This window comes from Ferrovibrio sp. MS7 (genome assembly GCF_038404985.1).
GTDB lineage: Bacteria > Pseudomonadota > Alphaproteobacteria > Ferrovibrionales > Ferrovibrionaceae > Ferrovibrio > Ferrovibrio plantarum.
In genome coordinates, this window is record NZ_JBBKBA010000001.1 from 2,529,492 (window position 1) to 2,585,753 (window position 56,262).

The 56,262-nt window shown below is 64.4% G+C and carries 53 protein-coding genes and 1 tRNA gene (2 of these 54 running past the window's edge); 38 read left to right on the top strand and 16 right to left on the bottom strand.

The annotated features are described in order from the left end of the window. A protein-coding gene (locus V6B08_RS12145) for a hypothetical protein (protein WP_341981062.1) crosses the window boundary here: on the top strand, positions 1-374 show its 3' end. It extends 439 nt beyond the left edge of the window; the window shows 374 of its 813 coding nt (coding positions 440-813); the start codon falls outside the window, past its left edge; it ends in the stop codon at positions 372-374. Between the two features lie 76 nt (positions 375-450). Next, the gene (locus tag V6B08_RS12150; protein ID WP_341981063.1) at positions 451-2,727 is read left to right on the top strand and encodes a ComEC/Rec2 family competence protein; all 2,277 of its coding nucleotides are present in this window, start codon (positions 451-453) and stop codon (positions 2,725-2,727) included. 52 nt (positions 2,728-2,779) lie between these two features. Here V6B08_RS12150 and lexA read toward each other — a convergent pair whose 3' ends face one another. Further along, positions 2,780-3,529 carry a transcriptional repressor LexA gene (gene lexA / locus V6B08_RS12155; protein ID WP_341981065.1) on the bottom strand — a complete coding sequence of 250 codons (750 nt, stop codon included), beginning with the start codon at positions 3,527-3,529 and terminating at the stop codon, positions 2,780-2,782. 335 nt (positions 3,530-3,864) lie between these two features. Here lexA and V6B08_RS12160 point away from each other — a divergent pair, with 335 nt between their 5' ends. Then, positions 3,865-6,159: a methyl-accepting chemotaxis protein gene (locus tag V6B08_RS12160; RefSeq protein ID WP_341981067.1), complete on the top strand. Its 2,295-nt coding sequence runs from the start codon at positions 3,865-3,867 to the stop codon at positions 6,157-6,159. Positions 6,160-6,292: 133 nt separating this feature from the next. After that, entirely contained in the window at positions 6,293-7,696 is a 1,404-nt protein-coding gene (locus V6B08_RS12165) for a divergent polysaccharide deacetylase family protein (protein ID WP_341981069.1), read from the top strand. 3 nt (positions 7,697-7,699) lie between these two features. On the opposite strand, the gene V6B08_RS12170 is transcribed toward V6B08_RS12165, so the two are convergent. The 5 genes from V6B08_RS12170 to V6B08_RS12190 form a co-directional block, all read right to left on the bottom strand. After that, positions 7,700-8,251, bottom strand: coding sequence for a PAS domain-containing protein (locus tag V6B08_RS12170; protein WP_341981071.1), 552 nt, complete (start codon positions 8,249-8,251; stop codon positions 7,700-7,702). Between the two features lie 127 nt (positions 8,252-8,378). Continuing rightward, positions 8,379-9,311, bottom strand: a complete 933-nt coding sequence (locus V6B08_RS12175) for a class I SAM-dependent DNA methyltransferase (protein WP_341981074.1) — start codon at positions 9,309-9,311, stop codon at positions 8,379-8,381. Between the two features lie 7 nt (positions 9,312-9,318). Next, complete coding sequence (locus V6B08_RS12180) at positions 9,319-10,038, bottom strand: DNA-3-methyladenine glycosylase I (protein WP_341981077.1); 720 nt, start codon at positions 10,036-10,038, stop codon at positions 9,319-9,321. Positions 10,039-10,057: 19 nt separating this feature from the next. Continuing rightward, positions 10,058-11,578 (bottom strand): anthranilate synthase component I, encoded by a 1,521-nt coding sequence (gene trpE / locus V6B08_RS12185; protein ID WP_341981079.1) that lies wholly within the window; start codon positions 11,576-11,578, stop codon positions 10,058-10,060. A gap of 15 nt (positions 11,579-11,593) precedes the next feature. Further along, positions 11,594-13,498: a SurA N-terminal domain-containing protein gene (locus V6B08_RS12190; RefSeq protein WP_341981081.1), complete on the bottom strand. Its 1,905-nt coding sequence runs from the start codon at positions 13,496-13,498 to the stop codon at positions 11,594-11,596. A 136-nt stretch (positions 13,499-13,634) separates the two neighbouring features. Here V6B08_RS12190 and tpiA point away from each other — a divergent pair, with 136 nt between their 5' ends. From tpiA to kdsA, 5 genes are all read left to right on the top strand, one after another. Beyond that, the gene (gene tpiA, locus V6B08_RS12195; protein ID WP_341981083.1) at positions 13,635-14,390 is read left to right on the top strand and encodes a triose-phosphate isomerase; all 756 of its coding nucleotides are present in this window, start codon (positions 13,635-13,637) and stop codon (positions 14,388-14,390) included. A gap of 5 nt (positions 14,391-14,395) precedes the next feature. Continuing rightward, complete coding sequence (locus tag V6B08_RS12200) at positions 14,396-15,472, top strand: lysine-2,3-aminomutase-like protein (protein WP_341981085.1); 1,077 nt, start codon at positions 14,396-14,398, stop codon at positions 15,470-15,472. A gap of 6 nt (positions 15,473-15,478) precedes the next feature. After that, a complete protein-coding gene (secG, locus tag V6B08_RS12205; RefSeq protein ID WP_341981088.1) occupies positions 15,479-15,796 on the top strand; it encodes a preprotein translocase subunit SecG in 318 nt (105 codons plus the stop codon). Between the two features lie 99 nt (positions 15,797-15,895). Next, on the top strand, positions 15,896-17,530 hold the full coding sequence (gene pyrG / locus V6B08_RS12210) for a CTP synthase (protein ID WP_341981089.1): 1,635 nt from the start codon (positions 15,896-15,898) through the stop codon (positions 17,528-17,530). Positions 17,531-17,558: 28 nt separating this feature from the next. Beyond that, the gene (gene kdsA / locus V6B08_RS12215) at positions 17,559-18,407 is read left to right on the top strand and encodes a 3-deoxy-8-phosphooctulonate synthase (protein ID WP_341981091.1); all 849 of its coding nucleotides are present in this window, start codon (positions 17,559-17,561) and stop codon (positions 18,405-18,407) included. On the opposite strand, the gene V6B08_RS12220 is transcribed toward kdsA, so the two are convergent. Further along, the gene (locus V6B08_RS12220) at positions 18,401-18,859 is read right to left on the bottom strand and encodes a hotdog domain-containing protein (RefSeq protein WP_341981094.1); all 459 of its coding nucleotides are present in this window, start codon (positions 18,857-18,859) and stop codon (positions 18,401-18,403) included. The two genes, kdsA and V6B08_RS12220, sit on opposite strands and share 7 nt — an antisense overlap. 91 nt (positions 18,860-18,950) lie before the next feature. On the opposite strand from V6B08_RS12220, the gene V6B08_RS12225 reads away from it, so the two are divergent. From V6B08_RS12225 to V6B08_RS12235, 3 genes are all read left to right on the top strand, one after another. After that, positions 18,951-19,529: a TetR/AcrR family transcriptional regulator gene (locus V6B08_RS12225; protein WP_341981096.1), complete on the top strand. Its 579-nt coding sequence runs from the start codon at positions 18,951-18,953 to the stop codon at positions 19,527-19,529. 107 nt (positions 19,530-19,636) lie between these two features. Further along, positions 19,637-20,917, top strand: coding sequence for a phosphopyruvate hydratase (gene eno / locus V6B08_RS12230; RefSeq protein WP_341981099.1), 1,281 nt, complete (start codon positions 19,637-19,639; stop codon positions 20,915-20,917). Further along, positions 20,917-21,264, top strand: coding sequence for a hypothetical protein (locus V6B08_RS12235; protein ID WP_341981100.1), 348 nt, complete (start codon positions 20,917-20,919; stop codon positions 21,262-21,264). Before eno ends, V6B08_RS12235 begins: the two co-directional genes overlap by 1 nt. A gap of 3 nt (positions 21,265-21,267) precedes the next feature. Here V6B08_RS12235 and V6B08_RS12240 read toward each other — a convergent pair whose 3' ends face one another. Further along, positions 21,268-22,176, bottom strand: a complete 909-nt coding sequence (locus V6B08_RS12240) for a glutathionylspermidine synthase family protein (protein ID WP_341981102.1) — start codon at positions 22,174-22,176, stop codon at positions 21,268-21,270. Between the two features lie 166 nt (positions 22,177-22,342). Here V6B08_RS12240 and V6B08_RS12245 point away from each other — a divergent pair, with 166 nt between their 5' ends. From V6B08_RS12245 to V6B08_RS12290, 10 genes are all read left to right on the top strand, one after another. Next, on the top strand, positions 22,343-22,654 hold the full coding sequence (locus V6B08_RS12245) for an FtsB family cell division protein (RefSeq protein WP_341981105.1): 312 nt from the start codon (positions 22,343-22,345) through the stop codon (positions 22,652-22,654). Between the two features lie 130 nt (positions 22,655-22,784). Beyond that, entirely contained in the window at positions 22,785-23,786 is a 1,002-nt protein-coding gene (pdhA, locus tag V6B08_RS12250) for a pyruvate dehydrogenase (acetyl-transferring) E1 component subunit alpha (protein WP_341981106.1), read from the top strand. Positions 23,787-23,808: 22 nt separating this feature from the next. Next, a complete protein-coding gene (locus V6B08_RS12255) occupies positions 23,809-25,167 on the top strand; it encodes a pyruvate dehydrogenase complex E1 component subunit beta (protein ID WP_341981109.1) in 1,359 nt (452 codons plus the stop codon). 11 nt (positions 25,168-25,178) lie between these two features. Next, positions 25,179-26,489 (top strand): pyruvate dehydrogenase complex dihydrolipoamide acetyltransferase, encoded by a 1,311-nt coding sequence (locus tag V6B08_RS12260; protein WP_341981111.1) that lies wholly within the window; start codon positions 25,179-25,181, stop codon positions 26,487-26,489. A 10-nt stretch (positions 26,490-26,499) separates the two neighbouring features. Next, the gene (locus V6B08_RS12265) at positions 26,500-27,216 is read left to right on the top strand and encodes an SDR family oxidoreductase (RefSeq protein ID WP_341981115.1); all 717 of its coding nucleotides are present in this window, start codon (positions 26,500-26,502) and stop codon (positions 27,214-27,216) included. Positions 27,217-27,225: 9 nt separating this feature from the next. Further along, positions 27,226-28,632 carry a dihydrolipoyl dehydrogenase gene (gene lpdA / locus V6B08_RS12270; protein WP_341981117.1) on the top strand — a complete coding sequence of 469 codons (1,407 nt, stop codon included), beginning with the start codon at positions 27,226-27,228 and terminating at the stop codon, positions 28,630-28,632. Positions 28,633-28,684: 52 nt separating this feature from the next. Then, positions 28,685-29,152, top strand: coding sequence for a hypothetical protein (locus V6B08_RS12275; RefSeq protein ID WP_341981118.1), 468 nt, complete (start codon positions 28,685-28,687; stop codon positions 29,150-29,152). Beyond that, a complete protein-coding gene (lipA, locus tag V6B08_RS12280; RefSeq protein WP_341981119.1) occupies positions 29,149-30,096 on the top strand; it encodes a lipoyl synthase in 948 nt (315 codons plus the stop codon). The genes V6B08_RS12275 and lipA overlap by 4 nt, the downstream gene beginning before the upstream one ends. Continuing rightward, the gene (locus V6B08_RS12285; protein ID WP_341981121.1) at positions 30,096-30,533 is read left to right on the top strand and encodes a type II toxin-antitoxin system RatA family toxin; all 438 of its coding nucleotides are present in this window, start codon (positions 30,096-30,098) and stop codon (positions 30,531-30,533) included. The genes lipA and V6B08_RS12285 overlap by 1 nt, the downstream gene beginning before the upstream one ends. Positions 30,534-30,566: 33 nt before the next feature. Beyond that, on the top strand, positions 30,567-31,994 hold the full coding sequence (locus tag V6B08_RS12290) for a malonyl-CoA decarboxylase (protein ID WP_341981123.1): 1,428 nt from the start codon (positions 30,567-30,569) through the stop codon (positions 31,992-31,994). A gap of 91 nt (positions 31,995-32,085) precedes the next feature. On the opposite strand, the gene V6B08_RS12295 is transcribed toward V6B08_RS12290, so the two are convergent. Genes V6B08_RS12295 through V6B08_RS12305 form a run of 3 tightly spaced genes read right to left on the bottom strand, consistent with a single transcriptional unit; the run spans position 32,086 to position 34,210 of the window. Beyond that, on the bottom strand, positions 32,086-32,577 hold the full coding sequence (locus V6B08_RS12295) for a CinA family protein (protein ID WP_341981125.1): 492 nt from the start codon (positions 32,575-32,577) through the stop codon (positions 32,086-32,088). Positions 32,578-32,582: 5 nt separating this feature from the next. Beyond that, positions 32,583-33,032 (bottom strand): phosphatidylglycerophosphatase A family protein, encoded by a 450-nt coding sequence (locus V6B08_RS12300; RefSeq protein ID WP_341981128.1) that lies wholly within the window; start codon positions 33,030-33,032, stop codon positions 32,583-32,585. Continuing rightward, positions 33,029-34,210: a bifunctional 2-C-methyl-D-erythritol 4-phosphate cytidylyltransferase/2-C-methyl-D-erythritol 2,4-cyclodiphosphate synthase gene (locus tag V6B08_RS12305; RefSeq protein ID WP_341981130.1), complete on the bottom strand. Its 1,182-nt coding sequence runs from the start codon at positions 34,208-34,210 to the stop codon at positions 33,029-33,031. Before V6B08_RS12305 ends, V6B08_RS12300 begins: the two co-directional genes overlap by 4 nt. A gap of 128 nt (positions 34,211-34,338) precedes the next feature. On the opposite strand from V6B08_RS12305, the gene dusB reads away from it, so the two are divergent. The 16 genes from dusB (at position 34,339) to tgt (ending at position 53,357) form a co-directional block, all read left to right on the top strand. Beyond that, the gene (gene dusB / locus V6B08_RS12310) at positions 34,339-35,325 is read left to right on the top strand and encodes a tRNA dihydrouridine synthase DusB (protein ID WP_341981132.1); all 987 of its coding nucleotides are present in this window, start codon (positions 34,339-34,341) and stop codon (positions 35,323-35,325) included. Positions 35,326-35,330: 5 nt separating this feature from the next. Further along, positions 35,331-36,464 (top strand): two-component system sensor histidine kinase NtrB, encoded by a 1,134-nt coding sequence (locus tag V6B08_RS12315; protein ID WP_341981644.1) that lies wholly within the window; start codon positions 35,331-35,333, stop codon positions 36,462-36,464. Beyond that, positions 36,461-37,909, top strand: a complete 1,449-nt coding sequence (ntrC, locus tag V6B08_RS12320; protein WP_341981134.1) for a nitrogen regulation protein NR(I) — start codon at positions 36,461-36,463, stop codon at positions 37,907-37,909. Before V6B08_RS12315 ends, ntrC begins: the two co-directional genes overlap by 4 nt. A 144-nt stretch (positions 37,910-38,053) precedes the next feature. Further along, positions 38,054-40,345, top strand: a complete 2,292-nt coding sequence (locus V6B08_RS12325) for a sensor histidine kinase NtrY-like (RefSeq protein WP_341981136.1) — start codon at positions 38,054-38,056, stop codon at positions 40,343-40,345. Continuing rightward, positions 40,335-41,723, top strand: a complete 1,389-nt coding sequence (ntrX, locus tag V6B08_RS12330) for a nitrogen assimilation response regulator NtrX (RefSeq protein WP_341981138.1) — start codon at positions 40,335-40,337, stop codon at positions 41,721-41,723. Before V6B08_RS12325 ends, ntrX begins: the two co-directional genes overlap by 11 nt. Positions 41,724-41,760: 37 nt before the next feature. After that, positions 41,761-43,134: a Trk system potassium transporter TrkA gene (trkA, locus tag V6B08_RS12335; RefSeq protein WP_341981140.1), complete on the top strand. Its 1,374-nt coding sequence runs from the start codon at positions 41,761-41,763 to the stop codon at positions 43,132-43,134. A gap of 17 nt (positions 43,135-43,151) precedes the next feature. Further along, positions 43,152-44,045 carry a D-amino-acid transaminase gene (locus tag V6B08_RS12340; protein WP_341981142.1) on the top strand — a complete coding sequence of 298 codons (894 nt, stop codon included), beginning with the start codon at positions 43,152-43,154 and terminating at the stop codon, positions 44,043-44,045. 217 nt (positions 44,046-44,262) lie between these two features. After that, complete coding sequence (gene hfq, locus V6B08_RS12345) at positions 44,263-44,562, top strand: RNA chaperone Hfq (protein ID WP_341981143.1); 300 nt, start codon at positions 44,263-44,265, stop codon at positions 44,560-44,562. A 55-nt stretch (positions 44,563-44,617) separates the two neighbouring features. Continuing rightward, positions 44,618-45,877, top strand: a complete 1,260-nt coding sequence (gene hflX, locus V6B08_RS12350; protein ID WP_341981646.1) for a GTPase HflX — start codon at positions 44,618-44,620, stop codon at positions 45,875-45,877. Positions 45,878-45,879: 2 nt separating this feature from the next. Further along, a complete protein-coding gene (locus tag V6B08_RS12355) occupies positions 45,880-46,701 on the top strand; it encodes an inositol monophosphatase family protein (RefSeq protein ID WP_341981146.1) in 822 nt (273 codons plus the stop codon). Positions 46,702-46,844: 143 nt separating this feature from the next. Continuing rightward, positions 46,845-49,571, top strand: a complete 2,727-nt coding sequence (gene gyrA / locus V6B08_RS12360) for a DNA gyrase subunit A (RefSeq protein ID WP_341981148.1) — start codon at positions 46,845-46,847, stop codon at positions 49,569-49,571. Then, complete coding sequence (gene coaD, locus V6B08_RS12365; protein WP_341981149.1) at positions 49,568-50,089, top strand: pantetheine-phosphate adenylyltransferase; 522 nt, start codon at positions 49,568-49,570, stop codon at positions 50,087-50,089. Before gyrA ends, coaD begins: the two co-directional genes overlap by 4 nt. Further along, positions 50,086-50,637 carry a peptidylprolyl isomerase gene (locus tag V6B08_RS12370; protein WP_341981153.1) on the top strand — a complete coding sequence of 184 codons (552 nt, stop codon included), beginning with the start codon at positions 50,086-50,088 and terminating at the stop codon, positions 50,635-50,637. Before coaD ends, V6B08_RS12370 begins: the two co-directional genes overlap by 4 nt. Before the next feature lie 23 nt (positions 50,638-50,660). Beyond that, positions 50,661-51,140: a peptidylprolyl isomerase gene (locus V6B08_RS12375; RefSeq protein WP_341981155.1), complete on the top strand. Its 480-nt coding sequence runs from the start codon at positions 50,661-50,663 to the stop codon at positions 51,138-51,140. Between the two features lie 31 nt (positions 51,141-51,171). Further along, positions 51,172-52,236, top strand: a complete 1,065-nt coding sequence (queA, locus tag V6B08_RS12380) for a tRNA preQ1(34) S-adenosylmethionine ribosyltransferase-isomerase QueA (protein ID WP_341981157.1) — start codon at positions 51,172-51,174, stop codon at positions 52,234-52,236. Beyond that, entirely contained in the window at positions 52,233-53,357 is a 1,125-nt protein-coding gene (tgt, locus tag V6B08_RS12385; RefSeq protein WP_341981159.1) for a tRNA guanosine(34) transglycosylase Tgt, read from the top strand. Before queA ends, tgt begins: the two co-directional genes overlap by 4 nt. 130 nt (positions 53,358-53,487) lie before the next feature. Here the strand turns inward: tgt and V6B08_RS12390 are convergent, their stop codons facing one another. The 5 genes from V6B08_RS12390 to V6B08_RS12410 form a co-directional block, all read right to left on the bottom strand. Next, the gene (locus tag V6B08_RS12390) at positions 53,488-54,018 is read right to left on the bottom strand and encodes a PAS domain-containing protein (protein WP_341981162.1); all 531 of its coding nucleotides are present in this window, start codon (positions 54,016-54,018) and stop codon (positions 53,488-53,490) included. An 89-nt stretch (positions 54,019-54,107) separates the two neighbouring features. Beyond that, positions 54,108-54,183 (bottom strand) — tRNA-Lys (locus V6B08_RS12395). Between the two features lie 69 nt (positions 54,184-54,252). After that, complete coding sequence (locus tag V6B08_RS12400; protein ID WP_341981164.1) at positions 54,253-54,786, bottom strand: DUF3833 family protein; 534 nt, start codon at positions 54,784-54,786, stop codon at positions 54,253-54,255. 142 nt (positions 54,787-54,928) lie between these two features. Beyond that, positions 54,929-55,750 (bottom strand): flagellin, encoded by an 822-nt coding sequence (locus V6B08_RS12405; RefSeq protein WP_341981166.1) that lies wholly within the window; start codon positions 55,748-55,750, stop codon positions 54,929-54,931. A 116-nt stretch (positions 55,751-55,866) separates the two neighbouring features. Continuing rightward, positions 55,867-56,262, bottom strand: partial view of a mechanosensitive ion channel family protein gene (locus tag V6B08_RS12410; RefSeq protein ID WP_341981168.1) — the 3' portion only. The gene runs 399 nt beyond the window's last position; 396 of the gene's 795 nt are visible here — the last part of the coding sequence; its start codon lies off the right edge, out of view — the gene reads right to left on this strand; it ends in the stop codon at positions 55,867-55,869.

The following is a 56,262-nucleotide window of genomic DNA, read 5'->3' on the forward strand; positions in this document are numbered from 1 at the left end:
ATACGCCGCTGCCGCGTCCCTCAGCGACGCCGATGCAGCCAACCATGGCGCCGACCAGCAGCTATTCGATGGCGGAAACCATCCGCCTGGATCCGGCGCGCATGCGGCAGCCATTGCTGCCGGTGGTGCCGGAGAAGGTGAATGTGAAAGAGACCTGGGGCCGCTTCTATGTCGAGAAGGGCTCGCTGGTGGCGGTATCGCAGGCCTGCAAGGTGGCCTCCATCTCCATCGACCAGCTTGCGACAAAGCTGGGCCTGAGCCGCGTAGCTCTGTCGCTGATGCTCAGCGGCCAGGATCCGATGCCGCGCCAGGCGGTAGACAAGCTGCAGCAATTCATGGGCGAGCAGGCTCGTCGCGTGCGGCCGGAACGCTGATCGTTTTGGGGCGCTGATCCTGTTCCCGATTTAAGCCGGCTTGCCGCCGCCAGCCGATCCGGCACAGGATCGCGCCATGGCGCTGCCATCCTTTCCTTTCACCGGTTTGTGGCCCAGCCTGCGGCATGGGTTGCGCCTGCGGCTGCAGGCGATAGCGGCTTTTCGCCCCTGGCCGGCGCTGCTGGCCGAGCGCGAACGCTGGTTCCTGTGGTTGCCGGTTCTGCTCGGGCTCGGCATCGCACTCTACTTCCTGCTGCCCAAGGCACCGGCGGCAATGCCGCTGCGCATCCTCGTCACGCTCGGTTTGGTGTTGCTGCTTGGGCTGATCTGGCGCCGTCCGGTTTGGGCGGTGGCCTTCGCGCCGCTGGTGTTGCTGCTCGGCGGCCTCTGGCTGGCGGCCGAGCGGGCAGAAGATGTGGCGGCGCCGGTGCTGCAGCGGCGCCTGCCGGCGAGCTGGATCGAAGGCCGCGTGCTGCTGGTGGAGCCGCGCGACCATGGCCATCGCCTGACCATCGATCAGGCCTGGATCGAAAAGCTGGAGCCGGAAGCGACGCCGGCACGGCTGCGCGTTACTCTGCGCCAGGGTGGTGAAGGCCTCAGGCCCGGCGAGCGTGTACGCCTGCGCGCCGTGCTCGGTCCGCCATCCGGCCCGGTGATGCCCGGCGCCTTCGATTTCGCGCGCACTGCTTGGTTTCAGCGCATTGGCGCCATCGGCACCGCCAATGGCGCGGTGGAAATCCTGCCACCACTCCCGGCATCGAGCCTGGATGCCTGGGGCGATGCCTGGCGGATTGGCCTTGCCAACGCGCAGCAACGCCTGACCGAACGCATCCTTGCCGCGCTGGATGGCGCCGATGGTGCCATTGCTGCCGCGCTGATGACCGGCGTGCGTGGTCCGATCCCGGAAGAGATCGACGATGCCTTCCGCGATTCCGGCCTCGCGCATATCCTCTCAATCTCCGGCCTGCATCTGGCGCTGGTCTCCGGCATCCTGTTCGCCGCCATTCGCGGCTTGCTGGCACTGCTGCCTTATGCCGCGCTGCATTGGCCGATCAAGAAGATTGCCGCTGTTGCCGCACTGATTGGCGCTGCCGCCTATATGCTGATCTCGGGTTCTGCGCTGGCAACACAGCGTTCGTTTCTCATGGTCGCCTTGGCGCTCGGTGCGGTGTTGCTTGACCGCCAGGCGCTCAGCCTGCGCAGTCTGGCGCTGGCGGCTTTGCTCTTGCTGCTGCTGGCGCCGGAAAGCCTGCTCGATGCCGGCTTCCAGATGAGTTTCGGCGCCGTGGCGGCGCTGATCGCCAGCTACGAAGCACTGGAGCAGCCGCTGGCGCGCTGGCGGGGACAGGCCGGGCCGTTGCGCATGGCGGGCTTGTGGCTCGCCGGCGTGCTGCTCAGCAGTTTCGTCGCCGGTATCGGCTCAGGGCTGTTCGCGGCCTATCACTTCAACCGCTTTGCCGATTATGCATTGATCGCCAACCTGATCGCCTCGCCGCTGGTATCGTTCTGGATCATGCCGCTGGCCATGCTGGCCTTCGCGCTGATGCCGTTCGGTCTCGAGGCTTTGGCACTGGTGCCGATGGGCTGGGGTGTCGAGGGCCTGATCGCCATTGCCGTATGGGTCGCCGGCTGGCCGGGGGCGGTGGCGACGATCCCGGCGATGCCGGCCTGGAGCCTCGGCGCCATGGCCATCGGCGGCTTGTGGCTCTGCCTGTGGCGGCTGCCCTGGCGCTGGCTCGGCCTGCTGCCGATCTGCGCCGGCCTGGCTTCGCCGCTATTCACGCCGCTGCCGGATCTGCTGATCAGCGGCGATGCCCGCCGCATTGCGTTGCGCGGTGGCAATGATGCTGATCGCTATTATTTCAGCAGCCCGGCCAACCTGCCGGCCAATGCCGCGCCGCGCGGCTTCGAGGCGGAAACCTGGTGGCGCCGCCTCGGTGCGCCAGCCCTGCTGCCCTGGCCGAATGCGCGGCGCGCGGCTGCTGCAGGCGCGGATGGTTCCCTGCGCTGCGAACCGGAAGGCTGCACTGCGCGCGTGAAAGGCTGGGTGATTGCGCTGCCGCGCGAGGAACGGGCGCTGGCCGAGGATTGCCGCCGCGCCGATATCGTGGTGGCGCCATTTCCAATACGCGGCCGCTGCGCCGGCGCGCGGCTGGTGATCGACCGCTTCGATCTCTGGCGCGAAGGCGCGCATGCGCTCTACCTGCACGACGAGGGTCGTTTCAGTCTGCGCAAGGTGGCTGCTGAGCGTGGCCTGAAGCCATGGTCGCCGCCGCGCGGCCATGGCGCGGCGAATGCCGCACAGCCGGGCAGGGGCGAAGGCGCGGTGTTGATGGACGAGCTGGGCGAGTAAAAGAAAAGGGCGCCATCGCTGGCGCCCTTCGCTCAATCCGATATGCCGACGCTTAGTAGCGGCGCAGCAGGCCGACCAGGCGGCCCTGCACCTTGACCCGGTCGGGGCCGAAAATGCGGGTCTCGTAGGCGGTGTTGGCGGCTTCCAGCGCCACCGAATTGCCCTTGCGGCGCAGGCGCTTCAAGGTCACTTCCTGATCATCCACCAGCGCCACCACGATGGTGCCGTTCTCGGCATTGTCGCTGCGCTGGATCACCACGGTGTCGCCATCCAGGATGCCGGCATCCACCATCGAGTCACCGGCCACTTCCAGCGCGTAATGGTCGCCATTGCCGAGCAGGCCGATGGGCACGTCGATCTGCGTCGAGAGGTCGCGCAATGCCTCGATCGGTGTACCGGCGGCGATGCGGCCATAGAGCGGCAGGGTGACGATATCGCGGGCGTTGAACGGGCTGACGGTAACCGGCGTGCCCTGCATCGGCTGCATCATGTCGCCGGTGCCGCGCGGCATCAGGCGGTTCCGGGCCGGCGCGGCGCGGGAAGCGGTGGTGACCCCGGCGCCGGCACCGCCGCGCAGCGGCACCGCCGAGTCGGGCAGGCGCAGCACTTCCAGGGCGCGGGCGCGGTGCGCCAGGCGGCGCAGGAAGCCGCGTTCCTCCAGCCCGGTGACCAGGCGGTGGATGCCCGACTTCGACTTCAGCTTCATCGCTTCCTTCATTTCCTCGAAGGAGGGCGAGACGCCCGAGGTCTCGAGCCGTTCATGAATGAACATCAGCAGGTCATGTTGCTTGCGGGTGAGCATCCGCTTTCTCCCTTGCCCTGAGTGTTCCGCCTCGGTGCTTTATCTGGCCTGGGAAACCAGAAGATTGGGGGCACTGATTTGGAACGAAATTGAAACCTGGTGGATGTTCTAAATTGGTTCTGCCGGATGGTCAAGGGCTTTTTTCCACAGGCCCCACAGGTTGCGGAGCGGCGATACCGCCGACCCAAGATATACGTATCCGGCCTGAAACTGCTTCTTCACAAGCTGCCGCTGGTAGGCTGCTACCGCCTCCCTTATACCTTGGTCCAAAGCCTGTTGTGCAGGCTAGAACAAAGGCCGCAAAAGCCGCCGCTACGGCATCAGAGGGGATTGCCATGGGATTCGGTATCCGACAGAAGTTGAACATTGCCATTGCCGTGCTGGCGGCGATCACTTTGCTCTCCAATGGTGTGGCGGCGCTGTTCTTCAGCCGGGTGCAGAACACCTATGCCGGCATCACCGGCGAGAGCCTGCCCGATGTGGTGGCGGCGCTGAGCATGAAGACGCTGAGCGCGGAACTCACCTCCGCCGCGCCGGCGCTCGCGGCGGCGGCCGATGATGCCGAGCGGGTTCGCGTTCTCGGTGAACTCGAAGGTTTGCAGAAGCGTCTGGCGCAGACTCTCGACGTGGTCAAGCTGAGTGGTGCCGAACCGGCGCAACTCGAGGAAATCGGCAAGGCGGTGGAATTCCTCCAGGGTCGCATCGCCCAGATCAACCGCTCGGTGACGGCGCGGCTCGACTGGATCGCGCAGCGCCAGGAGAAGTCGGCCAAACTCGCTGCCGATTTCGTTGACTTCCAGGCGCTGGTGAAGCCGCTGACCGATAAGGCGATCGACGATATTGGGCGCGGTGCCGGCGGCAGCATGGCGCGAGCGGCACGCGCGCTGATGGAAGCTGCAGCGGCGGTGAACCAGATGATTGGTGTGCTGAGTGTTGCCGCGCAGGCACCGAGCAACGACGATCTGACCAAGCTGCAAAGTGAATTCGCCACGCTGAACAACATCATCCTGCAGGATCTGGAATTGGCCAGCGCGCATATCGATATCGCGGCCATCCGCACCGCTGCCGGCAATCTGCAGGCCTATGGTTCCTCCAGCGACAGCCTGTTCCAGCTTCGCCGCGGTGAATTGCGTACCTCCATGACCGCCGGTGTGGCGCTGAAGCAGGCGCGCGATGGCGCGGCACAGCTTGCCGAGAAGATCGAGGTGGTGGTTGGTGCCGCGTCGCAGCGCGCCGACACGGCTGCCGCTTCGGCTGCCGGGCAGGGACGCATGGTGCTGGTGGTGCTGGGTGTGCTGGCGCTGATCAGCTTGATCGCGGCGGTGGCGATCGGCGGCTTCTTCATCGGGCCGCAGGTTTCAGCGCCGATTGGCCGCCTCACCGATGCGATGCGCCGGTTGGCCGACCGCGACTGGTCGGTGACGCTGGCCGATACCACGCGGCGCGATGAAATCGGCGACATGGCGCGGGCCGTCGATGTGTTCAAGACCGCCGGCCAGGAGAATGAACGCCTGCAGCGCGAGGTGGAGGAAAGCCGCGTCGCCTTCGAGCGCGAGCGCCAGGCCCAGGAAGCGCTGCTGGAACAGGCCATCGGCCAGATCGTTGCGGCGGCGAATGACGGTGACTTGAGTCGCCGCATCGACGCTGACGCGCTGCAGGGCGTGATGCGCACGCTCGGCATCGGCGTCAATGGCCTGCTCGGCACTGTGGAGCGGGCGCTGGGCGATCTCGGCGGCATGCTTGGCGCGCTGGCCCAGGGTGATCTCACCCACCGCATCAACGGAGGCTATCGCGGCGTGTTCGAACGCCTGGCGCTGGATGCCAACACACTGGCCGAGCGGCTGGCCGAATTCGCCGGCCGGCTCGGGCAATCCGCCGGTCTGGTGCGCGATGCCTCGGCCGAGATTTCCGCCGGCAGCCATGATCTGGCGCAGCGCACCGAAGCGCAGGCCGCCAGCCTGCAGCGCACGGCGGCGACCATGGAGGAAATCACCGCCACCGTGCGGCACAATGCCGACAACGCCCGCCAGGCCAGCCAGTTCGCGGTGGCGGCACGAGACACGGCGGAAGGCGGCGGCCGTGTGGTTGGCGAGGTGGTGACGGCGATGGGTCGCATCGAGGGCTCGAGCCAGAAGATCGTTGATATCGTCGGCCTGATCGACGAGATCGCGTTCCAGACCAACCTGCTGGCGCTGAATGCTTCCGTGGAAGCAGCGCGGGCAGGCGAGGCGGGCAAGGGTTTCGCGGTCGTGGCGCAGGAAGTGCGCAACCTGGCGCAGCGCTCGGCGGAAGCCTCGCGCGAGATCAAGGCGCTGATTTCGGAATCCAATGGCCAGGTGCGCGAAGGCGCCAAGCTGGTGCGGCAGGCCGGTTCCAGCCTGGAGGCCATCGTCGATGCCGTGAAGCGTGTTGCCGGCATCATCGAGGAAATCGCCATCGGCAGCCAGGAACAGGCCTCGGGCCTCGATGATGTGAACCAGTCGGTCGCCGAGATGGACGAAATGACCCAGCGCAACGGCGCCCTGGTGGAGCAGACCACCGCCTCGGCGCAGTCGATGGCCGATCAGGCGAAGGGGCTGGCCGACCTGGTGGCGTTCTTCAAGACGGGAGCTGTCCAAACCGCCGCCTGAGGGCAGTTTGCAGGACTTTGTTAACGTCTTGCTCAGCTTTAGAGAGCATTCTGCGAACAAAGCGGCGAATCGGGCCGCCGAATCGGAGATGCAGTATGCGGCTGGGCATGAGCGACAAATTCTGGGGGCGGCGATGAGCGACGGTTTGCGGCTGCGCCGCCAGGATCAGCCGCGCGGCGGCTCGCCGGCTCATGCAGCCAATGCCTATGGCGCCACCATGGCACGGGCAGCACCCGGTGCGAAGATCGAAGCGGCTGCCCCGGCAGCGACACCGAAGCGCAAAACATTCGCCGTCCTGGCACATTGGTCATTATGGGGCGGGGCCTTCCTGCTGCTGGGCGGCGGCGTGGTGCTCGGCACCATGCTGGGCGGCCCGGCGACCTCGCTGCAGAATCAGGCGCCGCGCACGGTCAGCGTGGTGCCGCAGGCGATTGCCAAGCCGCAGGCTGCCCTGCCGGAAAGCCGAACCGCTGAACTGCATTTACCCGCGGGCTGGAACCCGCGCGGCTTGTCTTCCGAGACGGAAGAACGTCCGGCCCTGGCGCCCCCGCCGCCACCCGCCATGCCCGCACCAGCGGCGGCTGCCGCAGAGCCGGTGATGCCGGCACCGCAGCCCGCGCCAGTTCAGGCCGAATTGCCCAAGCCTGTCGAGCCGGTCCCGGTTTTACAGCAAGTGGCGGCGCTGCCGCCCGCGCCGGCTGCCGCCCATGCCGCCAAGCAGGCCAAGCCGGCAGCCCTGCCGGTGCCGCCGCAGAGCTTCGTGCCGCCGTCGGCACATACCGCGCCGCTGCCCGGCACTGAGCGCTGGCGCCAACTTGCCGTGCCGGCGCCGCTGGATGCCAAGCCGCCCTATATCGCCATCGTCATCGACGACATGGGCCTCGACCGGCGCAACTCGGCGCGCGCGGTGAATATCCCAGGGCCGCTGACGCTGTCCTACATGAGCTATGCCAACGAGCTTTCGGAGCAGAGCGCCTCGGCGCGCGCCAAGGGCCATGAGGTGATGCTGCATCTGCCGATGGAGCCGCTGGATGCCAAGCGCAACGACCCGGGGCCGAATGCGCTCTATGTCGGCATGGAAGAGGGTGAGCTGCGCCGCCGGGTGAATTGGGCGCTGGACCGCTTCGACGATTATGCCGGCGTCAACAACCACATGGGCAGCCGCTTCACCGCCGATCCGCGCGGCATGGCGATTGTGCTTGATGAATTGCAGCGCCGGGGCCGTTTCTGGCTCGACAGCCACACCGGCCCGAATTCCGCCGGCCTGCCGTTGGCGCATAAGCGCGGTCTTGCTGCCACCGGGCGCGACCTGTTCCTTGACGACGAACGCCAGTCCGGCGGTGTCGCGGCCCAGCTCGCCGCGCTGGAGCGCATTGCGCGCAGCAATGGCGATGCCATCGGCATCGGCCATCCACATACCGCGACGCTGGAGGCGCTGGAACGCTGGGTAAAAGATGCCAAGGCGCGCGGTTTCAGCCTGGTGCCGGTGACCACCGTGCTGCGCAACCGCAACCCGGAACGCATCGCCTCGAACTGAAGTTTATTTTGGCGCGGGTTCGCCGTCGCTGTAGGCATCGAGTTCGAACGTGGCGATATCGGCGATGGTGATCTCGCTTTCCGACACGGCAGTGGGATTGCCGCGTGCGAAACGCTGGTCGATCTTGATGCAGCCGAGCAGGTGGTCGATCTTCTCGCCATCATTGGACAGCGGCAGCAGGATGCGGGCATAGCGGATATAAGGCCGGCCGGCGAGGTGCAGCGTGTTGCGGCGGAAATGCACCTTGCGCTGGAAGGCGCAGATGCAGAAGCTTTCATCGAAGAATTCGCGCAGCGGGCTGATCACGGCTTCATCCAGCCAGCGGCCATGCAGCTTGGTCAGCACCAGGCTTTCCACGTCGCTGCCGGCAAGGCGATAGCGGAACCGCTCCTGCTCGTGGTCAACCTCGATAATGAAAATGCTCGGCAGCAAATGGCGCAGGTCAACGGGATCGATACGGTCCCGCGGCGGCGGAAAGCGGCCCGCCTTGCGCTTCAGCCAGTAGAGGTAGAGCCAGCGCAGATCAGATTCGTCGATATGTTCGGCAAAGCGCATGGAGGCGTCCGAGGAATTCTTCCTAGATACTTATTATCTAGTGTAATCCGCCAATAAAGCCAGCGTAAATTCCTGCGGCGGGAATATTGCGTGGCAGCAAAGCCCGTAGCGCTGGTGCGGCTCCAGTTCAGGCCTTGTGGCACAGCCGATAGGCGGTTCCAGGCACCAATTCGCCGGCTTCCACCCGCAGGGGTTCGTCCACTCGGTCGGCCACCATCAAGCCAGCCTGAGCCGCAACAACTGGAATATGCTTTTCGTCGTGCTGATAGCGTCCGCTTGCCGCCAGGCGGTAGCCCAGCGCGGTCGGGGTCAGGTCACGCTCGATGGTGATGAAAATCTGCCCGCCAGGTCTGAGCGCGGTAGCCATCAAGGTAAAAATTTCGGTCACATCTCCGACGTAGTTCAGCATCTCGGCGGCCAGGATGCCATCATATTGCTGATCCGCCTGCTGTAGAAAAACATGGGCATCGGAGCAGAACAGGCGGGTATAGTTACCGTTGCGCGCTGCCTGATCGAGCATGCGTTGGGCGATGTCGACGCCATCCATGGTGGCGGCATAGGGCTTGAACGGCTGGCCGGAAAATCCGGTGCCGCAGCCGAGGTCAAGTATCGCCAGTTTATTTTCCGGCTGCCAGACGCGGGTGATGAGCTGGTGCAGCATCTCCGGGCCGCGATAGCCGAGTGTTGCCATATCGTTATCGAAATCGGCAGCGTTGGTGTTATAGAGCCAGGCGATGTAGGCACTCGGCATGCGGGCTGGATTGGCGCCAGCGGCGGCATCCGCCAGATGGCGGATCACACCGGAATGAGGAGCTAACGCTCGGGCTTTCTCAAAACATTCGCGGGCTTCGCCATGCTGACCTGTATGGGCAAGACAAAGCGCCAAGCCGAGCCAGGAGATTGGACGGTCGGCCAACATCAGACCGGAGCGAAAATAGCGTGCGGCCTCGTCGTAGCGTTTGGCGTCACGGGCGGCAATGCCACGCTGCTCCCAGAGCAGGGCGGCATCCTCAATTTTTTCGGAAGACATCGAACAGGATAGGCAGATATCTGCAATCAAGCCAGTCTTATTCGTCGCCGCGCATCTTCTTCAAGGTTGCTTCGTCATAATTCTGGCCCACCGACATGGCACAGACGCGCGAGACATGCATGTAGGGCAGGCCGGACTCTTTCGCCCAGGCGTTGAACTGATCCTGGATCTTACGCAGGTCTTTCTTCGATGCAGCAGTCTGACTCAATTCAACGCCGGCATCGCGCAGGCAGGTGATCACATCGTTAGAAGTGACAAAGCCGTCCTTGCCGAGAAAGCGCAGCAGATACTGGCCGGTGTTGCCGCCGAGTCTGCTGCCGCGCTTGGCCAGCAATTCCATCAGGCCGACCTGATCTGTCACCGGCCAGGATTGGAGGAATTTGCCGAAGCTGCCATGTTCGGCAGCGATATCGAGCACGAATTGCGCATTGGCGCGCACGGTCATGATCTTCTGGCCATTGCGCACGATGCGGGTGTCGGAGGCCAGCTTCTCCCAGAATTCATCGGGCTTGTGCAGCAGCTTCTTCGGCTGGAAGTTTATGAAAGCCGCCTCGAAGCCATCCCACTTGGCGTCGATCACCTGCCACACGAAGCCGGCGGAGAATACGCGCTTGGTCATCTCGGCCAGCACGCGGTCATCGTTAAGCTTCCCCAGCGCCTTCTGGTCAGGCACTTTGGGCAGCAGCGCCTGCAATGCCTTGTCACCGCCCTTGCGCTTGGCGGCACGCGCCCAGATGAACTTGAACGCGGTTGCCATGCTGCCTCCAGGTCCTGCGCTATTGTCCCCGGCCGCCGCCTTGAGCGAAGCGTTCGGCTTCCTCGGCGGCGCGCATCAGCGCCTTGGCCTTGTTCACGCATTCGACATGTTCCGACATCGGGTCGCTATCGGCGACGATGCCGGCGCCAGCCTGCACGTACATGGTGCCGTCCTTGACCAGGGCGGTGCGCAAGGTGATGCAGGTATCCATCGAACCATTGGCGGAGAAATAGCCGACGCCGCCGGCATAGAAGCTGCGCCGCGTGCTTTCCAGTTCGTCGATGATCTCCATGGCGCGCACCTTCGGCGCACCGGAAACAGTGCCGGCCGGGAAGCCGGCGAACAGCGCATCCAGTGCATCCAGTTCGGGACGGATCTTGCCCTCGACATTGGACACGATATGCATCACATGGCTGTAGCGCTCGATGGTGTTGCGCAAGGTGACACGCACGCTGCCAATCTGCGACACGCGGCCGACATCGTTGCGCCCCAGGTCGAGCAGCATCAGATGTTCGGCCAATTCCTTCGGATCGGCCAGCAGGTCGGCGGCGAGTGCCGCATCTTCCTCACTGGTGGCGCCGCGCTTGCGCGTGCCGGCAATGGGACGGACGGTGACGGTGTTGTCGCGCAGCCGCACCAGAATCTCGGGGCTGGAGCCGACCAGGCAGGGGCCGCCGAGATTGACATAGAACATGAACGGCGATGGGTTGGTACGGCGCAGCGCGCGGTAAAGCGCGAAGGGCGGCAGCCGGAAGGGCAGCGAGAAACGCTGCGACAGCACCACCTGGAAAATATCGCCGGCGGCGATGTATTCCTTCGCCTTCGCCACCATCGCCATGTATTCCTCGGGCGACATGTTCGATTGCGGCTCGGGCAGGGCTTCGAGATCGGCGATCTGCTCGCGCACCGCGCCAAGCGGGCGGTCGAGGTCGTTCACCGCATCGGCAAGGCGTTCGGAGGCGAGATTGTAAGCGGCGCGCGCATCCATGCCGGCCTGCGGGCGCACCGGCGTCACCAGGGTGATGACGTCGAGCACGGAATCGAACACCGCCATCAGCGTCGGCCGCATCAGCAGGCCGTCGGGCAGGCCCAGCGTATCGGGATTGGCATCCGGCACGCGCGGCTCGATCAGCCGGATCATGTCGTAGCCAATATAACCGGTGATGCCGGCTGCCATCGGCGGCAGGTTCGGCGGCAGGTCGATGTGGTTCTCGGCCAACAGGCGGCGCAGCGCGGGCAATGCCGGTTCGGGGCAGGGTTCGAAGCTGTCGGGATCGAAGCGGGCGCGGCGATTGATCTCGGCCTTGCCGCCGCGGCAGCGCCACAGCAGGTCCGGCTTCAGGCCGATGATGGAATAGCGGCCGCGCGTCGAGCCGCCTTCCACTGATTCCAGCAGCGAGGCGAAGGGCCGGCCATTGCCGAGCTTGAGGAAGGCCGAGACCGGCGTTTCCAGGTCCGCCACCAGGGTGGTGGACAGCACCTGGGCTTCGCCGGCCATGTAGCGCTGCGCGAACGCGGTGTAATCAGGCGTGAGCTTCATGCGCCGGGCCGCCGCTTAGAAAGCGAGCGCGCGCTGGCGGGCGGCAGCGTTCACCGTCACGCCAAGACTGGCTTCAATCTGCTTGCGGTAACGCTCTTCAAGTTCGCCAACCAGGCCCTGGGTAAGCTGCTGGCCAGTGCGATCACGCTGCGCCGCCATGGCTGCGATATCCGCCGGCACGATGCGGCTGAGCCGCGCCACGATCACATCGCCACCCGAACTTGCCGGGCCGACGGCCACTTCGCCGGGCTGCTTGGCGGAGAACAGCAGGCTCACCACGGTGGGCGACAAAGCACGGTCGGCGGGCTGGCCGCCACGGCTCAAGGGCGGCGTGGTCTGCACCACCAGGTTAAGCGCCTGGGCTTCCTTCAGCAGGTCGCCGCCGGCGCGCAGCCGCTCGGCGATCTGCAGCGCAAGCTGGTCGGCGGCCTTGCCGCGCTTGGCGGCAGTCACGGCGGCGGCGGCTTCATCGCGCACCTCCGCCAGCGGCTTTACCGCCGCAGGCTTCACGGCGGTCACCTGCAGCAACTGGAAGCCGCCGTCATTCTGGTCGAGGATCAGCGGATCGACCTTCTCGGCAAGCTGGAAGGCTTCGGTGATGAAAGCCGGCTGAGTCTGCGGCAGGGTTTCCACTGGTTTGCCGGTGGCATCGCTGCCACGCGCATCCAGCCCGGCCTGGGTCGAAACCGCGATCTTGTGCGTTTTGGCGATATCAGCCAGCGGCATGCCGCCGGCGATCATATCCTCCACCTGCGGGCGCAGCTTCATCAGCGCATCGCCGGCCTTGTGCAGCGCCACCTGCTGGCGCAGTTGCTCCTTCACCTCGGCAAGCGTGGTGGTCTTGCCCGGCTGAATCTGCGTGACGCGCAGCAGATGCCAGCCGAAGGCGCTCTTCACCGGCTCGGCAACACCGGGCTGGGCCAGAGCGAAGACCGGCGCGGAAAGATCCGGCGGCAGTTGTTCCTTCTGCACCAGGCCGAGCGAGACGTCGGTTTCTTTAAGCTGGCGCGTGCGCTGCGCCATGGCGAGGAAATCCTCGCCGCCCAGCACTGCCTGGCGCGCTGCCTTGGCCTCGTCTTCGGTGTTGAACACCACCTGCTGCACCTGGCGCCGCTCAGGCTCGATATAGTTGCCCTTGTGGGCCTCGTATTCCTCGGCGATTTCCTCGTCGCTCACCACGATCTCAGCCGCCAGCGCGGCCGGGGTGAAGGCAACCCAGGCGATGTCACGGCGCTCCGGCGTGGTGAAGCGCGGCGCGTTGGCCTTGTAGAATTCCTCGATCTCGGCATCGGTGGGTGCCGCCGGGGCCGGCAGCTTGGCGGCTTCCAGGCGGATGTAATCCGCGGCGCGGGTTTCCAGGCGATAGGCCAGCACGCTGTCCACGGCGAGGACCGGCATGGTCTCGACACCAGAGAGCAGGCTGCCGAGCAACTGCTCGCGCAGCAGGTCGCGGCGCACTAGTTCCACCAGCATGGCTTCGGAATAGCCTTCGTTGCGCAGGAAGGTCTCGTAGCGCAGGCGGTCGAACTGGCCGTTCGTGCCCTTGAAGGTATCGGCGCGGGTGATGTAGTCGCGCACCACGCCCGACGTGGCGGCCAGGCCCTGCTTCAGCGCCTGCTGCTCATAGGCGCGGGCGGCGATCAGGCCGTTCAGCACGCTCTCATCGAGGCCGAATTGCTGCATCTGTTCCCGGGTCATCACGGTGCCGATGCGGCGGGAGAGCTGCTGGCCCTCGCGGCGCAGCGCATCGGAGAATTCCGCAGCGGAAATCTCCTGACGACCGATTTTGGCTACCGCCGGGATCGAATTGGAGCTACGGACATAGTCGCCGATACCCCAGGCGCCGAAGCTGACCACCAGCAGCAGCATGAGAATCTTCGCAACCCAGGAACCCGCGCCTTTGCGCATCTGTGCAAGCATGTACCACCCGAAACGTGGGAAATTAAAAGTCGCGGGATACTAAAGTGTGGGGAGGGGCGGGGCAAGCCATGCGGCCTTTGCCTTTTGCCCGGAAGATGCTAGAGAAACGCGGTTTTTTTGAGCAGGAGTGGGTCAGATGAGCCAGGCGCGGAAGCCCCTGATTGCCGGCAATTGGAAGATGAACGGCGCCCTGGCGGCGGCCGAGGCCGAGGCGCGTGCGCTGGCCGCCCGGGTCGGGGCTGAAAAGCCGGCCGCCGAGCTGGCGCTGTGCCCACCGGCGACGCTGATTGCCGCGCTTTCCGGCTGGCTTTCGGGCAGCGGCATCGCGGTCGGCGGTCAGGATTGCCATGCCAAGGCCAGCGGCGCCCATACTGGCGATATTGCCGCCGAGATGCTCAAAGAGGCGGGTGCCAGCATGGTGATCGTCGGCCATTCTGAGCGCCGCACCGATCATGGCGAGACCGATGCCGCCGTGAAGGCCAAGGCCGCCGCCGCGCACCGCGCCGGCCTGATTGCCATCGTCTGCTTAGGCGAGACCCTGGCGCAGCGCGATGGCGGCGAGACGCTGAAGGTTGTGGCCAGCCAGTTGCGCGGCTCGCTGCCAGACGATGCCAGCGCCGCCAACACCGTGATCGCCTATGAACCGGTCTGGGCCATCGGCACCGGCCGCACGCCGACCCTGGAGCAGGTGGCCGAAGTGCATGCCCTGATCCGCCAGGAATTGCGTGCGCGGTTCGATGACGGCGCCGGGTTCCGCATCCTGTATGGTGGCTCGGTGAAGCCGGATAACGCCAAGGCGCTGATGGCGGTGGCCGATGTGGACGGCGCGCTGGTTGGCGGCGCCAGCCTCAAGGCTGCCGATTTCTGGCCGATTGTGGCGGCGAAAGGCTGAGCGAATTGGGCGCGCACGAACTCGACAGCAATTCCGACCTGGCCGCGCTGAAGCGCGTGACCGAGCGGTTTGCCGTCGCCGTGACGCCTCATATCCGCGCCCTGATCGATCCCAGCGACCACAGCGATCCCATCGCGCGGCAATTCGATCCCAGCATCGAAGAACTGCACGAAGCGCCGGAAGAACTCAGCGATCCGATTGGCGATGCAACGCATTCGCCGCTGCCCGGCATCGTGCACCGCTATCCTGACCGGCTGCTGCTCAAGTTAGTGAATGTCTGCCCGGTCTATTGCCGCTTCTGTTTCCGCCGCGAGACAGTCGGCCCCGGCAACCAGGGCCTCACCGGCGATGAACTCGACGCGGCGCTGAACTACATCGCCGCGCGGCCGGAGATTTTCGAGGTCATCCTCACTGGTGGCGACCCGCTGATCCTTTCGGCGCGGCGCCTGGGCGAGGTGATCGCGCGGCTGAATGCCATCCCGCATCTTGGTATCATCCGCATCCACACGCGCGTGCCGGTGGTCGATCCTGGCCGCATCACGTCGGAACTGGTGGAAGCCCTGCGTGGCCCGAAGCCGGTTTATGTGGTGGTGCATGCCAATCATGCGCGGGAATTCTCAGCCGAGGCGCGGCAAGCCTGCGCGCTGCTGGCCGATGGCGGCCTGCCGCTCTTGGGCCAGAGCGTGCTGCTGCGCGGCGTGAATGACAGCGAGGCGGCGCTTTCGGCCCTGTTCCGCGCCATGCTCACCGCGCGGGTGAAGCCCTACCACCTGAACCATCTCGACCGCGCCCGGGGCACCAGCCATTTCCGCGTGCCGCTGGAAGAGGGGCAGGCGCTGATGGCGCGGCTGCGTGGCCGGCTTTCCGGCCTGGCACAGCCGACCTATATCCTTGATATCCCTGGCGGGCACGGCAAGGTGCCGGTCGGGCCGCTCTATGCGGAAAAGGCCGAAAACGGCGAATGGCGGGTCACCGATCCCTGGGGCTGCGTCCATGCTTATGGCGAGGGGGCTTCCCCACAGGCGGCGGCTGGTGTAAAAGCCCCGCCGGAACGGCCTCTTGCCGGGGCCGATGCGGAGTAGGACGAGATGATTACCTTTATCCTGGTAGTGCACCTGTTGCTGGCCGTGGCGCTGATCGGCGTCATCCTCGTGCAGCGTTCCGAAGGCGGCGCGCTGGGCATCGGTGGCGGCGGTGGCGGCAGCCTGTTCTCGACCCGCGGCCAGGCCAATCTGCTTACCCGCACCACGGCGATCCTGGCCACCTGCTTCATCGGCACCAGCATCATACTGGCGATTCTCGCCGGTGGCCCGTCGCGCTCGCGCTCGATTCTCGACCAGCCGGGCACCTCGGCTCCGGCCGCGCCCGCCCAGCCGACCCGTCCGGCCGTTCCGCTCTCTCAGTAAGTGATTGAGAAAGCAGCTTAAACCCGTCACTTAAATTTAGCGATTGCTGTCGCGGACAAGGCTTCCGCAGGCAGCCGCTTTTGGTTATACAGGACGCCCATGACGCGGTACGTATTCATCACCGGCGGCGTGGTTTCCTCGCTTGGCAAAGGTCTCGCTTCGGCAGCACTCGGTGCGCTGCTGCAGGCACGCGGCTACCGCGTGCGGCTGCGCAAGCTCGACCCCTATCTCAACGTCGATCCGGGCACCATGAGCCCGTATCAGCATGGCGAGGTGTTCGTCACCGATGACGGCGCCGAAACCGACCTCGACCTCGGCCATTACGAGCGCTTCACCGGCGTGCCCGGGCGCAAGAGCGACAATGTCACCACCGGCCGCATCTACCAGACCATCCTGACCAAGGAGCGGCGCGGCGACTATCTCGGCGGCACCGTGCAGGTGATCCCGCATGTCACCGATGCGATCAAGGATTTCGTCCGCGACGACAATGACGAGAAGGTCGACTTCATGCTCGTCGAGGTTGGCGGCACGGTCGGCGACATCGAAAGCCTGCCGTTCCTCGAAGCGATCCGTCAGCTTGGCCTGGAAGTCGGCCGCGGCGCCGCGATCTATATTCACGTCACCCTGGTGCCCTATATCGCCGCCTCGGGTGAACTCAAGACCAAGCCGACACAGCATTCGGTGAAGGAATTGCGCTCCATCGGCATTCAGCCCGATCTGCTGCTCTGCCGCGCTGACCGCGAGATTCCGGTCTCCGACCGCCGCAAGATGGCTTTGTTCTGCAATGTGCGCGAAGAAGCGGTGATCCCGGCGCTGGATGTCGATACCATCTACCGCGCGCCGCTGGCCTATCATGAGGCCGGCCTGGATGTGCAGGTGCTGAAGGCTTTCGGCCTTGCCGCCGATGCCGCGCCGAAGCTCGATTCCTGGCAGAATATCGTACGCCGCGTGGTCGCGCCGGAAGGCAACGTGCGCATTGCCATCGTCGGCAAGTATACCGGCCTCAAGGATGCCTATAAGTCGCTGGCGGAAGCCCTGATCCATGGTGGCATCGCCAACAACGTGCGCGTCAACATCGAATGGATCGAGTCCGAAATCTTCGAGCGCGACGATACTGCCGTGCAGGCGCTGGAAGGCGTGCATGCCATCCTGGTGCCGGGCGGCTTCGGCGAGCGCGGCTCGGAAGGCAAGATCCGCGCTGCCACTTTCGCGCGCGAGCGCCGGGTACCGTATTTCGGCATCTGCTTCGGCATGCAGATGGCGGTTATTGAAGCCGCGCGCAATCTTGCCGGCGTCAATGGCGCATCGAGCACCGAATTCGGCCCCTGCCAGGAAGCGGTGGTTGGCCTGATGACCGAGTGGATGCGCGGCAACGAACTCGAAACCCGCTCCAAGGCCGGCGATCTCGGCGGCACCATGCGGCTCGGCGCCTATGAAGCGGCGCTCAAGCCCGGCAGCCGGGTGGCGGAAATCTACGGCGGCGTGAAAATCTCCGAGCGTCACCGCCACCGCTACGAGGTCAACACCGCCTATCGCGAGCGCCTGGAACAATGCGGCCTGGTTTTCTCCGGCATGTCGCCCGATGGGCTGCTGCCGGAAATCGTCGAGTTCCCCGAGCATCCCTGGTTCATCGGTGTGCAATATCATCCGGAACTCAAGTCCAAGCCGTTCCAGCCGCACCCGCTTTTCGCCTCTTTCGTGAAGGCGGCGCTGGAACAATCGCGACTGGTCTGATGGCCGGGCTTGGGTGTAGACTGACGGCATGACCAAAGACGAAAACCTGCCCCCCATCCGCCACGTTCAGGTTGGCGAATTCAAGATCGGCAACGACCTGCCGCTGGTGCTGATCGCCGGCCCCTGCGCCATGGAAAGCCGCATGCATGCGCTGGATATGGCCGGGTCGTTGAAGGACCTCACCGACAAGCTCGGCATCAACCTGATCTACAAGTCGTCTTTTGATAAGGCGAACCGTTCCTCGATCCGTTCCAACCGTGGCCTCGGCCTGGAAGCTGCGCTGCCGATCTTTCAGGAAATTCGCGACACGCTGGGCCTGGCCGTCATCACCGATGTGCATGCGCCGGAGCAATGCGCGCAGCTTGCCGATAGCGTCGACCTGCTGCAGATCCCGGCCTTCCTCTGCCGCCAGACCGACCTGCTGGTCGCGGCGGCGCAGACCGGTCTGCCGGTGAATGTGAAGAAGGGCCAGTTCCTGGCGCCGTGGGACATGAAGAACATCGTCGAGAAGTTCGACCATGTCGGCAATCCCAACGTGATGCTCTGCGAGCGCGGCGTGTCGTTTGGCTATAACACCCTGGTCAACGACATGCGGGCTTTGCCGATCATGGCCGAGACCGGCTGCCCGGTGGTGTTCGACGCGACGCATTCCGTGCAGCAGCCGGGTGGGCGAGGCACCACTTCGGGCGGCGACCGCCGCTTCGTGCCGGTGCTGGCGCGTGGCGCCGTGGCCATCGGCGTGGCGGCCGTGTTCATGGAAACCCACAAGGACCCGGACAGCGCGCCGTCCGACGGCCCCAACATGGTGCCGTTCGACCAGATGGAACTGGTGCTCGAGCAACTGCTCGAATTCGACCATCTGGCCAAGGCTTACTGAGCTTCCTCATAGATTGGTTTCAGCATTGCGATGGCGCTGGCATGGACGGCGCTGCCATTGCGTAGTTCCGCCTGCAGGAAAGCGAATTGCCGCGTGGTCCGCGTTGCCCAGGCATGGAAGGCGAGCGCGGGGCTGAGCCGCGCCAGCGAGAGGAATTGCACCGATAGCGCCAGGGTGACGACGGTATGCGTTGCGTAATGCCCGAGGGAGCACAGCAACACGGCGGCATCGAAGCCGGCGGCAATGACACCGCCATTGAGCGCCGCCGCGCTGCCGCCGCCGCCAATCGCCCCCTTGGGCAACGCCGCGAAGCGCACCACGCCCTGGCCGTTTTCCTCCAGTGACCCGTGTAAGCCGAACCACTCGATCTCTGTCCGCCGGTTGAACTGGCCGAGGGCGAGGCGGCGGGCATCCGGCGCGACGCGGAAGGGGGTGGCGGTGAGGGCGGTCATGGTGGCTTCTCAGTTCTATTGCATTTGACATAGTATGTTGATCACCATAGAATCGGCCACAGCCTATCGCAACAGGATTCCAACCCGCCCCATGCCGCGCCATTCCGATGCCCGCCGCCTGGCTCTGGAGACCATGGAGCGCCTGCTGCGCGAGCAGGGCTTCCAGGCCACCGGGCTGGCCGAGATCCTGGCCCAGAGTGGCGCCCCAAAGGGTTCGTTCTATTTCCATTTTCCCGAAGGCAAGGACCAGTTGGCGGCGGAGGCCCTGGCTGCCTATGGCGAGCGGGTGAGGGGTTTCATCGAGGCCCTGGCGGCCCGGCATCACGGCGATGCCGCCGGCTTTATCGCGGCGCTGTGCCGTCGTATCGGCCAGGAGATGGAAGCCAGCGGCTTCCGCCTGGGCTGCGCGGTGCAGAATGTGGCCAACGAATTGCTGCCCGGCTATCCACGTTTCGCAGCCCAGATCGCCACCATCCTGGCCGGCTGGATCGAGGCGATAGCCGCTGCGCTGCGCCCGGCGGTAGGTGATCCGGTGGCCGCCAACGCCCAGGCCGCGGCGCTGCTGGCGGCTTTACAGGGCGCCCGCCTGCTGGCCCGGGTGCAGGGGGGCGCCGGGATTTTCGACCAGGTGGCGGAAGCCGCCATTTCCCGCCTGCCGCGACCGCGATAAGGCCCAGCCGGCGTAGCCGCGATAAGAGCCGGCTCGTCCCTTGCCCGCAGCGCCCCGCCGGGCTATCCCTTCGCGCGGTTTTTCCTAAGCTTCCAGGGGCATCAGACATGAGCGGCATTCGCGACATCGTGGCGCGTGAAATTCTCGACAGCCGGGGCAACCCGACCGTGGAGGTGGATGTGGTGCTCGAGAGCGGCGCCTCGGGCCGCGCCGCGGTGCCCTCGGGTGCCTCCACCGGCGCCCATGAGGCCGTCGAACTGCGCGACGGCGACAAGAAGCGCTATCTCGGCAAGGGCGTGCAGAAGGCGGTGGCTGCCGTCAACGGTGAAATCTTCGACGCCATTTCCGGCCTCGAGGCTGCCGAGCAGCTCAGCATCGATAAAACCCTGATCGACCTGGATGGCACCCCGAACAAGGCCCGCCTTGGCGCGAATGCCATCCTGGGCGTGAGCCTTGCCGTAGCAAAGGCGGCGGCCGACGAGGCCGATCTGCCGCTGTACCGTTATGTCGGTGGCGCGGCCGCGCATTGGCTGCCGGTGCCGATGATGAACATCATCAACGGCGGCGCCCATGCCGACAATCCCATCGACGTGCAGGAATTCATGATCATGCCGGTGGGCGGTTCGAGCTTCGCCGAGGGCCTGCGCATGGGCGCGGAGGTGTTCCACACCCTGAAGCAGAAGCTGAAGTCGGCGGGCCACAACACCAATGTCGGCGATGAAGGCGGTTTCGCGCCGAACCTGGCATCTACCCGCGCCGCGCTGGATTTCGTGATGAAGGCCATCGAGGATGCCGGCTACAAGCCCGGCGTCGATGTGAAGCTGGCGCTGGATGCCGCTTCCACCGAGTTCTTCAAGGATGGCAAGTATCATCTGGAAGGCGAGGGCAAAGTGCTCGATCCCGCCGGCATGGCTGCCTATTGGAAGGATCTGGTCTCGGCCTATCCGATCGTTTCGATCGAGGACGGCATGGCGGAAGACGACTGGACCGGGTGGAAGCTGCTCACCGATGGCATCGGCGCCAAGGTGCAGTTGGTCGGCGACGATCTCTTCGTCACCAACCCGAAGCGCCTCGCGGAAGGCATCAAGCAGGGCGTCGGCAATTCCATCCTGGTCAAGGTGAACCAGATCGGTACGCTGTCGGAAACCCTGGAAGCTGTCGAGCTGGCGCATAAGAACGGCTACACCGCCGTGATGAGCCACCGCTCCGGCGAGACCGAGGACAGCACCATCGCCGACCTCGCCGTCGCCACCAATTGCGGCCAGATCAAGACCGGGTCGCTGGCACGTTCCGACCGTCTGGCGAAGTATAACCAGCTCCTGCGCATCGAACAGGAACTGGGCCGTGCCGCGCGCTATCCGGGCCTCGCCGCCCTCAAGCGGGCTTAATGCCGATGCGCGCCGCCGCCGCTTTTCTTTTTCTCGCGGCGGCGGCGCTCTCTGCCTCGCCAGTGCGTGCCCAGGGCATCGACCTCGCCGGCCGCTGGGCTTCGAGCCAGGGGCAATGCGACCTGGAATTCATCGCCTTCGAACGCGATGGCAATTTCCGCTCGCAGTTGGAAGAAGAACCGCGCGAAGGCACCTGGAAGCTGGCGCGTGATCGCGTCACGCTGATCGCCAACGACGAGCCGGATCGGCCCTGGACGCTGCATATCCTGGATTACACCGCGAACCGCCTGGTGGTGCTGGACGAAGCCATCGAGAGCGACCGCCGCTTGCAGCGCTGCCGCCAGTAAATTTCACCCCGGCACGAAATGCGGGATCACCTGGCCGGTGGCCGGGTCGTGAATGCCGAGGCCTGAAGGCCTTGAAGCGATCATCCATACACCGAGGATCGGGCCGCCAATCGGCGGCGGCGCGAGCAGGGCTTCCTCGCCATGGCGGCGGCGCAGCCAGGGCAGGAAGGCCGGGCTGGCCAGCAGCGCCTTCCAGGCCGGCTCGATCACCCGCACGCCGCTCGGTCGCAGCAAGTTGGCGACGCGCAGATCCTGCCACGGCCGCTGCACGCAGAGCCGCGTGATCGGTCGGCGCCATTGATCGAGCAGGCGGCGGCCATTCCAGATCAACTGGTCGGCGGCAATCGCCACCGCCTCGACGCCGCCTTGCAGGGCGGTCTCGCGCAGATAGGTCAGCACCATCTGCTCGCCGGGTGCCGCTTCCAGGAAATGCACGCGGTGACCATAGAGGCCGAAATGCCGCCAGGCCTGCACCAGGGTCTCATGGATATGATTGAACTGGCGGTCATCCGGGCGATGCCAATCGCGCCATTCCGCCTGCAGCACGCCGGCCTGCAGCAGGCCGTGCGGCGTGAGCGCATCGAGATCATACAGGCGCGGCACGCCATCGGCGGTCAGCACGAAGTCGATGCGGCTGATCAGGTTCTTGTCCTGCCGGCCCCAGCTTTCAGCAGCCATGGCGAGGCCAGTCTGGTCGAGCCCGAATTCCGCCGGCACGCCGCCCGCCAGCAGGGCGGCCACGGCTTCGAGCGTGAGTTCCTCGACATGGGCCGCCGCCGCTTCCAAGTGGTCGATCTCGGCAGGGCTCAGGCTGTAGGCATCACTGCCAGCCGTCGAATCGGAATCGGCAAGGCCGAGCACGGCCTGATGGCTCGGCCAATCGGGGTGCGGCGGGGTCTCGGCGCGGCGCATGGTGTGAGCATATTCGGGTCACGCAGGTTGCAAAAGCGCAATTGCCGACACCCCAGGGATTCAGCAACAGTAGAATCAGGCTAACGCTTTGACTCTCTGGCATGAATCGCCGCCGATCACGGTTTTGTTGTTGACCCGGCGACTCGGATGTGATTCGATTCAAGGCATGGGAGCCCTGCGCGAGATCAAACGTCACTCACTGGCCGCCATCGTGCCGGTGATCTGCTTCGCCACCATCGCCTATTTCGGCTATCACGCCGTGGAGGGCGAGCATGGGCTGAATGCCTATACCCGCCTCTCGGTGCAGATTCACGACACCAAGGCCGCCCTGGCCGAGATCACCGCCGAGCGCAAGCAGCTCGAGCGCCGCGTCACCCTGCTGCGGGCCAGCGGCCTGGATGCAGACATGCTGGAAGAGCAGGCGCACCGCTCGCTCGGTCTACTGATGAACCGCGAATTGGTAATTCTCGGACGCTGACACCCCAGCTTTCAGACCGAAAATTTCGCCACTTAACCGAAATTTGGTTAAATACCAAAAAGTCCTTGTTTTAACTGAATTTATCGCCATCCTGGCTCCCGGTTTAAGACATTTCCCGGGAGGAAATCCGATGGCGAAAAGCCCGAGCAAGGCCGCTGCGCCCAAGCTGCCCGATGCCGACACGCTGCTTGGCTATTACCGCGACATGCTGCTGATCCGCCGCTTCGAGGAGAAGGCCGGCCAGCTTTACGGCATGGGCCTGATCGGCGGCTTCTGCCACCTCTATATCGGCCAGGAAGCGGTGGTGGTGGGCCTGCAGGCCTGCTCCAAGCAGGGCGATGCCGTGATCACCTCCTACCGCGACCACGGCCATATGCTGGCCTGCGGCATGGACCCGGGCGGCGTGATGGCCGAGCTTACGGGCCGCATCGGCGGTTATTCCAAGGGCAAGGGCGGCTCGATGCACATGTTCAGCCGCGAGAAGAATTTCTATGGCGGCCACGGCATCGTTGGCGCGCAGGTGCCGCTCGGGACCGGCCTGGCTTTCGCGCAGAAATACAACAACACCGACAATGTCACCTTCTGCTATTTCGGCGATGGCTCGGCCAACCAGGGCCAGGTCTATGAGAGCTTCAACATGGCCGAGCTCTGGAACCTGCCGGTCGTCTATGTGATCGAGAATAACCAGTATGCCATGGGCACCGCTGTTGCCCGCGCCTCGGCACAGCCGGCGCTGTATAAGCGCGGTGAAAGCTTCGGCGTGCCGGGCCGCCAGGTGGATGGCATGAATGTGCTGAGCGTGCGCGAGGCCGGTGCCGAAGCCGTGGCGCAATGCCGCGCCGGCAAGGGCCCGGTGATCCTGGAAATGATGACCTACCGCTATCGCGGCCATTCGATGTCGGACCCGGCGAAGTATCGCTCGAAGGAAGAAGTGAACAAGATGCGCGCCGAGCATGATCCGATCGATCAGGTGCGCCAGATGCTGCTCGACAACAAGCTGTGCGACGAGGATGCGCTCAAGGCCATCGACAAGGAAGTGAAGGAAGTGGTGCAGAAGGCTGCCGATTTCAGCCAGAGCAGCCCGGAGCCCGATCCGTCGGAACTCTGGACTGACATCACGGTAGAAGCCTGAAGCAGGGAAGGGGACGCAGACCATGGCTATTGAGATTTTGATGCCCGCCCTTTCGCCGACCATGACCGAAGGCAAGCTGGCCAAGTGGCTGATCAAGGAAGGCGACACGGTGAAGGCCGGCCAGGTGATGGCCGAGATCGAGACCGACAAGGCGACGATGGAATTCGAGGCCGTCGATGAAGGCGTGCTGGAGAAGATCCTGATCACCGAAGGCACCGAAGGCGTTGCCGTGAACACGCCCATCGCGCTGCTGCGTGGCGAAGGTGAAGCGGCGGCCCCGGCTGCTGCCAAGGCTGCGCCGGCCCCTGCTGCCGCGCCCGTTGCGGCACCGGCGGTGGTGACGGCGCCCGCCGCGCCGGCCAAGGAGTTGGCCGATCCCGATATTCCGCCGGGCACCGAGATGGTGACAATGACCGTGCGCGAGGCGCTGCGCGAAGGCATGTCGGAAGAAATGCGCCGCGACAAGAGCGTGTTCCTGATGGGCGAGGAAGTCGGCCAGTATCAGGGCGCCTACAAGATCAGCCAGGGCATGCTGGATGAATTCGGCCCGCAGCGCGTGATCGACACGCCGATCACCGAGATGGGCTTCACCGGCCTTGGCGTCGGTGCGGCTTTCGGTGGCCTGCGTCCCATTGTCGAATTCATGACTTTCAATTTCTCGATGCAGGCCATCGACCAGATCGTCAACTCGGCGGCCAAGACGCTTTACATGTCTGGCGGCCAGATGGGCTGTCCCATCGTGTTCCGCGGCCCGAATGGCGCCGCCGCCCGCGTCGCCGCGCAGCATAGCCAGTGCTATGCCGCGTGGTATTCGCATATCCCGGGCCTCAAGGTGGTGGCGCCGTATTCGGCGGCCGACTTCAAGGGCCTGATCAAGGCGGCGATCCGCGATCCGAACCCGGTGATCTTCCTGGAGAACGAGATTCTCTATGGCCGCAGCTTCGAGGTGCCGAAGCTGGACGATTACGTGGTACCCATCGGCAAAGCGCGCATTGCGCGGGCCGGCAAGGATGTCACCCTGGTGGGATATGCGATTTCGGTCGGCTATTGCCTGCAGGCCGCCGAGAAGTTGGCCGAACAGGGCATTGAGGCCGAGGTGATCGACCTGCGCACTATCCGCCCGATGGATACCGCGACGATCATCGCCTCGGTGCAGAAAACCAACCGCCTGGTCACGGTGGAAGAGGGCTTCCCGCAATCCGGCATCGGCGCTGAAATCGCCGCCCGGGTCATGGAGCAGGCTTTCGACCATCTCGATGCGCCGGTGCTGCGCGTCACCGGCAAGGATGTGCCGATGCCTTACGCGGCCAATCTCGAAAAGCTTGCCTTGCCCAGTGTGGCTGAAGTGATCGAGGCGGCGCGCGCCGTCTGCTATCGCTGAAGGAGCGCGCCATGCCGACAGAAATCCTGATGCCCGCGCTTTCGCCGACCATGACGGAAGGCAAGCTCGCCAAATGGCTGATCAAGGAAGGCGACACGGTCAAGGCCGGCGACGTGATGGCCGAGATCGAGACCGACAAGGCGACGATGGAATTCGAAGCCGTCGATGAAGGCGTGCTGGAAAAGATCCTGGTCGCCGAAGGCACCGAAGGCGTGGCGGTGAACACGCCCATCGCTGTGCTGCGTGGCGAGGATGAGAAGCCTGGTGCGGCGCCTGCTGCCAAGGCTGCGCCTGCTGCTGCACCCGCTGCGGCGCCGGCTCCTGCTGCCGCTGCTGCACCGGCGCCGAAGCCGGCCCCGGCTGCGGCACCGGCTGCTGCATCTGCTCTGGCCCATGCCGGCGAGCGCGTGTTCGCGTCGCCGCTGGCGCGCCGCATCGCGGCGGATGCCAGCCTCGACCTCAAGGCGATTGCCGGTTCCGGCCCGCATGGCCGTATCGTCAAGGCCGATGTGGAAGCCGCCAAGGCTGGTGGTGGCGCCAGGAAGGCGGCTCCGGCCGCCGCCGCCGGTGCACCGGCGCCGAAGCCCGCAGCGCCTGCCGCTGCCGGCCCTGGTGCGCGCCAGCTCGCCGACCTGCTCAAGATGCCGTATCGCCTTGAGCCGCTGTCGATGATGCGCAAGACCATCGCGCGGCGCCTGACCGAGTCCAAGCAGACGGTGCCGCATTTCTACCTCACCATCGATTGCGAGCTGGATGAATTGCTCAGCCTGCGCACCCGGCTGAATGCCAAGGCGGAGAGCAAGATCAGCGTCAATGATTTCGTGATCCGTGCCGTGGCGCTGGCGCTGAAGAAGGTGCCGGCGGCGAATGGTTCCTACGACGAGAGCGGGTTGCTCTACTATGAGCATGCCGATGTCTCGGTCGCGGTGGCGACGCCGAACGGCCTGATCACGCCGATCGTCAAGGCGGCAGAAGGCAAGGGCCTGGCGCAGATCGCCGCCGAGACCAAGGACCTCGCCGCCCGCGCCCGCGATGGCAAGCTGAAGCCGGAAGAATTCCAGGGCGGTACCTTCTCGGTGTCCAACCTCGGCATGTTTGGCATCAAGCAGTTCGCCGCCGTGATCAACCCGCCGCAGGGCTGCATCCTGGCAGTGGGTGCCGGCGAGCAACGCGCGGTGGTGAAGAACGGCCAGTTGGCTGTCGCGACCGTGATGAGCTGCACGCTGTCGGTCGATCATCGCGTCGTCGATGGCGCTGTCGGTGCCGAGTTCCTGCAAGTCTTCAAGGGCTATGTCGAAGACCCGCTGACCATGCTGCTGTGAGGCCCAGGGTATGAATAAAGTCTTGGGCATGAGCAAGGTCGCGATTGTCACCGGCGCCGGCAAAGGCATGGGCGCCGGCATCCTCAAGCAACTGGCTGCTGAGGGCTACAAGGTTGCTGCCATGTCGCCGTCGGGTGCCGCCAAGACGCTGGCCGAGAGCGTCGGCGGCATCGGCCTTGCTGGTTCGAACGCGGTGGCGGCGGATGTAGAGGCGTTGGTCAAGCTGACGCTCGACACGTTCGGCCGCATCGACGCGGTGGTGAACAATACCGGCCATCCGCCCAAGGGGCCGCTGCTGGAGATCACCGACGAAGCCTGGCTGCAGGGTTTCGAGCTGGTGCATCTGAGCGTCGTGCGCATGCTGCGGCTGGTGACGCCGGTGATGGAGCGCCAGGGCAGTGGATCAATCGTCAACCTGCTGACCTATGCGACGCTGGAGCCGGAAGCGGATTTCCCGGTCTCAGGCCCGGTGCGCGCTGCGCTGGCGGCTTTCACCAAGGTCTATGCCGATCTCTATGCGCCCAAGGGTATCCGTATCAACAACGTGCTGCCGGGCTTCATCGACAGTCTGCCGGAAAAAGCCGAGCGCAAGGCCCGCATCCCGATGGGGCGCTATGGCCGCGTGGCGGAAATCGCTGGCGCCGTGAGTTTCCTGCTGTCTGACGCCGCCGGCTACATCACCGGGCAGAATCTGCGCGTGGATGGCGGCATCACCAAGTCTCTTTAGGAGAGAGCCATGAGCGACACGCAATTCGATGTCATCGTCGTCGGCAGCGGTCCGGGCGGTTACACCACGGCGATCCGCGCCACCCAGCTTGGTTTCAAGACTGCGATCATCGAGCGCGAGCATCTCGGCGGCATCTGCCTGAACTGGGGCTGCATCCCGACCAAGGCGTTGCTGCGCTCGGCGGAAATCTATTCCCATATCAAGCATGCCGAGGCTTTCGGCTTCACGGTTGAAGGCAAGGTCACGATCAACGCGCAGAAGGTGGTGGAGCGTTCGCGCAAGGTGGCGGCGCAGCTTTCCGGCGGCGTGAAACACCTGATGAAGAAGAACAAGATCACGGTGTTCGATGGCCATGGGGCGCTAAATGGTCCCGGCAAGCTGAAAGTGACCAAGGACGGCAAGCCGGTGGCCGATCTCACCGCCAAGCACATCATCCTCGCCACCGGCGCGCGGGCGCGCTCGCTGCCCGGCCTGGAGCCGGATGGCAAGCTGGTCTGGACCTATAAGGAAGCCATGGTGCCGCAGGGCCTGCCGAAGTCGCTGCTGGTGGTTGGCTCCGGCGCCATCGGCATCGAATTCGCCAGCTTCTACCGTACGCTCGGCGCTGAGGTGACGGTGGTTGAGGTGATGGACCGCGTGCTGCCGGTGGAGGATGAGGAAATCTCCGGCCTGGCGCGCAAGGCATTCGAGAAGCAGGGCATGAAGATCCATGTCGGCACCACGGTGACGGCCCTGAAGAAAGGCACCGACAGCGTCACCGCGACGCTCAAAGACAAGGCCGGCAAGGAAAGCTCGATCACCGTCGAGCGCGTCATCCTCGCCGTCGGCATCGTCGGCAATGTCGAGAATATCGGCATCGAAGGCACCAAGGTGAAGGTCGACCGCACCCATATCGTGGTGGACGACTACAGTCGCACCGACGAGCCCGGCGTCTATGCTATCGGCGACCTTACCGGCCCGCCCTGGCTGGCGCATAAGGCTGGTCATGAGGGCGTGATTTGCATCGAGAAGATCGCCGGCCTCAAGGACGTGCATCCGCTGAATACCTCGAACATCCCGGGCTGCACCTATTGCACGCCGCAGATTGCCTCGGTCGGCCTCACCGAAGCCGCCGCCAAGGCCAAGGGCCATGAGGTGAAGGTCGGCCGCTTCCCGTTCCTGGCCAATGGCAAGGCCATTGCGCTGGGTGAGCCGGAAGGCTTGGTGAAAACCGTGTTCGACGCCAAGACGGGTGAGCTGCTCGGCGCCCATATGATCGGCGCGGAAGTGACCGAGATGATCCAGGGCTTCGGCATCGCCAAGACGCTGGAAACCACCGAGGCGGAACTCATGCATGCCGTGTTCCCGCACCCGACTTTAAGCGAAATGATGCATGAGTCGGTGCTGGATGCTTACGGCAAGGTGTTGAATTTCTAGGGATTTCTCCCGGTATCGCGGGCTTGGGCGCAACGTGCTATCTAGTTAAGTCATGAAAGAGCATTTCCTGCGCAAGCTGGCGGAGATCGAGAAGCGCAACGCCCAGACCACGGATGACCAGGAGCGCCTGGCTCATGCCAAAGCGCGGCGTGAGCGCGAAGGCTTCGATCGCTTGGCGCTGCATCTCGATACGGTGGCGATGCCGGCTTTCGAGGCTTTTGCCGAGGTTCTGGCCGAACGCCGGATTGTGGTGAAGCCGCGTTTCGATGCCGGCGTTTTTGAACGTGCTGCCGAATTGCCGCCACTGGCGGAAGTGGTGGTGGAGCGTGGCAATGGCAAGCATTACGCGCTTTCCTATCGCCTCGACGGCGCTAGTTATGTGATGCGGCTGTCGCTGGGCAGCATGGAGCGCAAGGCGATCCTGCCGCCGGCCCGCCTGACCGCCACCAGGCTGCGCGGCGACCTGGATGTGCTGCTGGAAGCCGTGCTGACGCCCGAGAGTAGCGTGAGGAAGCCGTGACCGATTTGACTCCCACCCTGCGCCACCCCGAGAAGGCCCACAAGCCGGATACGCCGGTGCTGCGCAAGCCGGAATGGATCCGCGCCAAGGCGCCGACCTCGCCGGAAGTGGCCGAGACGCGCAAGCTGATGCGCGATTTGAAGCTGAATACCGTCTGCGAGGAAGCGGCCTGCCCGAATCTCGGCGAATGCTGGAAGCAGAAGCACGCCACCGTGATGATCCTCGGCGCCGTCTGCACCCGCGCCTGTGCCTTCTGCAATGTCGCCACCGGCAAGCCGGTGGGCATCGACCATGACGAGCCGGACCATGTCGCCGAAGCGGTCGGCAAGCTCGGCCTGCATCATGTGGTGATCACCTCGGTGGACCGCGATGATCTGGCCGATGGCGGCGCGAAGCATTTCGTCCGCACCATCCAGGCGATCCGCCGTGCGTCGCCGGACACGACGATTGAAGTGCTCACCCCGGATTTCCTGCGCAAGCCGGGCGCCATCGAGGCGGTGGTGGAAGCCAAGCCCGATGTCTACAACCACAATCTTGAGACCGTGCCGCGCCTCTACCCCACCATCCGGCCTGGTGCGCGCTATTTCGCCTCGCTGCAACTGCTCGCCCGCGTGCGTGAACTTGACCCGGCGATTTTCACCAAGTCCGGCCTGATGGTCGGCCTGGGCGAAGAGAAGCTGGAATTGATGCAGGTGATGGACGACCTGCGTGTTGCCGATGTGGATTTCCTCACGCTGGGCCAGTATCTGCAGCCGACCCGCAAGCATGCGGCGGTGGCGCGCTTCGTGCCCCCGGCCGAATTCATCGAGTTCAAGACGCTCGGCCTCGCCAAGGGCTTTCTGCGCGTCGCGTCCTCGCCGATGACGCGCTCGTCGCATCATGCGGGTGAGGATTTCGCCGCGCTGAAGGCCGCCCGTCTCGCCAAGCTGGCTGCCGCGGAATAATGCCGACCCATGCCGAGAAGCGGGTGCTGCCGTATCGCCCGGACCAGCTTTACGACCTCGTGGCTGCCGTCGAGCATTACCCGGTCTTCCTGCCCTGGTGCATCGGTGCCCGGATCCGCGAGCGGTCGGAGACCCTGCTGGTTGCCGACCTGATCATCGGCTTCAAGGTGTTCCGCGAGCGCTTCACCTCGCGCGTGACCCTGGACCCGAGCAAGCAGCGCATCGATGTCGCCTATAGCGACGGGCCGTTCAAATACCTGCGCAACCACTGGATATTCCATCCGCACCCGCAGGGTTGCGAGATCGACTTCTTCGTCGATTTCGAGTTCCGCAACCGCATCCTGCAAAAGACGATAGAGTTACTGTTCAGTGAAGCCGTGCGGCGCATGGTCGCGGCCTTTGAAACCCGCGCCGAGGCATTATACGGTAAGAAGTAAGCGTCCCGCCCACCGAACGATGGGAGTCCGCCAATGCTTGCCTTGCCGCCGACCAGTAACCTGATCTCCAGCAGCCTGATCGAGAAGGGCCTCAAGGGCCTGCGCGATGCCTGGCGCGGCATTTCTGGCGGCGACGCCAGCCTGGGCCGAGATGGCATATTGGGGCCGAAGGACCGCGACAGGTTGCTGGCTCTGTTCCGCGATTGCCTGGAGGAACGCGGCGGCGAAGTGACCGCCCGCGCCCGTGCTGCTTCGCTCGGGCGGCTCTATCTCGGGCTCAACGAAGAAGGCCGATTGGCTTTCCTGCAGGCGTTGGCGAGCGATTTTGGTGCGGCACCAGCCGGTGTCCAAAGCGCTATCGATGCAGTACTCAAAGCCGACGATCCGGTGGCGCGACATAAGGCCGAGCGCCGCTTGCGCCAGTCGCTGACTCCGGCGCGGCATCGTTTGCTTACCCAGTTCACAGCCTTGCCGCAGGGCGTGAAGTTCCTCGTCGACATGCGCGCCGATGCCAACCGCTTTACCAAACAGGCGCCGGAACTGGCAATCCTTGATGCCGACCTGGAAGACCTGTTCGCCGCCTGGTTCGATATTGGCTTTCTGGAATTGCAGCGCATCACCTGGAACAGCCCGGCGGCCCTGCTGGAAAAGCTGATCGCTTACGAGGCGGTACATGCCATCGAAAGCTGGGATGATCTGCGCAACCGGCTAGACAGCGACCGCCGCTGCTATGCTTTCTTCCATCCGCGCATGCCGTTGGAGCCGCTGATCTTCGTAGAGGTGGCGCTGGTGCGCGGCATCGCCGGTAATGTGCAGGCGTTGCTCGATCAGAGCCAGCCGGTGCTGGAAGCCGCCGCCGCCGATACCGCGATCTTCTATTCGATCTCGAACACGCAAACCGGCCTGCGCGGCATCTCGTTCGGCAACTTCCTGATCAAGCGCGTGGTCGATGACCTGAGCCGCGAATTGCCAAACCTGAAAACCTTCTCCACGCTATCACCGATCCCGGGCTTCCGCTCCTGGCTCAAGGAAGCCATCGCCGAAGGCCTGCCCAATGTGGTGAAGAGTGCCGAGCGCGATGCGCTCTCGGCCGCACTCGGCAAGCGTTTCTCCAAGGGTATGCTGCCGGAAATCCTGGCCGACAATGCCTGGGCCGATAACGAGGAACTGGCGGCGGCCTTGAAGGCACCGCTGCTGCGGCTTTGCGCGCGTTACCTGCTCACCGCGCAGAGCAAGGGCAAGCCGCGCGATCCGGTGGCGCGTTTTCACCTGAGCAACGGCTCGCAGGTGCATCGCCTCAATTGGCTCGGCGATCGCTCGAAGAAGGGCTTCAAGGAATCCGCCGGCCTGATGGTGAATTACCTCTACCGGCTGGATGAGATCGACGCCAACCACGAACGCTTCGTGCGCGATGGCACCATCGCCGCGTCCGGCGAAGTAAAGCGGCAGGCGGATATTTGATGCTTTCAAATTAGGCCGTCACCGCCGGGCTTGACCCGGCGGTCTCACTCCTTCGGGATAAGATGCGCGGATCAAGTCCGCGCATGACGATCTATTGAGTAACTACTTCCATCGCCATGGTGAGGGCATCGCGCACGGTTGCCAGACGTACCTTGCCGCGACCGATATCGCCGTAATCCATCTGGGCATGGCGCGTTTCCGCGCCCTTGCGTGCCACCGCGATATGCACGCGACCGGCAGGCTTGCGGCCAGAGGCGCCGGGGCCGGCAACGCCGGTGCAGGCGATGGCGATATCGGCGAGGCTGCGGCGCAATGTGCCTTCCGCCATGGCGCGGGCGACCGGCTCCGAGACCGCGCCATGGCCGGCGACGATCTCCGCCGGCACGCCGATACTGGCCGACTTGGCCTCATTGGAATAGGTGACGAAGCCGCGCTCGAACACATCCGAGGAGCCGGCGATTTCGGTGAGCGTGGCGGAGATCAGGCCGCCGGTGCAGCTTTCAGCCGTGGCGAGTTTCAGCTCGCGCTCACGGCAGGCCTGCAGCAGCGTTTCGGCTAGGCGGAGATTTTCATCGGTCATCATCATTGTCACCAGTAATGCGCAAGCAGCGCCATCGCGATGGCGCCATAAACCGCCGCAAGGACATCGTCGAGGAAAACGCCGGCGGTGCCGGAGAGTGTGCCATCGGCCCAGGAGGCGGGCCAGGGCTTGGTGATGTCCAGCACGCGGAACAGCACGAAGCCGATGGCATAGAGAGCCAAGTCGGGCGGCACGAAGAGCAGCACCAGCCATTGCCCGGCGACTTCGTCGATGACGATTTCCTGCGGGTCTTCGCCGGGCCAGCGTTGCAGGAAATCGCTGATCGACCACCAGCCGATGACGCAGATGACCAGGAAGCCGATGCCGAGTGCCAGCGGGCCGCCATAGCTCTGCATGGCCCAGGCGAAGGGCAGGGCGCCAAGCGAGCCCCAGGTGCCCGGCGCCTTCGGCAGCTTGCCGAGGCCGAACCAGGTGGCGAGGAGAAAACTCAGACTCACAGCGGCAGCCGCAGGGTGGCGAGCGCCTGCGCCGCAATGCCTTCGCGCCGGCCGGTGAAGCCCAGGCCCTCGGTGGTGGTGGCCTTCACCGCGACACGGCTGATATCGATGCGGCAGATTTCGGCGATGCGTGCGCGCATGGCATCGCGATGCGGCCCGATCTTCGGCGCTTCACAGATGAAGGTGAGGTCGAGATGGGCGATGACGCCGCCGCGTGCCCGCACCAGGTCGGCGGCATGCTGCAGGAAACGGTCGGAGGCAGCGTTTTTCCAGCGCATATCGCTCGGCGGGAAATGCTTGCCGATATCGCCATCGGCCAGCGCGCCGAGAATGGCATCGGTGAGTGCATGCAGGCCGACATCGGCATCGGAATGGCCAGCCAGCGAGCGGCTATGCGGCACTTCGATGCCGGCCAGCATAAGCTTGCGGCCTGGTTCATCGCCGAAGGCGTGCACGTCATAGCCCTGGCCCATGCGGATATCGCCGAGGCTCAGCAGCAACTGCCGCTCGGCACGGGCGAAATCGCCGGGTTCCGTCAGCTTGAAATTCTCTTCCTCGCCTAAGACCAGTTGCACCGCCAGACCGGCCTGTTCGGCCACCGCCGCATCATCCGTGTGCGTCCCATTCCTGAAGGCCTGATGCGCTTCCAGGATGGCGCCGAAATGGAATGCTTGCGGTGTCTGGGCCCGCCACAGGCCTTGGCGGTCGGCGCCGCCCTGGATCAGGCCATCTTGCCCTGCGGCGCGTTTCAGCGTATCCACCACCGGCACCGCAAGGATCGCGCCTGGGCTCTGGCCTAGGGCAGTGAGCAGGCGGTCGATGGCGGCGGCCTTCAGGAAGGGCCGTGCGGCATCATGGATCAGCACGGTAGCCGGCGGTTCGGGCAGAGCATTCAGGGCCTCGAGGCCAAGACGTGTGGACTCCTGCCTGGTTTCGCCGCCAAAACAGGCAACGGCCAATTTTTCAGCAGACGGCAGGCCCTGGGTTGCTTCATGGTAGAGGGCCTGATCGTCGGGATGGATCACCACCTGCACCAGGCCGATGGCATCATGGGTCAGGCAGGCAAGCAGGCTATGCCGCAAGACGGGGATGCCGCCAAGATATTGGTATTGCTTGGGGATTCCGCCACCGGCGCGCAGGCCGCGGCCCCCGGCGACGATCAGGGCGGCATGTTTCATGGCCGGCACCCTAACCGAGGCGGGGCGGGTCTGGCAAATCGTAGGGTAGCGCTGGATTCATGTTGCAGCGCAGTAAAAACACCGGTACCATGGTCAACAAGTGGGCAGCTAAGGCTGATGTCTAAAAAATGAGCATAGAAATTGGTTCGGTAAAGATCGAGGATCCGGTGATCCTTGCGCCGATGTCTGGCGTGACGGATTTGCCGTTCCGCCGGCTGGTCAAGCGCTCCGGCGCGGGCCTTGTCGTGTCCGAGATGATTGCCTCGGAGGCGATGGTGCGTGCGTCGCGCCAGTCGCTGAAGATGGCCGAGAATAGCCCTGAGGAATTCCCGTTGTCGATGCAGCTTGCCGGCTGCGAGGGCCATGTCATGGCCGAGGCGGCGAAGCTGAACGAGGACAAGGGCTTCGCCATCATCGATATCAACATGGGCTGCCCGGTGAAGAAGGTGGTGAACGGCTATGCCGGTTCCGCCCTGATGCGCGATCTGGCTCATGCCAAGACCCTGATCACCGCCACGGTGAATGCCGTGAAGCTGCCAGTGACGTTGAAGATGCGCACCGGCTGGGATGAGCAGAGCCGCAATGCGCCGGAACTTGCCCGCATCGCCGAAGGCGAGGGCATCAAGATGCTCACCGTGCACGGCCGCACCCGCTGCCAGATGTATAACGGTCGCGCCGACTGGAGCTTCGTGCGCCGTGTGAAGGAGGCCGTATCGATCCCGGTGATCGTGAACGGCGATATCACCACGCTGGAAGAGGCCCGTGCCGCGCTGGATCAATCCGGCGCCGATGGCGTGATGATCGGCCGTGGCGCCTATGGCCGCCCCTGGTTCCTGGCGCAGGTGATGGAATATCTGCGCAGCGGTACGGTGATGCCGGACCCGAGCCTGGATGAGCAGGAGCGTATCGTGCTGGAGCATTACGATGCGATGCTGGAATTCTATGGCCTGCAGACGGGTGTGAAAATCGCACGCAAGCATGTCGCCTGGTATTCCAAAGGCCTGCCTGGCTCGGCGGATTTCCGTACCCGGATCATGCAGATCGAGCAGCCCGATGACGTGCGCCGTGCGGTGCGCGACTTCTACGCGCCGCAGCTCGATCGGTTGGCAGCGTGACCGTGATGCCTGAGACCGCCGAGAAACGCAGCATGCTCGACCCCTCCCTGGTATTGGGCGCCATTCCCAACCCGATCCTGGTGCTGGATGGTACCGGTGACATCGAATACGCCAATCCAGCGGCCGAGCAGTTCTTCGACTCCGGCCTGGCGATGCTGAGCCGGCAGAATATCCGCGACGTGGTGCCGTTTGGCAGCCCGATCCTGGAACTGGTGAGTCAGGTGCAGCGCGACCGCTACGTGGTGTCGGAATACGATGTCGATCTCGGTTCGCCGCGGCTTGGTGAACGCCTGGTTGATGTGCAGGTTTCGCCGGTGCCGGAAAAGGAAGACTTTGTCATCCTGCGCCTGGATGAGCGCAGCATGGCGGCGAAGATCGACCGCCAGTTGACCCATCGTGGTGCGGCACGCTCCGTCACCGGCATGGCCGCGATCCTGGCGCATGAAGTGAAGAATCCGCTCTCCGGCATCCGTGGTGCGGCGCAGCTTCTGGAAGCCAGCGTCAGCCAGGCTGATCGTGAGTTGACGCGGCTGATCTGCGATGAAGCCGACCGTATTTGTGCCTTGGTTGATGGCATGGAAGTGTTCTCCGACAAGCGCCCGATTGAGCGCGGCCCGGTGAATATCCACCAGGTGCTGGAGCATGTGCGTCGCGTGGCGCAGGCCGGCTTCGGCAAGAATGTACGCTTCATCGAGCGCTACGATCCGTCGCTGCCGCCGGTCTACGGCAACCGTGACCAGTTGGTGCAGGTGTTCCTCAATCTGGTGAAGAATGCTGCCGAGGCTATCGACGGCGATTCGGGCGGCGAGATCATTCTCACCACGGCCTACCGCCATGGCGTGCGTTTGGCGGTGCGCGGCTCGCGTGATCGTCTGCACCTGCCGCTCGAAGTAACCGTGCAGGATAACGGCCCCGGTGTGCCCGAGGATATCCGGCCTTATCTGTTTGACGCATTTGTGACCTCCAAACCGCAGGGTTCTGGCCTGGGGCTTGCATTGGTGGCGAAGATTATCGGCGACCATGGCGGCGTCATCGAATGCGATAGCCGTCCCCGCCGAACGGTGTTTAGTGCGCGGCTGCCGGTCCATACCACTGCGGTGGATGCGATCACGGCAGACGAAATTGGAGAGCAGGCATGAGCAACAAAGGTACGATCCTGGTCGCAGACGATGATCGCTCGATTAGGACCGTGCTGGACCAGGCTTTGGGCCGGGTCGGCTATCAGGTACGTTCCACCGGCAATGCGGCGACGCTGTGGCGCTGGACCTCGGAAGGTGAGGGCGACCTGATCATCACCGACGTGGTGATGCCGGACGAGAATGGCCTGGACCTGCTGCCGCGCATCAAGCGTATCCGGCCCGATCTGCCGATCATCGTGATGAGCGCACAGAAGACCCTGCTCACCGCCGTGAAGGCGGCCGAGCGCGGCGCCTACGATTACCTGCCCAAGCCCTTCGACCTCAAGGAATTGCTGCGCGTTGTGGAGCGCGCGCTGAGCCAGCCTAAGGCGATGCCGTCGGAAGCCGCCGAGGCGGCGAATGACGAGGAAAAGCTGCCGCTGATCGGCCGTTCGCCCTCGATGCAGGAAATCTACCGCGTCATGGCGCGCCTGATGGGCACCGATCTGACGGTGCTGATCTCGGGCGAGAGCGGCACCGGCAAGGAACTGGTGGCGCGCGCGCTGCATGATTACGGCAAGCGCCGCAATGGCCCCTTCGTGGCGATCAACATGGCGGCGATTCCGCGCGAGCTGATCGAGTCCGAATTGTTCGGTCACGAAAAGGGCGCCTTCACCGGTGCTAATGCGCGCTATGCCGGCCGCTTCGAGCAGTCGGAGGGTGGCACGCTGTTCCTGGACGAAATCGGCGATATGCCGATCGAGGCGCAGACCCGCCTGCTGCGCGTGTTGCAGCAGGGCGAATACACCACCGTGGGCGGCCGTACCGCGATCCGTACCGATGTGCGCATTGTCGCCGCCACGAACCGCGATCTGCGCCAGTTGGTGAACCAGGGCCTGTTCCGCGAGGACTTGTTCTATCGCCTGAACGTAGTGCCGCTGCGCCTGCCGCCGCTGCGCGAGCGTGGCGAGGACATCCCGGATCTGGTGCGGCATTTCCTTAATCAGGCCCATGCCCAGGGGCTGCCGCTCAAGACCGTGTCGCCGGAAGCCATGGAGCGGCTGCGCCGCTACCGCTGGCCGGGCAATGTGCGTGAGCTGGAGAATCTGGTGCGCCGCCTGGCCGCGCTTTACGCCGAGGATGTGATCGGCGTGGAGGTGATCGAGAACGAGCTGGCCGAGCCGCCGCAGGCTGCCCGGGCGCCGGAGCCGAACGAGGAGGAGACCCTCGCCGGTGCGATTGAACGCCATATCACGAAGTATTTTGCCGCCCATGGCGACGATCTGCCGCCCAACGGGCTTTACGACCGCATGCTGCGTGAGCTGGAAATACCGCTGATCTCGCTTAGCCTGGCTGCGACGCGGGGCAACCAGATCAAGGCGGCCTCGATGCTGGGGCTGAACCGCAACACGCTGCGCAAGAAGATCCGCGACCACAACATCCAGGTCATTCGCGGTCTGAAATAGCCTGTCTGGCTCTGCCGGGCGGCTGTTTACCGGCCGGGCCGGCTGATTCACAGGCGCTGCCGGGTGGTATAGACTGCCCGGCCAATGACCCTGGACCCTGCCGTAAACGATCCATCCGCTAAGCCCGCCGGGACAGCCCCCGGGGTGCTGTTATGGCGTCGCCTGGTCGCCTGGATCGCGCGCCACCGGGTGATGCGCTATTTCGAGATCGCCGTCGCGGTTTCAGCCCTGGCGCTCGGCATTGTCACCTATGTGGCGATGACCCCAGGCGCGATGCGCGAACTCAGCCCGCGCGAAATCCAGTTCATGCTGCTCTCCGACCTGGTGGCCCTGCTGGCGCTGATTGCCGTGGTGGCGCGCCGCCTGGTGATGCTGTGGATGCAGCGCCGGCGCGGCGCGGCGGGTTCGCGTCTGCATGCCCGGCTGGTGGTGATTTTTGCCGTGCTGTCCTCGCTGCCGGCGGTGTTGATGTCGGTGTTTGCCGTGCTGTTCTTCAGCCTCGGCCTGCAAACCTGGTTCAGCGACCGTGTGAACACGGCGGTGAAGGCATCGGTGGCGGTGGCAGAGGCCTATTCCCAGGAGCACCGCAAGACGATCCGCGCCGATATACTGGGCATGGCGGTCGATCTCAACCGTGAAGCCTCGCGCCTGGGGCGCAACCCGATCCTGTTCCAGCAGGCGGTGCTCACCCTGGCCCGGCTGCGCGGCCTGGGCGAGGCCATGGTCTTCACCTCGACGCGCGAAATCCTGGCCCAGACACGGCTCGGCATGCAGTTCGACCTGGATCAGATCACCGATCCGATGCTGTTCGATGCCGCCAACGGCCAGCTTGTGTTTATCGCTGCTGACTCCGACGAGCGCGTGCGCGGCCTGATCAAACTCGATGGCTTCGTCGATGCCTTCCTCTATGTCGGCCGCTTCATCGACCCGCAGGTGCTGGCCAACCTGGATCGCACCCGTGCGGCGGCCGCGCAATATAACCGTCTGGAGCAGGAGCGTTCCGGCCTGGAAGTCCGCTTCGCCGGCCTGTTCATCCTGGTATCGCTGCTGCTGCTGCTGGCCTCGATCTGGCTCAGCCTCACCATGGCCACCCGGCTGGCGACGCCGATAGGCGAGGTCGTATCCGCCGCAGAGCGGATCAGTACTGGCGAACTTGGGGTGCGCGTTACCGAACAGCCGGGCGAGGACGAGATCGGCAATCTCGGTCGTGCCTTCAACCGTATGACGGGCCAGCTTGCGGCGCAGCAGGCACAGCTCATCAGTGCCAACCGCCAACTCGACGAGCGCCGCCGCTTCACCGAAACCGTGTTGGCTGGTGTCTCGGCTGGTGTCATCGGCGTTGATCTCAGCGGCAAGGTCACGTTGCCGAACCCTTCTGCTCTGCATCTGCTGGAGGCCGGGTTCGACGATGTGGTGGGCAAGCCGTTCATTGATGTGGCGCCCGAGATGGCGCCCCTGTTTCTGCAACTTCGAGATAATCCCGCCGAACAAGTCGCACGCGGTCAGGTGGTGGTTCAGCGTGGCGAAGCGCCGCGCAGCCTGCTGGTCCGCGTGGCGCGCGAGATCACTGGCAATGAGCTGCTGGGCTACGTCGTCACCTTCGATGACGTAACTGAACTGATGGCGGCGCAGCGCAATGCCGCCTGGGCCGATATCGCCCGGCGCATTGCCCATGAGATCAAGAATCCGCTTACCCCGATCCAGCTTTCCGCCGAGCGGCTGAAGCGCAAGTATCTCAAGGAAGTCAGTACGGATCCGGAGATCTTCGCGCAATGCACCGATACTATCATTCGCCAAGTGGGTGATATCGGCCGCATGGTGGATGAATTCTCCGCCTTCGCCCGCATGCCGCGCCCGGTCTACCGCGAGGAAGACCTCACCCAGATCGTGCGGCAGTCAGCGTTCATGCAGCAGGTGGCGCGCGGCGATATCGGTTTCGAGAGCCGTTTCCCGGCCGATCCGGTGCTGCTGAAATGCGATGCACGGCAGATTTCGCAAGTGCTGACCAATGTGCTGCAGAATGCGCTGGATGCCATCGATGGCCGCGAACGCCGCGAGGATACCGCATTGCCGCCAGGCCGCATCCGGATCGAGTTGCGGCTGGAACAGGCCGAGGCGCAGCTTCTGATCTGCGACAACGGCAAGGGCCTGCCGGCGGAATTGCGGGGCCGGCTATTCGAGCCTTATGTGACGACGCGTGTCAAAGGCACCGGCCTCGGCCTTGCCATTGTGAAGAAGATCATCGAGGAGCATGGCGGCCAGATCACGCTGGAGGATGCCCGGGCGTTTGATCCGGAAGCGAAAAGTGGTAGTTTGGCGCGGATTCGATTGCCGCTCATGCCCGCCATCGGGCAGCAGCAGGGGGGCGGCGCCGAAACCACGAACCATATCGAGACGACGAAGCAGATGGTTGGCGTGAGCAGTCATGGCGCGTGACATTCTGATTGTCGACGACGAAGCGGATATCCGCAACCTGATCGCTGGCATCCTGGAGGATGAGGGTTATGAAACCCGCATGGCCGGCGATTCCGATGCCGCTCTCCGCGAAGTTGACTCTCGCCGCCCCAGTGCCGTGATCCTTGATATCTGGTTGCAGGGTAGCAGGCTCGATGGCCTGGAAATCCTTGACCGCATCGCTCGCGATCATCCCAATGTGCCGGTGATCATCATTTCCGGTCATGGCAATATCGAAACCGCTGTGTCGGCGATCAAGCGTGGCGCCTACGATTACATCGAGAAGCCGTTCAAGAGCGACCGCCTGCTGCTGCTGGTGGAGCGCGCACTGGAGCAGGCCCGCCTGCGCCGCGAGAACGAGGAACTGCGCCAGCGTTCCGGCAGCATCACCGAGATGATCGGCCATTCGCCGGCGATCAACGCACTGCGTCAGGCCGTGGAGCGGGTGGCGCCAAGCAACAGCCGCGTGCTGATTTCCGGCCCGCCGGGTTCCGGCAAGGAACTGGTGGCGCGGCTGCTGCACGCCCGTTCGCGCCGTGCCGGCGGCCGGCTGGTAGCGCTGAATGCGGCGGCCATGACGCCGGACCGCATGGAAACCGAACTGTTCGGCGTTGAAGAGGCCAGCGGCGGCTCGCATCGCGTCGGTGTGCTGGAAGAAGCCCATGGCGGCACGCTGTTTCTTGATGAAGTGGCTGACATGCCGCTGGAGACCCAGGCCAAGATCCTGCGTGTGCTGACCGAGCAGAGCTTCGAGCGCGTTGGTGGTCGCACCCGCGTACAGGTGGACGTGCGCGTGGTCAGCGGCACCAGCCATGATCTTGCCGCCCGGGTGCAACAGGGCCTGTTCCGCCAGGATCTCTATCATCGCCTCAATGTCGTGCCGCTGAAGGTGCCCGCGCTTCGCGACCGGCGCGAGGATATTCCCGAACTGGCCAAGTATTTCGTGCATTTCGAGGCCCAGCGTCAGGGCGTGCCGGAGCGTGAACTGGCCGAGGATGCGCTGCTGGCGCTGCAATCGGCGGAATGGCCGGGCAATGTGCGCGAGCTGCGCAATGCCGTGGCGCGGCTGCTGATCATGATGCCGGGCGAGCAGCGCGGCGCCATCCATGCCGACATGTTGCCGGCCGATCTTGGCGCCACGCCGCCAGTGGCTTTGCGGCCCGAGACCACCACGGAAGTGATGGCGCTGCCGCTGCGCGATGCCCGCGAGGTGTTCGAGCGCGAATACCTGCTGGCGCAGATCACCCGCTTCGGCGGCAATGTTTCGCGCACCGCCAGCTTCATCGGCATGGAACGCTCCGCGCTGCACCGCAAGCTCAAGGCGCTGGGTGTTGCCAATCTCGACCGCAACGGCAGCTAGGCCATGAAGGTGATCGCGCCATGAAAGTCATCGCGCCATGAAAGTCATCGTTTGTGGCGCCGGCCTGGTTGGCACCACCATCGCCCGGCAGCTTGCTGCCGAGGGCAATGAAGTGACGGTAATCGACCAGTCGGCGGAGCAGGCGCATAAGGTTGCCGAGACCTACGATCTCCGCTCCATTGTCGGCCATGCCTCGCATCCGGATGTGCTGGACCGTGCCGGTGCCGCCGATGCCGACATGCTGATCGCGGTGACCTATGCCGACGAGGTCAACATGATCGCCTGTGAGGTCGGCCGCGCCATTTTCAAGGTGCCGACCAAGATCGCCCGTATCCGCGCCCAGAGCTATCTGAAGCCGGAATGGTCCGATCTGTTCAATGGCGAGAATATCTCCATCGACTACATCATCTCGCCGGAAATCGAGGTGGCGCGCGCGATTCACCGCCGCATCCTGACGCCTGGCGCCTTCGACATGATTCCCTTCGCCGGTGACCGTCTGCGCTTGATCGGCGTGCGCCTGGAAGAAGAATGCCCGGTGCTGAACACGCCGCTGCGCCAGCTTACCGAGCTGTTCCCGGACCTCAACATCAATGTCTGCGGCATCGTGCGCAACGACGAGATGATCGTGCCCGAGGCCGACGATCACATGGAGGCGGGCGACGAAATCTATTTCCTCGCCATGACCAGCCATGTGCAACGCGCCATGCGGCTGTTTGGCCATGAGGAGCGCGAGGCGCGGCGTATCGTGCTGGCCGGCGGCGGCAATATCGGCCTGTTCCTGGCACGTGAGATCGAGGCACAGAAATCCGTCAAACTGAAGCTCATCGAGGCCAACCGTGCCCGTGCCGAAAACATTGCCGGCCAGTTGCAGGATACCGTGGTGATCCAGGGCGATACGCTCGACATGGATATCCTGAATGAGGCCAAGATCTCGCGCGCCGAGGCAATCATTGCGCTGACCAATGATGACGAAGTGAATATCCTCGCTTCCCTGCTTGCCAAGCGTGCCGGCTGCCAGCGTGCCATCACCCTGGTGAACAATCCGGCCTATGAGAACCTGATCGGCTCGCTAGGTATCGATGTAGTGGTCAATCCGCGTTCCACCACCGTATCTTCGATCCTGCAGCATGTGCGGCGCGGCCGTATCCGCGGCGTTTACAGCCTGCGCGATGGCGCGGCGGAAGTTGTGGAGGCGGTGGCGATTCAGACCAGCGCACTGGTGGGCAAGCCGTTGCGTGAGTTGAAGCTGCCTGTCGGCATTATGATTGGCGCCATCGTGCGCGGCGAGGATGTGGAAATCGCGCGCGGCGATTCCGAGATCGAGGCCGGCGACCGGCTGATCCTGTTCGCGCGCAAGGATGCGGTGAAGAAGGTCGAGAAGCTCTTCGCCGTGCGGCTTGAATTCTTCTGATCCGTGGAGATATCGCGATGTCGCGCGTTGCTTATGTCAATGGCCGTTACCAGCCCTATCGCAATGCCATGGTGCATGTGGAGGATCGCGGTTTCCAGTTCGCCGATGGCGTTTATGAAGTGATCGCGGTGATCGGTGGCCGGATGGTGGATGCCGAGGGCCATATCGTACGGCTGGAGCGCAACCTCGATGAGCTGCGCATCGCGCATCCGATGAGCCGTGCCGCCCTGCAGGTGGTGTTCGAGGAAACCATCCGCCGCAACCGGGTCGATTTCGGCAGCATCTATGTGCAGGTAACGCGCGGTGCAGCGCGCCGCGATTTCCCATTCCCGGCTGGTGCGCGCCCAACCCTGGTGGCCATCGCCAAGCCGCTGGACCGCGCCAAGATCGCTGCCAATGCCGCCAAGGGCGTCGCCGCCATCACCACGCGCGACCAGCGCTGGGCCCGCTGCGACATCAAGAGTGTAGGCCTGCTGCCGGCGGCGCTGGCTAAGCAGCAAGCCAAGGAAGCCGGCGCCTTCGAGGCCTGGCTGGTGGATGGCGAGGGCAGGGTGACGGAGGGCTCGTCCTCCAATGCCTGGATCGTCACCAAGGATGGCGCTCTGGTCACCCGCCAGCTCGATAACGGCATCCTCAGCGGTATCACCCGCTCGGCCATCCTGGCCCTGGCCAAGGCGGAGGGATTGAAGATCGAGCAGCGTGCTTTCACGCCCGCCGAGGCCTATGAGGCGCGGGAAGCCTTCGTCACTTCCACCACGGCCTTTCTGATGCCGGTGACCAGTCTGGATGGCAGGCCGATCGGCAATGGCGCGCCGGGCCTGCTTTCAGGAAAAATCCGTGCGCTTTATGAGGTTTATGCCGATTCCCAGGCAGCTGGCGAACTGCCTTCGGCGCCCTATCTGGCCCCCTGAGCCACTCCCTCGCCGCTGCATTATGTTGCAGTGCGGCATGGCGTCGCGGGGCTGCACCCGGCAGGGTTGGGCCATTGTTTTGCCATACTTCGTGTCTATGTTAGCACTATGGGTATTGCACGGTCGGCAACTTGTTAGCCGCGCCGTTCTTTCGGCAAACCCGACAACAAAAACAAGAACGCGATAACAACAACAAACAAAAAAGAAAGGTCCAACGATGGCCGCCGAAAAGCCGCAAAACGTCCAAGACGTTTTCCTCAACCACATCCGCAAGACCAAGACCCCGGTCACCGTCTTCCTCGTCAATGGCGTTAAGCTGCAGGGCATCATCAGCTGGTTCGACAATTTCTCGGTGCTGCTGCGCCGTGATGGTCACATGCAGTTGGTCTACAAGCATGCCATCTCCACCGTGATGCCGTCTGGCCCGATCCAGCTGTTCGACCCGGCCGCCCAGGGTGGCGCTGGCGGTGCGCAGGGTGGTTCGGCTGGTGGCGCCGCTGGCGGGCACCACGACTGATCCCTTGAGCGATCAAACCGCGAGCCCGTCCGGCGGCAATGGCGCCGGACGGGCACTGGTCATCCATCCTGTTCTGAAGGGCGCCGCGCCCGAGAAGCGACAGCCGGAAGCCCGGTTGGCGGAGGCTGTCGGCTTGACTCGCGCCATCGACCTCGAGGTGCGCCATGCCGAGGTGATCAACGTCTCGGCATGGCGGCCCGGCACCCTGATCGGGCCGGGCAAGGTTGAGGAACTGGCGCAGCTTATCCAGGAGCAGCCGGTGGATGTGGTGGTGGTGGATGCCGCTGTCACGCCGGTGCAGCAGCGCAATCTCGAGCGTGGCCTGAAGACCAAGGTGATCGACCGTACTGGCCTGATCCTGGAAATCTTCGGTGCCCGCGCCCGCACGCGCGAGGGCCGGCTGCAGGTCGAGTTGGCGCATCTCACCTATCAGCGCTCACGCCTGGTGCGGTCCTGGACCCACCTTGAGCGCCAGCGCGGCGGCTTTGGCTTCCTCGGCGGCCCTGGCGAAAGCCAGCTTGAAATGGACCGCCGCATCATCGGCGACCGCATCACCCGCATCAAGGCGGAGCTGGAACATGTGGTGACGACGCGTGGCCTGCACCGCCGCGCGCGCCAGAAGGTGCCTTATCCGGTGGTCGCCCTGGTCGGCTATACCAATGCCGGCAAATCCACGCTGTTCAACCGCCTGACCCGCGCCGACGTGTTCGCCAAGGACCTGCTGTTCGCGACGCTGGATCCGACCATGCGCGTGGTGAAGCTGCCGTCGGGCCGCAAGGTGATCCTGTCCGATACCGTGGGTTTCATCTCCGATCTCCCGACCCATCTGGTTGCCGCCTTCCGCGCCACCCTGGAAGAGGTGGTGGCCGCTGACTTGGTGCTGCATGTGCGCGACATGGCGCATCCCGACTGGGCGGCGCAGGGCAGCGATGTGGATGCCGTACTGGCCTCGCTCGGCATCACCGACACTTCCGGTCACAAGCTGATGCAGGCCTGGAACAAGATCGACCAGATGGAGCCGGAAGCCCGCGAGACGCTGCTGAATCAGGCTGAGCGGCAGGATGAGGTGGTGGCGATTTCGGCTCTGGATGGCAGCGGCTGCGACCTGCTGTTGGCCCGCATCGACGCCCGGCTTGGCGATGACCGGGTGGAGCTGGACCTGACGCTGCCGGCTGCCGATGGCGCCGCGCTGGCTTGGCTGCATCGCCACGGCGAGGTGCGCAGCATGGCGGAGAAGGACGGGGAACTGCATCTGGCGGTCAGCCTCAGTCCCGGCGAGTATGGCCGCTGGCAGAAGCGGCAGCAGGGAGCTTAGGGATGATCGACATGTCGGCGGTGAACCGCCTGCTGGTGGAGGCGGCGAAGGAAACCATCCTGCCGCATTTTCGCCAGCTCAAGGCCGGCGAGGTGGATACCAAGGCCGGGCCGCATGATGTCGTTACTGTTGCCGACCGCGCCGCCGAAGCCTGGCTCGGCCCGAAGCTGAAGGCACTTGCGTCGGATTCCGTGATTGTCGGCGAAGAAGCCGCCAGCGCCGATGAAAGCGTGATGGAAGCCCTGCGCCGCCCGGGCATTGCCTGGCTGATCGATCCGGTGGATGGCACGGCCAATTTTGCCGTCGGCTCGGCCTTGTTCGCCGTCATGGTTACCATGGTGCGCGATGGCGAGGCGGAAGCGAGCTGGATTCACGATCCGGTGCGTGGCGTCACCGCCATGGCGCGGCGCGGGCATGGCGCCTGGATGCTGGAAGCCGATGGGACAGAGCGGCGTTTCCAGTTATCGAAACCCGCCAGCCTGGCGCATCTCTCAGGCGCGCCGAATATCCGCTATGGCGAGCGCGATTTCGCCGCACGCATCGCGCATCGGCTCGACCGTACCGCGGGTGTGTTCATCCTGCGCTGTGCCGGCCAGGAATACATGGCCATTGCCGAAGGGCACATCCATTACGCGCTCTATAACCGCGCCTTGCCCTGGGATCATGCTGCTGGCTGCCTGCTGATCGAGGAAGCCGGCGGGGTGGCGAAGCGGCTGGATGGCAGCCGGTATCGCGCCGCCGACAAGCCCTGGGGCAGCCCGCTTGTCGTGGCCTGCGGCGACGATGCTTGGAACTGGCTGAAATCAGGCGTTTTTGACCCCTGATTTCCCCCCCTGTAAAGGGGGCCGCGGCGTTGCCCGGAGAAGCCCGGATATGCTAGTTTTCTCAGCCTGATTCCAGCGCCGAAAACCGGGGCGAGTCGAGGCCATTTCCGCCTTGTTCCCGACCTTTACCCGGATCCCGTCCAGTGACCGATCAGCCTTCGCTTCCGCACGATATTCAGCCGATCTCCATCGAAGAGGAGATGCAGCGCAGCTATCTCGGCTATGCGATGAGCGTGATCGTCTCACGCGCGCTGCCAGATGCGCGCGACGGCCTCAAGCCGGTGCATCGCCGCATCCTCTTCGCCATGCAGGAAGGCGGCTACACCGCCGACAAGGCCTACCGCAAATCGGCGCGCATCGTCGGTGACGTGATGGGTAAGTATCACCCGCATGGCGACCAGTCGATCTACGACGCCATGGTGCGCATGGCGCAGCCTTTCTCCATGGGGCTGATGCTGCTGGATGGCCAGGGCAATTTCGGCTCGATGGATGGCGATCCGCCGGCGGCGATGCGCTATACCGAAACGCGCCTTGCCCGCACCGCTGAGTCGATGCTCGACGACATCGACAAGGATACGGTCGATTTCCAACCGAATTACGACGACAGTTCCGAGGAACCTTCGGTCCTGCCGGCGCGTTTCCCGAACCTGCTGGTGAATGGCGCCAACGGCATTGCCGTCGGTATGGCGACCAATATCCCGCCGCATAATCTCGGCGAAGTGATCGACGCCGCCTGCGCCTATGTCGACAATCCCGAGATTACCCTGGACCAGTTGCTCGACATCCTGCCCGGCCCGGATTTCCCCACCGGCGGCATTATCCTCGGCCGTGCCGGCGCCAAGGCGGCGCTCTACACCGGCCGTGGTTCCGTGGTGGTGCGTGGCCGCGCCACCATCCAGGAAATCCGCAAGGACCGCGAAGCCATTGTCGTCACCGAGATTCCCTATCAGGTGAACAAGGCCTCCATGGTGGAAAAGATCGCCGAGGCCGTGCGCTCCAAGCGCATCGAAGGCATCGCCGATCTGCGCGATGAGTCCGACCGCGACGGCGTGCGCGTGGTGATCGAGCTGAAGCGCGATGCCATGGGCGAGGTGGTGCTGAACCAGCTTTACCGCTTCACGCCGCTGCAGACCTCCTTCGGCGTCAACATGCTGGCGCTGAATGGCGGCAAGCCGGAACTGCTCAACATCAAGCAGTTGCTCGGCGCCTTTGTGAATTTCCGCGAAGAAGTGATCGCGCGGCGTACCCGCTATCTGCTGGCCAAGGCGCGCGACCGCGCCCATGTCTTGGTCGGCCTGGCCATTGCGGTGGCGAATATCGACGAGATCATCGCCGTGATCCGCGCCGCGCCGGATCCGGCCACGGCGCGCGAGCAGTTGATGACCCGCCTGTGGCCGGCCAGCGAAGTCGCCAGCATGATCGCGCTGATCGACGATCCCAGCCACCGCGTGGTGGATGGGCATTACCGCCTGTCCGAGACCCAGGCCCGCGCCATTCTCGATCTGCGCCTGCAGCGCCTCACGGCCCTGGGTCGCGATGAAATCGGCGACGAGATGAAGCAGTTGGCCGAGCAGATCAACGAGTATCTCGCCATCCTGGGCGACCGCACCAAGCTAATGGCATTGCTGCGCGAGGAACTGGTGGCGGTGCGCGAACGCTTTGCTGTGCCGCGCCGCACCGAAATCCAGGATGTGGAATTCGAGGCCGATGCCGAGGACCTGATCCAGCGCGAGGACATGGTGGTGACGGTGAGCCATGCCGGCTACGTCAAGCGCACGCCGCTTTCCACCTACCGGACGCAGAAGCGTGGCGGCAAGGGCCGCGCTGGCATGGCGACCAAAGAAGAGGATTTCGTCACCGAGCTGTTCGTGGCCAACACGCACCAGCCGGTGCTGTTCTTCTCCAATATCGGCCGCGTCTACAAGCTGAAGATCTACCGCCTGCCGATCGGCACGCCGCAATCACGCGGCAAGGCCTTCGTCAACCTGCTGCCGCTGTCCGAGGGCGAAAAGATCGCCGTGGTGATGCCGTTGCCGGAAGACGAGGCAAGCTGGGGCAACCTGCATGTCGCCTTCGCCACCGCCAAGGGCTATGTGCGGCGCAATGACCTGTCCGATTTCGTCTCGATCAATGCCGGCGGCAAGATCGCTATGAAGTTCGAGGGCGAGGATGCCGACGACCAGTTGGTCGCCGTGCGCTCCTGCTCGGACCAGGACGATATCCTCCTCGCCAGCCACCAGGGCAAGTGCATTCGCTTCCAGGTTTCGGAAGTGCGCAGCTTCCAGAGCCGTTCCTCCACCGGCGTGCGCGGCATGAAGCTGGCCGATGGCGACCATGTCATTTCGATGTCGATCCTGCGCCATGTCGAGGTCACGTCCGATGAGCGCGAGGCTTACCAGCGCCGCAAATCGGCCCTGGAGCGGATCGAGGCCGGCGAAACCGGCGTCGAGCTGCCGAGCGAGATGACGGCTGAACGCTTCACCGAACTGCAGGCGCAGGAGCAGGTGCTGCTCACCGTCACCGAGAAGGGCTATGGCAAGCGCAGCTCGGCCTATGAATACCGCGTCACCGGCCGTGGCGGCTCCGGCATCATCAATATTGAAACCACGGCCAAGAACGGCGATGTGGCTGCCACCTTCCCGGTGGAGCATGGCGACCAGATCATGCTGGTCACCGATGGCGGCCAGCTTATCCGCTGCCCGGTGGACGACATCCGTATCGCCGGGCGAAACACCCAGGGTGTGATCATCTTTAAACTCGCGGAAGGCGAGAAGGTGGCATCGGTTGCACATTTGACCGATACTAGCCAGGGTGAAGAGGGCGGTGCCGAGGATGCGGCGCCGGGAGGAGAAGAGGGAAGCGAGGCATGAGCAAGACCCGTATCGGTCTCTACCCGGGCACGTTCGATCCGGTTACCAAGGGCCATTACGACATCATCAAGCGCGCCGCCAAGCTGGTGGACAAGCTGGTGGTTGGCGTGGCGGTGAATGCCGGCAAGGGCCCACTTTTCTCGCTTGAAGAACGCGTCGCCATGGTGCGCGAGGAAATCGGGCCGCTGATGCCCGGCGCCACCGAATTCGAGGTCAAGCCGTTCTCCAACCTGCTGATGCATTTCGCCATGGATATCGGCGCGGCGGTAATCATCCGCGGCCTGCGCGCGGTGTCTGACTTCGAATACGAATTCCAGATGGTAGGCATGAATGCCCGCCTCAATTCCGAAATCGAGACCGTGTTCCTCATGGCCTCGGATAACCACCAGTTCATCGCCTCGCGCCTGGTCAAGGAGATCGGCATGCTGGGCGGCGATGTGGCTCCCTTCGTGTCGCCGCGTGTCGCCGAGCGGCTGCTGGCGCGGGTTGCCGCGTTGAAGGAAGGCCGTTCCGAATGATCCGCCGTCAGTTCCTGGTTGCCGCTGCCGCCCTTTGCGCTGCTCTGCCGTTTGCCGCCCGGGCGCAGGTGACGGACCCGGAGAATACGCTGTATCTCGACCTGGAGTGGGGCCGCGTGGTCATCGCCATGCGCCCCGATCTGGCGCCGCGCCATGTGGCCCGGATCAAGGAACTGGTGCGCCAGGGCTTCTACGACGGCATCGTGTTCCATCGCGTGATCCGCGGCTTCATGGCGCAGGCCGGCGATCCCAACGGCCGAGGCGATGGCGGCTCGGGTCAGAAGCTGCCGGCTGAATTCAGTTCGCAGAGCCATGTGCGCGGCACCGTGTCGATGGCCCGCACCAACGATCCCAACAGCGCCGATAGCCAGTTCTTCATCTGCCTGGATGCCGCCACCTACCTTGACCGCCAGTACACGGTCTGGGGCAAGGTGGTGTCGGGCATGGAATTCGTCGACCGCATCAAGAAGGGCGCGCCGGGCAGCGGCATTGTCGATGGCCCTGACAAGATTGTCCGCATGCGCGTCGCCGCCGACGTGAAATCCTGAACCTATAAGCCGGAGCCGCCACTATGAGCGCCGATCTCGAGAACACCCTCTACCTCGAACTCAAGGATGGCCGCGTCACCATCGCCCTGCGCCCGGACTTGGCGCCGAAGCATGTGGCGCGGATCAAGGAACTGGCGCGGCAGCATTTCTATGATGGCCTCAAGTTCCATCGCGTGATCGATGGCTTCATGGCGCAGACCGGCTGCCCGCGCGGCACTGGCACCGGCGGCTCGGGCCAGAATCTCAAGGCCGAGTTCAACAAGGAGTCGCATCAGCGCGGCACCTGTTCGATGGCCCGGGCGCAGAACCCGGATAGCGCCGACAGCCAGTTCTTCATCTGCTTCGACGATGCCAGCTTCCTTGATGGCCAGTATACCGTCTGGGGCCAGGTCATCGACGGCATGGAGCGCGTCGATGGCATCAAGAAGGGCGATCAGCGCAACAACGGCTCCGTGAGCGATCCGGATAAGATCGTGTCGCTGCGCGTCGCCGCCGACGTCTGATCCGCCGGGCCTTGTGCCCGGCACTTGAACCATGCTGGTCGACGACTTCGATTTCCCACTGCCGGCGGCCCTGATCGCCGAGCGGCCCGTGTCGCCGCGCGATGCCGCGCGACTGCTGCTCTGGCCGTCTGATGGCCATGCGTATCATGTCCGCGACCTGCCGGATCTGCTGCGGCCGGGCGACCTGCTGGTGTTCAACGATACCAAGGTAATCCCGGCGCGGCTGTTCGGCCGCCGCGAGCGCGAGCCGCTGGTGGCGGTGGAAGTGCTGCTGCTCAAATCATTGGGCCAGCGGCTGTGGTCGGCGATGGCGCGACCGGCCCGCCGCCTCAAGCCGGGCGACCGGCTGCTGCTGGATGGTGGTCTGGTCGCCGAGGTGGCCGAGCGGCTGCCCGGCGTCGATGGCCTGAGCCTGCGCATCGACCGCGAGGATGCCGACTTGCTGCCGCTGCTTGAGCGCGCCGGTGCCATGCCGCTGCCACCCTATATCGTCGCCCAGCGCCCGGCCGATGCCCGCGACCATGCCGATTACCAGACTGTCTATGCAGCAAAGCCCGGCGCGGTGGCCGCGCCCACGGCGGGGCTGCATTTCACCCCGGAGCTGCTGCGCCGCCTGGAGCAGCGCGGCATCGGTCGCGCCACGGTGACGCTGCATGTCGGCGCTGGCACCTTCCTGCCGGTGAAAGCCGAGCGGGTGGAAGAACACCGTATGCATGCCGAATGGGGCGAGGTGGATGAGGCGGCGGCCCAAGCGATCCGTGCCGCCAAGGCGCAGGGTGGCCGCATCGTGGCGGTCGGCACTACCAGCTTGCGGCTGCTGGAAACCGCGGCGCGCGAGCATGGCGACGTGCGGCCCTGGCGCGGCGATACCGATATCTTCATCACGCCCGGCTTCCGTTTCCGCGCCGTGGATGCGCTGATGACCAATTTCCACCTGCCGCGCTCCACCCTGGTCATGCTGGTGGCAGCCTTTGTCGGCCAGGAGGCGCAACGCGCCCTCTATGCCAGGGCCATTGCGGAAGGCTATCGTTTCTATTCCTACGGCGATTCCTCGCTGCTGTTCAGGGCTGCCCCCATGCGTGTCGCTACCCCATGAGCCTCGCTTTTACTGTCCATGCCCGCGATGGCGCCGCGCGTCTCGGCAAGCTCGAGACCGCCCATGGCGTGATCGATACGCCGGTCTTCATGCCGGTGGGTACGGCGGCCACGGTCAAGGCGATGACGCCCGAAGCTGTTGCCGTCACCGGCGCGCAGATCATTCTCGGCAACACCTACCACCTGATGCTGCGGCCCGGCGCCGAGCGCGTGGCGCGGCTTGGCGGCCTGCACAGGTTCATGCATTGGCCGGGGCCGATCCTCACCGATTCCGGCGGCTTCCAGGTGATGTCGCTTGGGGCCCTGGCCAAGGTCACCGAGCGTGGCGTCGCCTTCCAGTCGCATATCGATGGCGCGAAATACGATCTCACGCCTGAGCGCTCGGTGGAAATCCAGCATCTGCTTGATGCCACCATCACCATGCAGCTTGATGAATGCGTATCCTATCCGGCGGAGGAAAAGCGCGCGGCGGATGCCATGCGGTTGAGTTTGCGCTGGGCCGAACGCTGCAAGGCGGCCTTCGATGCACGGCCGGGCTATGGCCTGTTCGGCATTGTTCAGGGCAGCACCTTCCAGGCCCTGCGCGAGGAATCCGCCGCTGGCTTGCAGCGCATCGGTTTCGATGGCTATGCCATCGGCGGCCTGGCGGTGGGCGAACCGCAGGAAGCGATGTTCAAGACCCTGGAAGAAACCGTACCGCATCTCACCGAGGCGCGACCGCGCTACCTGATGGGCGTCGGCAAGCCCTCCGATCTGGTCGGCGCGGTGCAGCGCGGGGTCGACATGTTCGACTGCGTGCTGCCGACCCGCTCGGGCCGCACCGGCCAGGCCTTCACGCGGCGAGGCAGCGTCAATATCCGCAATGCCCGCCATGCCGAGGATACGCGACCGCTGGATGCGCTATGCCGCTGCCCCGCCTGCACCAATCATAGCCGCGCCTACCTGCATCACCTGGTGCGCTCGAACGAGATTCTCGGCAGCGTGCTGATGACCTGGCATAACCTGACGTATTTCCAGGATCTGATGGCCGGCATGCGTGCTGCCATCGCGGAGGGGCGGCTGGCTGCCTTTGCGGCCGATTTCCATGCCGGCCAGGCGGCCGGCGATATAGAACCGCTTTGATTGCAAGAGGCGTGAATGGACAAGCTGCGCCGTCACGCCCGGGTTTTCGCCATCGCCTTCGTCTTCGCGATGCTGGCCTATGGCCTCACCCATGGCGTGGTGTGGCTGACGCGCGGCTGGTGGCAGTAGTTCAAAGTCCGGCCTTGCCGCGATAGGGCAGGCGGGGCATATCGGTGCCATAGAGCTGTGCGATCAGCAGACGGTCGATGCCGCCACTGGCCGAAGGCGCCAGGGGCAGCAGCAGGTAATCCACCGGATAGCGGCGGCCCTCGAAGCGGCGCTCTGCCTGCATCTGCACCGGCTGGCGCGTCTCCACTGCCAGGCGGCAGACAATAGGGCCGGTATTGGCGACCATCGGGTCTTCATGTTCATGCATCCAGCCGCCGGTATGGTCGTGGCCGCGCCGAGCCACAAGGTCTGTGCCGACTAGACGATAATTGAAGCGCAGGTCGCCTTCGGCATCCTGCATTACGCCAACAATGATCAGGCTGCCAAGCAGGTAATTGAGCTTCAATGGGTCGACAAAAGCTGGTGAGGGCAGGCCATTCTGCGCTGCTGCTGCTCGCCAATCCGTCAGCAGCCGCTGCAACAACGGATGCTCAGGCTGCTCGCCAGCGGCAAGCACGCCATATTTTGGACTGACAATTCCATCCCCCGGCATCGCCGCGACTCCCGCGCAGCCTTGCAATGGGTAAAGCCTATCGAGGGCGCGGGTGAGGGCGCAATGCAAATCCGATCAAAAAGAGAAGTTGGTGACCCCGGCGGGATTCGAACCCGCGACCTCTCGATTAAAAGTCGCTTGCTCTACCAGCTGAGCTACGGGGTCACGCGCGGCGGACCATAAAGGCCGCCCCCAGCCTCGTCAACAGCCCGGAAAATATGGAAAATCGGGCAATTACTGGAGTTTTCGGAAGGTCAGCAATACCTGTCCGACCTCGACGCCGAATTTGCGCACACTGGCACGATTCAGCACCACCTCATCGTCAAAGCGGTAAAGCCAGTCGTCGAAGCGCACGTCAATGCCGCCATCATCGGTTTTCAAGTTGATGTCATATGCCCATTGGAATGCATTGCCGCGGGATTGCCCCTGGGCAGTCCCGATCACGTCGTCGGCACGGCCGACATACTGGCCGTCCTCCAGGCGGATACGCCAGACCCGACGCTGGATTTCACCGTCGCTGAAGCGGAAATCCTCCTCCAGCACCAGCTCGCCATTCTCCCGGCGCCCTGCCAGCTCGACGGTGAATTGCCGCACCTTGCCGCCAAATCGGGGTTCGAACAGGCCCCAGGCCTTCGAGCGGCCAAGGAAATAGTGTTCCAGATCAAACGCGCCATAGGCGGCAAGACCGGCTGGATCAGGCCGGGTGGGGCCTGCGCAAGCGGCCAAAAACAGCGGTACAAGCAGGAGCAGAGCGAGGCGGCGGGTCATGGTGATCTTGATTTTTTGGGCGGGCGGAAACAGCCACCACTGACATAATGCCGCCAAGCGCCGATGCAAGAAGGCGCTACAAACGAAAACGGCGGCCCCGAAAGGAGCCGCCGTATCGTCAGGCCGGAAAAGGTTGGCGCTATTAGCGGAACAGGCTGAGCAGGGTGTTCGGCTGCTGGTTGGCGATCGAGAGCGCCTGGACGCCGAGCTGCTGACGAACCTGCAGGGACTGCAGGGCAGCGGATTCGGCGGCGACGTCCGCGTCCACCAGGGCGCCGAGGCCCTTCTTGGTCGCGTCCACCAGGTCGTTCACGAAGTTACGCTGCAGCGACAGCGAACGGCTCTGCGCGGCAACCTGCGCGGAGATCGAGTTCACCAGGCCTTCGAAGGTGTTCAGGCTGGCGAGCGAGGTCGAGTACTGCGAGGCGTCAGTGAAGTCGGTGATCACCTGGCCGAGGTCGGTCGCGCCGTTCAGCGTGTTGCTGCCAGTCTGCAGCGTCAAGGTGGTGCCGGACACGTCGGCCACGAAGGTCACCGTGGCAGTGGTGTTCAGCAGGTTCTTGCCGTTGTAGGTGGCCTGATTCACGAAGTTTGTGATCTGCTGCAGGATCTGGTTGGCGTCGTTCTGGTAGGTGGTGCGCTGCTCAGCGGTCAGCGAGCCGTCCGCCAGGTTGGCGAACTTGGCCTTGAGGTCACCCACGAGGTTCGAGATGCCGGTGAGTGCGGCCGCCGAAACCTGACCAAGACCTTCACCAGCAGCCAGCGAGGACTGCACCGAGGCGTAGGCCTTAACGTTGCCACGGATGCCCTGGGCAACGGCGAAAACGGCGGCATCATCCTGCGCGTCCGCAACGCGGAAGCCGGTCTGGATGCGCTTGGAGGTCTTGTCGAGTTCGGTGTTGGTCGAGCGCAGCGACGACAGGGCGACGAGCGCACCAATATTGGTGTTGACTGAGTTTGCCATTGTTAAGGTTCCTTTCTGGTCCTTTGACGATGGCTAACTTTTTAAACCCGACTCCTTAACAATCCCTGAACGGATAAGTGCATAATTTTGCTAGTTTTCAGCCAAAAAAATTTGACTTATTCTGGCTGCGGCATAATTTTCTGCTCACGCAAGGCCTGCAGAATCGCGGTATTTGCCGCGTAGCGCATCTGGAAATACTGCCGGCTGGGCACCCAGTAGCGCACCCCCAGCACGATGCCGGTGGCAGTGAATTCATGGATGCCGATCTGCGCCGGCGGGCCGTCCACGATCTCGGGGAAGCCGTTCAGGGCCTGGCGCACGGCGGCGGCGGCGCGGTCGTGGTTGGCATCGGTCGGCAGGTGCACGCGGGTCTCGACCACATGATGGGCGCGCGAATTGACAATGATTTCGCCGTTTATTGACTTGTTCGGCACCGTGATCTCTTCGCCATCCTGGTTGCGCAGCACCGTGGCGGACAGGGTCACTTCCTCGACTACGCCGCTCACGCCCTT

What these genes read in the sequence shown, in the direction of transcription:
- V6B08_RS12150 (WP_341981063.1), top strand. Translation starts at nt 451, where the DNA reads ATGGCGCTGCCATCCTTTCCTTTCACCGGTTTGTGGCCCAGCCTGCGG.
- lexA (WP_341981065.1), bottom strand. Translation starts at nt 3,529, where the DNA reads ATGCTCACCCGCAAGCAACATGACCTGCTGATGTTCATTCATGAACGG.
- V6B08_RS12160 (WP_341981067.1), top strand. Translation starts at nt 3,865, where the DNA reads ATGGGATTCGGTATCCGACAGAAGTTGAACATTGCCATTGCCGTGCTG.
- V6B08_RS12165 (WP_341981069.1), top strand. Translation starts at nt 6,293, where the DNA reads ATGAGCGACGGTTTGCGGCTGCGCCGCCAGGATCAGCCGCGCGGCGGC.
- V6B08_RS12170 (WP_341981071.1), bottom strand. Translation starts at nt 8,251, where the DNA reads ATGCGCTTTGCCGAACATATCGACGAATCTGATCTGCGCTGGCTCTAC.
- V6B08_RS12180 (WP_341981077.1), bottom strand. Translation starts at nt 10,038, where the DNA reads ATGGCAACCGCGTTCAAGTTCATCTGGGCGCGTGCCGCCAAGCGCAAG.
- trpE (WP_341981079.1), bottom strand. Translation starts at nt 11,578, where the DNA reads ATGAAGCTCACGCCTGATTACACCGCGTTCGCGCAGCGCTACATGGCC.
- V6B08_RS12190 (WP_341981081.1), bottom strand. Translation starts at nt 13,498, where the DNA reads ATGCTTGCACAGATGCGCAAAGGCGCGGGTTCCTGGGTTGCGAAGATT.
- tpiA (WP_341981083.1), top strand. Translation starts at nt 13,635, where the DNA reads ATGAGCCAGGCGCGGAAGCCCCTGATTGCCGGCAATTGGAAGATGAAC.
- secG (WP_341981088.1), top strand. Translation starts at nt 15,479, where the DNA reads ATGATTACCTTTATCCTGGTAGTGCACCTGTTGCTGGCCGTGGCGCTG.
- pyrG (WP_341981089.1), top strand. Translation starts at nt 15,896, where the DNA reads ATGACGCGGTACGTATTCATCACCGGCGGCGTGGTTTCCTCGCTTGGC.
- kdsA (WP_341981091.1), top strand. Translation starts at nt 17,559, where the DNA reads ATGACCAAAGACGAAAACCTGCCCCCCATCCGCCACGTTCAGGTTGGC.
- V6B08_RS12220 (WP_341981094.1), bottom strand. Translation starts at nt 18,859, where the DNA reads ATGACCGCCCTCACCGCCACCCCCTTCCGCGTCGCGCCGGATGCCCGC.
- V6B08_RS12225 (WP_341981096.1), top strand. Translation starts at nt 18,951, where the DNA reads ATGCCGCGCCATTCCGATGCCCGCCGCCTGGCTCTGGAGACCATGGAG.
- eno (WP_341981099.1), top strand. Translation starts at nt 19,637, where the DNA reads ATGAGCGGCATTCGCGACATCGTGGCGCGTGAAATTCTCGACAGCCGG.
- V6B08_RS12235 (WP_341981100.1), top strand. Translation starts at nt 20,917, where the DNA reads ATGCCGATGCGCGCCGCCGCCGCTTTTCTTTTTCTCGCGGCGGCGGCG.
- V6B08_RS12240 (WP_341981102.1), bottom strand. Translation starts at nt 22,176, where the DNA reads ATGCGCCGCGCCGAGACCCCGCCGCACCCCGATTGGCCGAGCCATCAG.
- V6B08_RS12245 (WP_341981105.1), top strand. Translation starts at nt 22,343, where the DNA reads ATGGGAGCCCTGCGCGAGATCAAACGTCACTCACTGGCCGCCATCGTG.
- pdhA (WP_341981106.1), top strand. Translation starts at nt 22,785, where the DNA reads ATGGCGAAAAGCCCGAGCAAGGCCGCTGCGCCCAAGCTGCCCGATGCC.
- V6B08_RS12255 (WP_341981109.1), top strand. Translation starts at nt 23,809, where the DNA reads ATGGCTATTGAGATTTTGATGCCCGCCCTTTCGCCGACCATGACCGAA.
- V6B08_RS12260 (WP_341981111.1), top strand. Translation starts at nt 25,179, where the DNA reads ATGCCGACAGAAATCCTGATGCCCGCGCTTTCGCCGACCATGACGGAA.
- V6B08_RS12265 (WP_341981115.1), top strand. Translation starts at nt 26,500, where the DNA reads ATGAATAAAGTCTTGGGCATGAGCAAGGTCGCGATTGTCACCGGCGCC.
- lpdA (WP_341981117.1), top strand. Translation starts at nt 27,226, where the DNA reads ATGAGCGACACGCAATTCGATGTCATCGTCGTCGGCAGCGGTCCGGGC.
- V6B08_RS12275 (WP_341981118.1), top strand. Translation starts at nt 28,685, where the DNA reads ATGAAAGAGCATTTCCTGCGCAAGCTGGCGGAGATCGAGAAGCGCAAC.
- V6B08_RS12285 (WP_341981121.1), top strand. Translation starts at nt 30,096, where the DNA reads ATGCCGACCCATGCCGAGAAGCGGGTGCTGCCGTATCGCCCGGACCAG.
- V6B08_RS12290 (WP_341981123.1), top strand. Translation starts at nt 30,567, where the DNA reads ATGCTTGCCTTGCCGCCGACCAGTAACCTGATCTCCAGCAGCCTGATC.
- V6B08_RS12295 (WP_341981125.1), bottom strand. Translation starts at nt 32,577, where the DNA reads ATGATGACCGATGAAAATCTCCGCCTAGCCGAAACGCTGCTGCAGGCC.
- V6B08_RS12305 (WP_341981130.1), bottom strand. Translation starts at nt 34,210, where the DNA reads ATGAAACATGCCGCCCTGATCGTCGCCGGGGGCCGCGGCCTGCGCGCC.
- dusB (WP_341981132.1), top strand. Translation starts at nt 34,339, where the DNA reads ATGAGCATAGAAATTGGTTCGGTAAAGATCGAGGATCCGGTGATCCTT.
- V6B08_RS12315 (WP_341981644.1), top strand. Translation starts at nt 35,331, where the DNA reads ATGCCTGAGACCGCCGAGAAACGCAGCATGCTCGACCCCTCCCTGGTA.
- ntrC (WP_341981134.1), top strand. Translation starts at nt 36,461, where the DNA reads ATGAGCAACAAAGGTACGATCCTGGTCGCAGACGATGATCGCTCGATT.
- ntrX (WP_341981138.1), top strand. Translation starts at nt 40,335, where the DNA reads ATGGCGCGTGACATTCTGATTGTCGACGACGAAGCGGATATCCGCAAC.
- trkA (WP_341981140.1), top strand. Translation starts at nt 41,761, where the DNA reads ATGAAAGTCATCGTTTGTGGCGCCGGCCTGGTTGGCACCACCATCGCC.
- V6B08_RS12340 (WP_341981142.1), top strand. Translation starts at nt 43,152, where the DNA reads ATGTCGCGCGTTGCTTATGTCAATGGCCGTTACCAGCCCTATCGCAAT.
- hfq (WP_341981143.1), top strand. Translation starts at nt 44,263, where the DNA reads ATGGCCGCCGAAAAGCCGCAAAACGTCCAAGACGTTTTCCTCAACCAC.
- V6B08_RS12355 (WP_341981146.1), top strand. Translation starts at nt 45,880, where the DNA reads ATGATCGACATGTCGGCGGTGAACCGCCTGCTGGTGGAGGCGGCGAAG.
- coaD (WP_341981149.1), top strand. Translation starts at nt 49,568, where the DNA reads ATGAGCAAGACCCGTATCGGTCTCTACCCGGGCACGTTCGATCCGGTT.
- V6B08_RS12370 (WP_341981153.1), top strand. Translation starts at nt 50,086, where the DNA reads ATGATCCGCCGTCAGTTCCTGGTTGCCGCTGCCGCCCTTTGCGCTGCT.
- V6B08_RS12375 (WP_341981155.1), top strand. Translation starts at nt 50,661, where the DNA reads ATGAGCGCCGATCTCGAGAACACCCTCTACCTCGAACTCAAGGATGGC.
- queA (WP_341981157.1), top strand. Translation starts at nt 51,172, where the DNA reads ATGCTGGTCGACGACTTCGATTTCCCACTGCCGGCGGCCCTGATCGCC.
- tgt (WP_341981159.1), top strand. Translation starts at nt 52,233, where the DNA reads ATGAGCCTCGCTTTTACTGTCCATGCCCGCGATGGCGCCGCGCGTCTC.
- V6B08_RS12390 (WP_341981162.1), bottom strand. Translation starts at nt 54,018, where the DNA reads ATGCCGGGGGATGGAATTGTCAGTCCAAAATATGGCGTGCTTGCCGCT.
- V6B08_RS12400 (WP_341981164.1), bottom strand. Translation starts at nt 54,786, where the DNA reads ATGACCCGCCGCCTCGCTCTGCTCCTGCTTGTACCGCTGTTTTTGGCC.
- V6B08_RS12405 (WP_341981166.1), bottom strand. Translation starts at nt 55,750, where the DNA reads ATGGCAAACTCAGTCAACACCAATATTGGTGCGCTCGTCGCCCTGTCG.